The sequence below is a fragment of the Faecalibacterium sp. Marseille-P9312 genome (genome assembly GCF_902497445.1).
GTDB classification, from domain to species: Bacteria; Bacillota; Clostridia; order Oscillospirales; family Ruminococcaceae; genus Faecalibacterium; species Faecalibacterium longum.
Window position 1 is genome coordinate 1 of the sequence record NZ_CABVEW010000008.1, and the last position, 57,671, is coordinate 57,671.

A 57,671-nucleotide genomic window follows, 5' to 3' on the forward strand; every position below is an offset into this window, starting at 1 on the left:
ATACTTAGCTAGTCATATGGTCGGTGACGATGACGGTGAGGTTCCACCTGTTCCCATTCCGAACACAGTAGTTAAGCTCATTCGTGCCCAAGATAGTTAGCTGGAAACGGCTTGTGAAAATAGGTAGCCGCCGACTTTTATATGGCCCGTTGGTCAAGCGGTTAAGACAGAGGCCTCTCACGCCTTTAACATCGGTTCGATTCCGGTACGGGTCACCATATGCACCTCTAGCTCAGTTGGTAGAGCAACTGACTCTTAATCAGTGGGCCCAGGGTTCGAGTCCCTGGAGGTGCACCAAATTTTGAACGTCAAATCGTAAGATTTGGCGTTCTTTCTTTATGTAGGAAAGCGGCTGCACACTTTCTGCACACCGTTTGCACATTTGCCCGAATTAGGGGCTTTTCTGCGCAAGGTTTGCACAGCCTGCTTTCCTTTGCATAAAAAGAAGAGAAGTTAGGCAAACAAGGCTCTCGTCAACTCTCTGCGTTCGTCTGCGTCCATCAGCCGGATGGCTTCAAGAATCTCCTTACCGGAGATTTTTGTTGCCGCCGGCTTTTCATTTTGCCGGGGCTGAGGTGCTGCCGGGGTCAGGTCTTGGGAATAGAAGTTCGCCTCGATCTTCTCGGTCAGCTCCAACCGGGGCTTGTCCTGCGTGTGGGCGTAGGTGTCCATCAGGACAGATGCGGTGGCGTGACCCGTATTGCCCTGCACCGACTTGAAGTCACCATCCGACTGCAAGAGCTGGTAGGTGGCACTGGAGTGCCGCAGACCGTGGAACACGATTTGCTCAAACTCCGGGTGTTCGGTTCTCCACAGGCGATACCATTTTGTCAGTAGCTCCGGCGCAATGGGCAAGCCGTCCGGGAGCCGGAACAGCTGCCCGCAGTTGCTGTACTTCTCTGGGACGTTCTGCTCGTCCTGTTTGAGCTTTTCAAGCCATGCAAGAAGCTCCTCTTTCAAGGGCTTGGTCATATACAGGATGCGGGTGGACTTCTTGGTCTTGGGCTTTTTCAGGATGAGGGAGGACTTGCTGCCCTCCCGCCTGTCTGGGAAGGTGTGGTAGACCTGATTGGGGTCGAGCTTTTCCAAAGCGTCCTTGTTGGCTCGCTGCATGGTCTTGCTGACTGAGATGGTGCCGCGCCCATCGGCGGCATCAAAGTCCAGATCACTCGGCTGCAAGCCGAGAATTTCGCCCTCACGGAGCGAAAGGATCATGCTCATGTGCACCGCCAAATGCAGGGCAGGGTTCTCGATGGTCTGCAACGCTGCCAGCATGGTTTTCTCGTCCCAGATGGTGCGCTCCTCGATATTGACCTTGGGGGCATCACGGGGCAGGGGAATCTTGTGGATCAAGTCCCATTCCACCGCATAGGAGAATGCGGTCTTGAGCAGCGTGTGGACTTCGTGGATAGAGGTGCTGGACAGCAGCCGCTTTTTCTGCGTCTCGGAAAGTTTCTGCTTGATACCCTTCACATACTGCCCGCAGGGGGTCTTGGCAAGGGTGGCATAGAACTTCTCGATGTCATAGGTGCGCAGCTCCTGCACCTTCCGCTTCCCGATATACGGCACGATAAGGTTCTGCACCATCGCCACGGACTGGGTGTAGGTCTTGGGGGACCATTTGTGCTTGGTGGACTGGATCGGAATCCACTTGTACAGCATTTCCTCCACCGTCATGGTGTCGGGGACGAGGAACGTGCCGTCCAGCAGTTCTTTCTCGACCGTGATCTTTCGCTCCTGCGCCTCCTTCCTGGTCTTGAAACTTTCCCATCCCTCGCAGGGTTTGCCGGAATGGTCTTTGTACTTGTAACGGACGGAGTAGGAATCTCCGCGCTTCATGATAGATGCCATAGATTACCTCCTTCAGACCGCTGCAAACCAGTTGTCGAAGCTCTGCTTGTTCACCCGGATGCTGGTGCCGATGCGCAGCACCCGGAAATCTTTCGTGGTGTTGCACAGGTTGTACGCCGCACGGGGAGAAATCGCCAAAAGCTGGGCGATTTCCTCTACCCGGTAAACAAGGGGTTCGAGCTTGGCTGCTTTGGTCTGGTCAGAAGATTCAATGGCAGGAGTTTTGGACGCTTTCATTGTAACCGGGTTCGAGTCCTTTTGCAAGGACTTATTCGTATAATCTTTAGGTTTCACATCTTCGGTCGTGTCAGGCCGATTCATATTCATAGGCAGACCTCCAATTCCTTGTAACCGAACGCCTGTAACCGGGTAGGAAAACTCTCTTTTTCTGCACACAGGCCGTTCGATGCACTTTATACTTTTTTTATCTTTTTAAGGTTACATGGTTACAGAAAGAGGAAAACGTAGCAGTCGTGCGGCTTTTCCGCCGTAACTGAGTTGTAACCGAATCTGTAACCAGACGTGTAACCACTATCCATCAGAAGGGGAAGTCCAGCTGCTGGGCTTCCGCATCCGTTATTTCGGAGAAATTTTCAGCCCCGGTTTCGGGGCTGGTTACGCGCTCCCAGCCTTTCTGAACGCCGTACTTCGGGTAACGCTTGGCGGTCTTGTGCGCCTGCCAGCCTTGAATATCGCCGCGCGAAATTCCGGTGTTCATGATCTCGCAGATAGCACGGGTCTCCCACTCTGCCGGGATATTGGTGTTGCCCAGCGCCTCCGCATAAAGCTGCTTGGAACACACCCGGTCACCCGTGTAGTCCTCCAGAAAGGCGTAGATCATGCCAGCCTGCGCATCCTCCTGCATGAAGTCCTGCTGATGGGCTTGCAGGGTTTCCTGCATGGCAGGGCTGAACGCCAGCTTATAATCGCTGCTGTTGTAGATGGTCATAGCTTCTGCCCAAAGCTGGTCGATATAGGCACGGGATTCTTCCTCGTTGTCCAGAATGTGGACTTCAGCCAGTTCCGCATCCACCGGGATGGGAATAAAGCGGCGGTTCCCTGTGCGGTCACGGGGCAAAAAATCCTGCCGGTTGGGCGTGCCAGCAAAGACGCACTGGCGCAGACGGTCGGCAGGATGGGTCTCGTAGGGGGCTTTATAGGGTTCTTTCTGTTTGCTGAGAAAGCTCTTGATCTCCTCGATGCTCTTGGCGTTGGCGGTGGCGATCATCTCCGACATTTCGATGATCCAGTGGCCTTGCAATTTGCGGTACACGTTGTCATCGTCCAGTCGCCGCAGGTCATCCGAGAACCACTCGTCCTTGACTGCCAGCAGCCGGAAGAAGGTGGACTTTCCTGCACCTTGCCCGCCCACCAGACAGAGCATGGTTTCAAATTTACATCCCGGCTGGAACACCCGCTTGATGGCTCCCAGCAGGAATATCTTCATGGCTTCGCAAGTGTACTCGTCCTCCGCAGCACCGAGAAAATGGTGCAAGACGTGGGCTATCCGTTCTGTTCCATCCCATTTCAGGCCGTTCAGGTAGTCCCGGATGGGATGGTAGCGGTTCTCGTTTGCAACAATACGGATAGCAGATTCGATCTTCTTTTCGCTGGAAATGCCGTATTTCTCCATCCGACGCAGGATATACTTCATGTCGGTGTCGCTCAGCGTCTTGCCGGAGCGGGGCCAACCTACAGGCTTTACAATGTCGATGCGCTCGCTCAACAGGTTCAGCCGGATGGCATCGGCCAGCACATGGTCGTTCTGCAAAATCGTGATGCAGTTTTGGATCGTCCGCTGGATCTCTCCATTGGAGTGCTTGGTCAGCATCTCTTTCACATCTTCAACGGTTCGGGGAGCACGTTCTTCTTGATTGACTTCTTTGCTCAATAAACATCACCTCGTGTTTCTGACTTTTCGGCGGTAGGCGGGACAGATGGCTTCCGCTGTGCCTGTTCTGCCTGCAAGCGATTCAGCAGTTGCAGAACGGAATCCCGTGCTTTCTCCTTGACCTGTTCTTTGCCTTTCTGCCGAACTTCCGGCTTCAGCAGCTTCTCTTGCAGACGTGTAGCGGTGGTCTGCATAGTCTTGAGGAACTTGTCCAGCACGGTGTCCAAACGGTGAGCGGCGTACTCTCTCGTGGCCTGCGGAGCTTTGCGTTCCGGGGACAGCACCCACTTCTTCGTGTCCTCGATCATCCGCATATCCTCTTTCCGGGTCTCAGTGCGCACCACGTCCGTCACGACCTCCACCGCCTTGTCGTAGGCTGCTGCTGAAACATCGTCCAGCAGGGTCTCCATATCCGAAACTTTCAGGGTCAGCTCGTCCAGCTTGCTCTGCTGAGCGGCAAGCCGCTCCTTCTGCTTGGCAAGGATGAAGTCCTGCTTTTCCAGATATTTGCGGTTTCCGTACTCCGCTTCTTCTTCAAGATCCAGCCCGTGCCGCTTGGCGATTTCAAACAGCATTTTCCGGCAGGCGGCATCAAAGGTGATTTTGCGATTGTTGCGGCGGCTGAGGGGCTTGTCCGGGTCGGGCAGCTCGAAGCCCAGTGTTTCCAATGCCTTTTCCTGCTGAGGAGCGATCTCGCCGTACTTGTTTTCGCAGTCGAACACATGACGCTCGTGGATGTGGGGTGTGCTTTCGTCCAGATGCAGTGCCCAGTCCAGCACATGAACGTGTTCGCCATACTTGGCTTTGAACTCCTCAATGAACTCTGTGACGAGATTGAGCAAATCCTCTGCGGAGGCGTGTTCATCCAACGTTCCGAGCTGATAGATGGTTTCTTCCGGGCAGGTTTTCTTACCTGCAAGCAAGTCCTCTATGGTTCGATTGCGCTCGGTGTGGCGAATCTTCGCATTGCGGGCGTTCTGGTTCTCCACAAAGTGAGCGTAATGGATTTCATAGAACATCTTCTCCACATCGCTGAATGCGGCAGTCTGTTTATCCTTGTCGGATGCAGAACGGATGCCATGATAGCAGTCCCAGTAGATGTTGCCCTTGGCTCGTTCCGGGTCGATGTGCTCACTGTTAGCAAGGTTGAAACTGCGGTCATTGTGCTTGGGGTTGTAAGTGCCGTGTGCTCCGGCTCGTCCGTTGTGTCGTGTTAATTTCAGCTAGACATCCCTCCGTTTCAACAGCTTGGCGGGGAAAGCGCAGCAGCGGAGCTGCTGGATCTGCCGCCGTTTTGCGCCAGATAATACCCAGTAGGATATGACGCACAGCATCATATCACTGGGGCAAAGGACTGCATCCTCTGCACTCTTGCACCGGGCAAGCTGTCCCGATGGACAGCTCGTCCGGCTTTTTCAGTGGGCCATTTTGACCCACTGATTCTGTTACGGGTAGAATCAGGTTGTCCTCTTGGCAACCTGATTTTCAACGACCTTGAGGCGATACGGTAAAATCAAGTGCCGGGTAGCGGCACCTGATTTTTACGGAGTGGGGGGTGACGTGTTACAGATAAAACCGAAGTTCTCAAAATGATAACTCCGGTGGCTTCGTTACGGCTAAAATCAAGTTACGGAAAGCGGAACTTGATTTCAGAGGACAGCCCAAATTCCCACTGTGGGGATTTGGGGGTGAGCAATTAGGCGTTACGGTAAAGTGGTATTTTCCAAAATGGGAAGCACCCCTTTACAGGATAGAAGCAGCATTCGCTTTACGCTGGCGGTAGCCTTTCTGCCGACAGGCATTGCTGCAATATCTGGCATCTGCCCGGATCGGTAAGAACTGCTCCCCGCAGCAAGCGCAGGTGTACGTTCCACGTTCGGCACGCTTTTTAAGGCTTTTCCGCAGATTCAACATCTTGTGACCGCAGGTCTGAAAGCTGCAATATTTGCGGTTTCGGGTCTGGGTGTAGATGACCTTGCGGCAGTATTCACACTGGATTCTGCGCACACTGGGGTCGCCATCAATGAAATATTCCATCAGAGTGTCCTGATTTTCGCGTTCCCATTGTTCTGTTGTCATAGAAATCCTCCTTTGGTTGTTACGGGTGTGTGGTGGATAATGAAAAGCATTATTTGCCCAAACGTTACAGATGCGTGGCGGTTATCAAAATGGTAACAGCCACTTTCGCACAATAAAGCGTTACGATTGTCTGGTTGGTGATCAAAAATGATCACCAACTAAAATCTGTGCGTTATAGCTGGGTGGTAAGTGGACAATTTGTCCATTTACCACTTCCAAGTGGTGAGTTACGGTTTTCGTAACCCACCACAGAACGACCGTGTTACGGTCATTTGGTAAGTACTAAAAAGCAGCACTTACCGGATTTCACCGTGGCTTGACAAAATGTCAAGTCGAGGTCAGCTGTAACACGGACAGAGTCAATGTGCTCAGTTTGAACACATTGAATTAGGTTGCGACAGTTTACCTCATGTAGACAAATTGTCCACATGAGGTGAGCCGTAACGCATAAGGTTTTTCTGGTGAATGACTCTTTGTGTCATTCACCACATCAACTGGCCATTTTGATCAGTTGATATTGGGTGCGCCGTTCTCCCTGCATGGCTTTCCTGCCCCCTTCCGGCGGCGTTTTCCGGCTCTCCCTTGCGGGGTCGTCGCCGGGTATCCCATGCAGACGGTCTTTCGGTTTTCAAGGTGCGGTGCTGGATTTGGCAATAAAAAATCGCCACACAACAACCTGAACCTGACCATCCCTTCCGAGATGGCCTTGGTTCGGGTTCGTTATGTAGCGATAGAAAGTTAAAAACTTGCTCCGGCTCCTTCGGGAGCCGAGCTGGAACTCTAAGTAAATATGTTATATTAAATGGTTGGGACAGATTACCACAAAAATCGAGCCATGTCAACAAAAAGTTTTGAAAATACGATACTTTCGGCAGCTTGCAAGAAAACACAAGGAAAACTTTGGCAAAAAGAGAGAGGGCCGGACGGTGCCAGCCCTCTTGACAGAATTATGAGATGCTCAAAAATTTCTGCTGTTTTTATTGCGGTTTTCAAAAATAACGCTGAACAGAACGGCATATTTACGATATGCAGTTTGCGCATACTACTGCGGTGGGAAAATAGAATCAGGCAAAAGGATAAAGTGTCGGCAGGAAAAATACGGACACGACGATGAGGATGAGCGCCAGAGGGGTACCACACTTGAGATAATCCTTCAAGGTGTATCCGCCCGGCTCGATGATCATGATCTGGCAGGGAGCTGCCATGGGGGTCATGATGGACACACAGCTGGCTGTGATCACGCCGACCACGGCAGCACGGGGGTCTACGCCCATGCGGATACAGGCGGAAGTGACCAGTGGGATGAAGATGGTCAGGGTAGCCAGATTGGACATGACCTGTGTCAGAATGAAGGGAACAAGGAAGAACACCAGCATAATGATGTACGGATTGGTAGTATCGCCCAGCAGGCGGATCATCCAGTCTGCCACCACATCGCCTGCACCGGTGGTCTGGATGGCGTCCGACAGAGCCAGCACACCGGCAAACAGGAAAATGGTCGGCTGGTGGATGGAGTTGAGGGCTTCCTTCTCGGTCAGCACACCCGTCAGCACCAGAGCGGCAGCGCCGATGCAGGAAGTGAGATACATCTTGACACCAATGACATTTTCCAGCAGCATCATTGCAATGGAGACCAGAACGATCAGGACAGCCAGTTTGCGCTTGAAGGGGCTGAGTTTTTCGCTCTCAGAAGCCGGATGTGCTGCATCTGAAAACTGCTCGTTGGGAATATCCGGCATCAGCTTATAGCCAACAAAGGTCATGTACAGGATGGCAATGGTCAGCATCGGGATGCGCGCAATGGTGAAATCCCAGATGTGCAGCGGTGTCGGTGCGCCGGCCTGCATCATGACATCGTTCCATGCCATGTTGGAAGCACCCTGACCGAGAAAGGTCATCTGGGTGGCAATGTTGGCACAGGCCATAGAAGGATACAGCAGCTTGCTGCGGCTCACGCCGATGTCGTTCGCAATGCCTACCAGCAGCGGGATCATGATAGCGGCAGTTGCGGTGGCACTGGTGATGGCGCCCAGAAACGCACCTGCCACACAGGAAAGAAAGATCAGCATCCGCATATTGTCCTTGTAGCGGATGACCAGACTCTGGGCTTTGTCAATCAGGGGCGTTTTGGTCAGCCCTGCACCGATGACGAACATGGCTACGAACATGACCACGTTCGTGTTGATGAAGCCGCCAAAGGCCTCGGCAGGGGTCTTGATGCCGGTGAGGATCAGCGCCAGAATGATGCCGGTAGAAATGACCGAGAACGGGACTTTACCGGATACAAAGGCGATGATCGTTACAAGCAGGATGACCAGTGTGATCTCCAATGGGCTCATTTGGGTTGTCCTCCTGTGGATTACTTCCACCTTGCAGATGCAAAGCAGTGGCACTTGAATGTTTATATTTGATAATGTATCCAATAAACAAGAAAAGAATACACCGAAAGACCACGCTTGTCAAGGGATTTGTTATACTTTTGTCGAAAAATACAATTTTCCAAAGGAACTTTATATAAGGTGTGTAGAACAAAAAGAACGGTCAAGATCTTCTTTGTCTGCATTTTTTTCGTGCACATATTTGACCGCAAATAGCAATACCCCGGATGCTGATATGGCAGACAGCATCCGGGGTGTTTTGCGGAGAAGCAGGATAAGCAGGGTAATGAAGATAGGAGTAAATGATAAGAAGTCTGTTGGATCTGTGAAAGCAAATATGGTTGTTAGAATTAACGTGATAGTGAGTTCATTTTAGGAGAAGAAGCTTTTGATGGATGGTTGCTCTCCGCAGGGTATAGGCAACGCTGGCTTCGCAGTTGGATCTTATTTGATGAAGCCAACATGCTTGCAAATTTCCTCGACGGCCTTATCCTTGCGCTGATTGAAGATGACCTTGTTCTCTTCGAACAGGTTGCGGCCCTCAGCGTCGATGGAAACGATCAGGGGGCCAAACTCGTTAACATGGCAGTGCCACAGAGTTTCCGGCATACCGAGGTCACGCCACTGGGCCTCGACGATCTCCTCCACCTCAGTGGCAGCCACAACGGCGTTACCGGCAGGGAAAACACAGTGGATGGCGCCGAACTCCTTGCAGGCGCGCTCGGTGTTGGGGCCCATGCCGCCCTTGCCCACGATAACGCGGACACCGGACTTCTGCACGAACTCATACTCGAACTTCTCCATACGCATGGAGGTGGTGGGGCCCACAGACACCATCTCGAACTTGTCGTCCTCCAGAGGGCGAATGATGGGGCCGGCGTGGAAGATGGCTGCGTCCTTCACGTCCACAGGCAGCGGGCGGCCCTCTTCCACGAGGCGGCGGTGCGCCACATCGCGGCAGGTGGTCAGGTCGCCGTTCAGGTAAACGACATCACCGATATGGATGTCCTTCAGGTCTTCTGCGGAGACCGGAGTGGTAAGAATTTTCTTTCCGTCTTTGATGGTCAGCATTACAAAGTCACCCCCGAATGAGTATCAATGGTGTAGTTCAGATCTTTATCAAAAATGATGTGGCCGCGGCGATGGCTCCAGCAGCCCACGTTGACGGCAACGCCGATGGCAGAAGGATGGCGGGCAGTGTTCTCAATGTGCACGCCCATGACGGAGTACTTGCCGCCCATGCCCTGAGGGCCAAGGCCGATGGAGTTGATGCCGTCTTCCAGCAGCTTCTCCATATAGGCTGCGCGCTCGTTCTCGTTGTGGCTGCCCAGAGGACGCATCAGAGCCTTCTTGGACAGCAGAGCAGCGGTCTCAACAGAGGTGGCAACGCCCACGCCCACCAGCAGCGGAGGGCAGGCGTTGATGCCGTAGCTGGTCATGACATCCATGACGAACTTGGTCACGCCTTCGTAACCTGCACCGGGCATCAGCACCATGGCCTTGCCCGGCAGGGTGCAGCCGCCGCCTGCCATGTAGGCGTAGATCTCGCACTTGTCGCTGTTCGGGATGATATCCCACCACACGGTGGGAGTGCCCTTGCCGACATTGCGGCCGGTGTTGAACTCATCGAAGGTCTCAACACTGTTGTGGCGCAGGGGCGCTTCGAAGGTGGACTTGACCACAGCCTCCTTCAGCAGACCCTCCACCTCACCGATGAGGGGGAAGTCCACGCCGCACTTTACCCAGAACTGCAGCACACCAGTATCCTGGCAGCTGGGGCGGTTCAGCTCCTTGGCCAGCTTCTGGTTCCGCTTCATGGTCTCGTAGATGACCTTGGACAGCGGTGCGTCCTCCTGTGCGCCCAGCTCATCGAGCTTGGCAATGATGTCGTCCGGCAGCACCTTGGCGATATGGCTCACAAAGTTGGCCATATAGGTCGTCATCTGCTGCACCTGTTCCTGTTTGTTCATTCCAATGCCTCCTTAGCTTTGGTACATTTTGCGCGTTGGTTCACTCATATTCAACGTTCCTGTCCGCTTTACTGCGGAAAGAACGGGAATGCGATGGGAAGGATCACCATGCTGACGACCGTTGCGATGAGGATGAGGGGCAGGCCAGCCTTGGCATAATCCTTGAAGGTGTACCCGCCGGCGGAAACCACCATGGTGTTGGCAGGCATACCGATGGGCGTTGCGTAAGCGCAGGAGCCGCCGATGACACAAGCCATCAGGACTGCGCGGGGGTCGGCACCCATGCCCTGTGCGATGCTCAGGCAGATGGGAACCATCAGGGCGGTGGTTGCGGTGTTGGACATGAAGTTGGTCATGACGCAGCAGAGCAAGAAGACCACCAGAGTCAGGACGTAGGGAGAGGGATTCTTGCCCAGAGCGCCGATGACGATGTTTGCGATCTCTGCGCCTGCCCCGGTCTTATCCAGTGCAGAGGCCAGAGACAGCGTACCACCGAAGAGGAAGATGGTCTTGAGGTCGATGGATTTCAGGGCGTCTTTCTCGGAGATGACACCGGTGAGGATCAGAGCCAGCGCACCGATACAGCCGGTGATGCAGAGTTTGATGCCGATCTGCTTTTCAAAAATCATGCCCAACAGGGTGAGCACGAGGATGACGAAGGAGAGCACCTGTTTCCACTTGGGAACATTGCTGAAGTCCTGCTCGCCGCCGAAGGAGTCATCATCGGAGACGGGGTGGTTGGGCAGCAGCTTCATGCCAAGGGTGGCGTAGAAGAGGATGCCGACGGCGAGGATGGGCAGGCCCACGATGGCGTACTCGAAGAAGCCGAAGGACATCCCGATCTCACCCAGAGCGCTCTGGGCGATGAGGTTGCCCGGTGCGCCGATGAGGGAAAGGTTGCCGCCCATGGCCGCTGCAAACACCAGCGGCATCAGCAGCTTGGAGCGGGCATAGCCGGACTTTGCCGCAATGCCGATGACCACGGGAATCAGGACGGCGGCGGTGCCGGTGTTGGAGAGCACACCGCTCATCAGGCCAACGATGACCATGATAGCCACGATGAGGCTGCGCTCGGATCTGGCAAAGTGGGTAACAATGCCGCCGATCTTGTTGGCCGTACCTGTTTCAAACAGGGCACCGCCGACGATGAACATGGCGACGAACAGGATGACGTTGCTGTCGATGAAGCCCGCAAAAGCAGTCTTGATGTCCAGAACGCCGGTGACGACCAGACCGATACAGACGATCATGGACGTTACGCCGAGGGGGATCTTCTCAAACACGAACATGACGACCGCGAAGAGAAGAAAGAGTAGGGTGATGGTTGCTGCTGACATACTGGGGATCCTCCTTTAATGAAATATAATGTATCCATTTCATCAGAGCAAAACAGCCCTGACTTTCGGAACGCCCCAGCTGCACCTCGTTGTGCAGAGTCTTTGCCGCCGTGCTGTGCCCTCACAGCCCTTTTTCGTTCTGGAAGGATCTGCCCGGAACCTTAGAATTCCGGGAATCTCGGCAGCGTCTTTTTAAAATTTTTATATCTAATCTGTGATAATGTATCCACTTGACGACACGAGAATACACCCAAAACAAAGAATTGTCAATCCCTTTTTTCGAGTTTTGTCGCATTGCACGGATTGTGTACCAATTTTTGTGCACGCCAGACAAACAGTAGGATACAAGAAAATCTTCCTCCGCCGCCTTCTGCAAAAAACGTGCGATCTCCAAAGCAGATGGAAATCGCACGTTTTATCCTTCTTTTATTCCAGCCGCTTTTTGAAATACCCCTCGGCACAGTAAATGGCACCGCAGGGATTATGCGCCAGAACGCGATCCTTGGCCACCAGCGTTGTGACCATGGCATCCGAATACTTATAAAACATCGAGTCGTGTCCCACACAAAGTCCGACCTCAATGTTGAAATCGGTGTGCTGTTCGTTCAGAAGCTTTGCCTGTGCGATGGGGTTGCACATGGCCTCAAATTCGCCGGGGTGGATCTTGACCTCTTCCGGGATGCCCACTTCTTCTTTGGAGATGCCGCCGGTCTTGCAGATGACCGACACCACCTCAAACCCCTGCGCACGGAGCAGGTCGGCCACGATGCGGGCTTCCTTCCGCAGACCTTTGCAGAATGCAAGACCCAGCTTGTGGTAGCCCATCCGCTTGCAGAACTCCACCGTCTCCTTCAGGCGGGGCCATTGACAGTAGCCCAGCCCCTCAATGGCCGAACAGTTGACGTAGAAATCGTGATTCTCGGGCAGATCGTAGCCGGCGCGGGCGGCCTCCATCACCGAAGCATTCCGCATGGGGCAGTTTTTGGGCATCTTTTCCGGCGCGTTGTTGGCGCAGGCCAGAACCGTACAGTTCGCACAGGTATACACTGTCTTGTCCTCCCTGATTTTATAAATAATAGGTCAGCGCATCGTCCATGCTGCGCAGGATGTGCTTTTCCATTTCAGCCCGTGCGGCCATCGCATCCCGTGCTTCCAGCGCTGCATAGATCTTTTTATGCTCGCTCTGGGAGTTGAGGGCATAGTCCAACTCGCTCATCTCCACGCCAATGGACAGGCCGTTCCACAGCTCCGAGAGAAGGTTGCGCATTTTTTCATTGCCGGAAGCTTCCCAGATCTCAAAATGGAAGGACTGGTTGTAGTCAGTATAATTTCCGGCCTGCTGAAGAGAAAGAGCCTCCTCTGCAGTATCCACGCAGTTTTTGATTTTGGACAGGTCGGCATTGTTCTGGCAGCAGAGCATACAGGCGGTGCCTTCCAAGGCAGCGCGCAGCTGGTAGTGCTCCCGAATCGTTTTTTCCGTTACGCCCAACACAATGGCGCACTTGTTTTGCTTGACTTCCAGCAGACCGTCACGGGCAAGGATCTGAAAGGCCTCTCGCACCGGCGTGACCGACACGCCCAGTTCCTGTGCGGTGTTTTCCAGCGTGAGTTCTGCGCCCTCCGGGATGCTTTTTGAGATAATGGCTTTCCGCAAAGCGGAAGCTACCCGCTCGCGGGCAGGCAGCAGCTTAATGGGTTTCAGTCCCAGCATATTGACTCCTTATCGTTAAAATCAGATGCAGCAGTTCTTCTTCATAGGCGTTCCATGCATCCGGCACATCAGGGGAGCCCTGACGGTCCAGCATCAGCAGGCGGGCAAGCCGGTCGTTCACCGGCGTAGGACGTGCGCTCACGGCAAAGGCAATGTAGGTCTCCTGGATGCTCTCCAGCAGCTTGCGATGTAGCGGATAGGGTAGGACGGTCCGCAGGGTACGGTGCTGCAGCATCTCGCCGCCTGCCAACATAGTATCCTGTGGCAGCGCACGCATAGCCTGCCGTTCCAACTGAGCCCCCAATGCCAGAATTTGGCGCAGTGTCTCTTCGGTCAAATCTGCCGCTTTTATCCGATTGTTGGGCAGGCGGATGATAAGCCCCTGATATTCAAGAATCATCAAGGCCTCCCGCACCGGCATCCGAGAGACACCGAGACTCTCTGCCAGTTCATTCTGGGTCATTTCAGTGCCCGCCGGGATCTGCCCAGATAAAATGGCCTGCTGCAGGGCTTCCACCACACCGCCGTTTTTCTTCTGGATGCCGATATACTCCATGGTGTCCTCCTACAAAATGTCTTTTTTATATTGTATCCAATTGTGTGGTAAAAAGCAAGACTTCCTTTATGACAAACAAAAATACCCGGCAGATTCTTTATGAAAAATCTGCCGGATATAGACCGGATGCCCTTGGGGCGTTCCATTCTGAAAAATTGCAGGGCAAATGCAAGCTGTGTTAACTGTTATGTAACTTTGTCAATCAATCTTCCATTCTTCCATGGTCACAGCCAAGTGACAGGTAGTGCTCAATCTCCCCTCTCAGCACAAGCTGGGCATACTCCAAAGACTTATTGTATAGCAGCCAGTCCAACTCTGCCCGCTGCGTCGGAGTATTGCCGTACTCGTCCTCGATGGCGGTGCAGTCGATGGCAACGGTGGTGCCATCCTCGAACCGGGCTTCCACCCGGTTGGTGTCCATGTTGTAGCGGCAGGAAAGCAGTTTGTTCATAAGGAACCCTCTTTCTATATTAAGGTGATGTCTGTTCGATTGTCCAAATCCCTGCCATGAATCGTAGTTGTTGATGTACATTTGATGCTTGGTCTAAACAGATAATATCGTAGCTGCCGTATCGGGCTCGAACCCGGCCATTTTTCCGGCTTTGCATAAAAACTCAATGCCTGTTTTAAGGGGCTGATTTTGGTTCTGCACATTTTTGCACACTTTTTGCACACCGGAACGGCTGGATAACGGATGCAAGAGAGGGTAACAGGTGCAAAGGATGCAGCAGATGCAAAACGCAAATTTACGATAAAGCGATAAAAACAACGAATTTATGCAATTCTAAAAATTGACGATTGTTGCACGTTGGTTTCTCTTAATCAGTGGGCCCAGGGTTCGAGTCCCTGGAGGTGCACCAGATATTGAACGTCAAATCGTAAGATTTGACGTTCTTTTTTGTTATGTAACCCCGAAAAATCGGGGCTTGCACGGTCAATGCGTTTCTGCACGGTTGGTGTTTTCGTGGGAATCCTCTGCATGGGCTGGAATTGCTTTGAAATGCGTGGTAAATTTTGCATCAGGTCAGCAGAGCCAGACGGAGCTGCGCCTTTACTTCGGGGTCTGCGTTCTTCAAAAGTTCCAGCAGAGCAGTCATGGAGATAGTCGGTTCGCCTGCGGCGGGTACAGCCTGCGGGCTGGGGCTTTCCTGTTTAGCATAGAACCCTTCCTCAAATTTCCTGCCCAGCTCTACACGGGAGGACTGCTGGATATGGGCGTAGGTGTTCACCAGCATATCTGCCGTGGCGTGTCCTGTGGTGCCCTGAACGGCTTTCACATCGCCGCCGGAGATCATCAGCTGATAGGTTGCACTAGAGTGCCGCAGACCGTGGAACACGATACGAGGGAACTCCGGGTGTGCATCCTGCCATTTGAGGAACTTCTTGCGAATCAACACAGGCTCTACCGCCAGACCGTTGGGCAAACGGAACAGCATTCCACTGTCATGGTAACGTGTTGGGTCTTTCCTCTCGTCTGCCGCCAGCTGCTTCAGCCACTTCTTCAATTCCTCTTTCAGAGCAGAGGTCATGAAGATGGTGCGGCAGGAAGACGCCGTTTTGGTACTCTTCAAAATGAGGGAAGTAGTGCTGCGTTCCAGCTTGTCCGGGAAAATCTTGATGATGCATCCATCGTCTGCTTGTTTCAGGGCTTCTTTTCGCACCCGCTGCATGGACTTGTTGATGCGGAAGGTTCCGATGCCATCTGCGGCATCAAAATCGAGATCTTCCGGGGTCAGACCTACGATCTCGCCCTCTCGCAGTGCGCCCACCAGAGTGAGATGGACTGCCAGATGCAGGATGGGGTCCTCCATGCTGTCCAGAGCCGCCCGCATTTCCTCTACCGTCCAGATGGTGCGCTCCTGTGTGGATTTCTTGGGGCTGTCCACGGGAACAGGGCTTTTAACAAGAATGCCCCATTCTACAGCGTACTGGAAGGCTGTACCCAGCAGCCGATGCACCTCGTGGATGGTGGTGCCGGAAAGGAACCGCTGCTTCTGCTTTTCGGTCAGTTCCTGCTTCTTTCCCTCGATATACGAGCCACAGGGCGTTTTGCTCAGGGTCGTATAAAGATTCTCCATGTGATAGGGTCTGAGTTTCTGCATCTCCATATCACCGATATAGGGGATAATCAGATTCTGGATGGTGGAAAGGTTGGATTCGTAGGTCTTGGGAGCCCACTTGTGTTTGCTGCACTGCTTGGGCAGCCAATCCATCAGGAACTCTGCCACCGTCACCGAGGACGGAATCAGGAATGTGCCAGCCGCCAGCTCGTGTTCGATCTGCTTTTTTCGGTTCGTTGCCTCCTCTTTGGTGGGAAAGCTCTCCCATTTGTCGCAGCTCTTGCCGTGCTCATCTTCGTAGGTGTACCGAACGCTGTAAGAGTTGCCGCGCTTCGTAATATATGCCATACTGTTTGCCTCCTTATCAAGCTGCCCGGTTGAGCCACGCATCGAAGCTGTCCTTCGGCACACGGATGCTTCCACCTACCCGCAGGACACGGAATTCGGTGGTGCTGTTGCACAGGTTGTAAGCAGAGCGCAGGCTGATGGCCAGCATTCGTGCGATCTCTTCCACCGTGTACACCAGCTTCGTGGTTGCTGGGCTGTCAGTCGGAGACTTGACGGCATTGGTTTGAGTGACCTCTTCCATTGTAGTGGGATTCGAGTCGTTTGACAAGTGCTTATTCGTATAATCGGAAGATTGCACAGGGACGGTCATAGAATTACGGTCAAAATCCATAAGCATTTCTCCTTATATTGTCATATCATCTAAAAATTCAGCTTAAAGTTCTACATCTTGCCCACGCTTGCGGTTTTTCTGCTGCTCATTCATGGTGCGCTCCTGCTTGGGGGCAAGAATCTTTTCCAGAAAGCCACGCACCAGTTCGGGCGCACGGTGGAGAGCATCCAGATAGGGTTTCACGTCGTACCACAGGTCGTGGTACTTGTTGCTCCAACGAACGGCCTCCTTCTTGGCGGTGGAAAGTTCTTCTTTCAAGCGGCGGTTCTCCACGTCCATCATATAGCCGTGGTCGGCTTGCTTTTTCAGCTTGGAAAATTCTTCTTCGGTCAGCGAGTAGTTGCCGAGGAAGGTGCGCTTGCCGATATAATCCAGATCGCGCGCATGAATGAGGGCTTCTTTCGTGAGCGTGGTCTTTTTCTGCACAGCGGCAAGCTCCTTCTCTTTTTTGGAGAGAGTCTGACAGGTTTTGGCAAGCGCCTGTGCTTGTTCATCGGCTTGTGCGGTCAGGCTGTCCAGACGCTCCTGCTCCCGCTGGACTTTGAACTGAGTGACAGTCAGGTGCTCTTCGGTGCTGCCGCGCTCACCGCGCTCCACATCCGTGTACCCGGCGTTGCGCATGTAGTTGAAGAAATCGTCTTGCAGGACGCTGTACGACTTCTTCAGGACTGGCTTGCCGTTCTTTTGCAGCACAGGCTTTCCGGCATCGTCCAGCAGGGGCTTGGATGCCCACTTCTTGCTTCGGCTGACCTGCATGACGGTCTCCTTGACGGTGCCGACCAGTGCCTTGTCCTTGCAGCGTTTCGACCAGAGGATTTGCTTTTCCACCACAGGCACATAGACCACATGAAGATGGTAGTGGTAGACCTCCCGGCCTAATGCTTCGGTCATGGCGCGGTTGATCTCATCGGCGTGCATGACTGCCGAGAGGATATACTGCTCACCACCCACGATCTGAACGGCTGCTTTGTAGGCATCCTCATAGAACTGCTTGGCGAACTCGTAGCCACCGTGATTGTCAAAATAGGCCGAGTTGACATCAAAGACAAGCTCGCAATAATGGGTGGCATCCGGCTTCAGGCCGCGCGTGGAAATGGTTCCGGCGGCTTCCAGTTGGGCGAATAGGTCGGTGTAGCTGGCGGTTGGCTTTTTGAAGTGGACGTTCCATGAGGTGCGCTGGGGGATAATGTCGGGGTTTCGATAGCTGTCCTTTTCGCGTTCATTGTGCTGCTGGGTGTTACCAACTGCCTTGTCCGAAACAGCGAGATTTCGGACACTGGTGCGGTCAACGCCATCGTTTCTTGCCAAAGGGCATCCCTCCTTTCAAGGCTCATCGAGAGGTGACGGGGAACGAAGATGCACTTCTTCGGAAGTGTAATAACCCACTATAACACTTTCATCCCTATGGGCTGCAAAGTGTAGTGGGCTCTTCGAGGACTCTCCGAGGGGGAACGTCTCCTGCGGGAGAGCTACTATCAAGTTCGCACAATGCGAACTTGATTGCTCCGTACGCATCTGAAAAAATTGCGTACGGACTTCAAATAACCTGTACGGTCTGTACGGTGTACGGAGACGCGAAATATAAACGATGACGCGTTTTAATTTACTTCTACTTGCCGTACGGGTGCGTACAAGTACAGACCGTACAGGTTGTACGAACTTCTTCCGTGAAAAAATGCACTTTTTACGGACAGGGGTGGACAAGCGGCTCAATGCCCACGAAACCACGCACCCTGCGGCCACCGGGCAGATAGATGTTGTTGGTGGCTTCAAGGTTGTAACGGCGGTCATTCTGGCGCAGTTCGGCGCTGAAACGGATTGCCGATACGCTGTGACAGGCGTTGTCCTCGCACCACTGCTTATAAATGTCGTAGAACTCCTTGGAGCTGATGGAGTAGTCCGCCTTGAAGCGGAAGTAGCCTTCGGACTCCATAAAGTCGATGATGTTGTTGCTGCTGCGCTTGATGGTGTCCACGTTGGCCGCGGCTCGTTCGCTGACCGTGAAGCGGAAATCGTTCTGCACCAGCCGGTGCAGCCCTTCCAGACACCAGAGCAGGATGCCTTCCAACTCGGCGCACATCTTCTCCACAAGGAAGGGGTCATCCGTGCGGTCGGCAGGCTTGTCCTTAGTGGTCAGGATGAGCTGGCGGCGAAAGAAACCGTCCGAATGGTCGTACAGCGAAGTCAGCGCACCGTTGCCGAAACAGAGGAATCGGGCGTAGATGTCCCGCTGGTAGCTCTGGACACCCTTGCGCTCCAAGTCCAGCTTGGCTTCGGCGGTCACGATGGTCTTGATATAATTCGTCTTGGGTAGGGCGTTCATATCCATATCATCGTCGATCATCAGCAGGCGGCGTTCCAGATCAGCGCGGGCAAATCGATTGTTCTCCACTTTCTGGACGCTGCCGTTGCTGGCGGCATCTCCCATGAGCCGCTTTAGCACCAGCCCGATGCGGGATTTGCCCTCGCCGCCTTTGCCGACAATGAGCATCATCTTTTGTCCCTTGGTGCTGGGGATCAGGCAGTAGCCCAGATATTCCTGCAAGGTGGGGATGTCGGCATCGTCCAGCAGCTCGTGCAGGAAAGTTAGCCAGCGGTCAGGGCTGGCGGCTTTGGGGTCATACCTCACCGGCAGGCGGTTCTGGCAGAACAGGCGGCTCTCCTGAAAAGAGCCGTCCGGCAGATGGTACACGCCGTTCTGGAGGTGGATGCAGTCCTGTTCGATGGGGAACGGGTCGGAAAAAGCCAGCAGCTTGATGGTCTCCAGAATGTTGGTGACTTTTTTGGACAGGCCGGAGGTGACATATTCCTCGATGTTCTCCAAGATGCGCTGCTTGATCTCGCTTTCGTCCTCCACCGGTCCGTCCAGCGTGTATAGCGTTCCGTTGACGCATTTCAGCGGCCACTGTTCCAGAAAGGCACGGCCAAACTGGACTTCATCGATCTTCTTACCGTTGTACCAGTCCGGCCATAAAGGGTTGCGGGAAATGTTTTTCTTCATGTGGTGGTTCTCCTTTAGGAAAGTGAAGTGGTAGGTCTCACGGTGAGACCTACCACTTCAGGTGAATAAATTATCAGGCGCACTTTGCCAGAGCAAGGCGGTCGGTGCGCTCCTCCAGCATCAGCAGGTACGACCCGGACAGCAGCTGTGCGGCGGCAGCGGCTTTCTGCTGGGGTGTCCCAAATGCAACGCAGTCCGTCAGGTGCTCGACGGTCTCGGTCATGTGGAGAGCTTCCACGAACCGCTCGTCCAGCGGCTCCTCCGGGGTGGTGGGCTTGTAGCGCTCTCGCCAGTCGTGCAGCAGGTCGAGATAATCGGTCAGCACCCGCAGGCAGTAGGCGATGTCTGCCCACTGCTCGTCTGTCAGGCCACGCTTGGGCGGCGGCAGAGCGATGGCATTGGCGGGCGGCTTGTCCGGGTCAAGCCCGAAGTCACTTGCGAGCTTCTCGGCGGCTTGCCGGGGGTTCAGGTCGAACAGTTTGGCGGTGAGGTCGATGGCATCTCCGTTGGCCCCACAGCCAAAACAGTAATAATAGGTGTCGTTCAGCTTCATGCTGGGGTCGCTGTCAGAATGGAACGGACAGCACACCATGCCATGGCGGTCGGGCTTCATGCCGTACATCTCTCCCACCTGCCGAACGGTGATGGAGGACTTGATCTTTTGATATAAACTCAAAATTTCTCCTTTGGTCAAAGGTTTTGGCACGGATCGTTTTGATCCCTGCCACGTTCAAAGTCACCGGGGTCCCCCAAATGGGAACTTCGGTGAAGCCGGTCTCCCTTGCTGCCTCCCGACAGGAAATCTTTTTGGACTCTGTGTCGGCCCTATGCAGGGCGCTCGCTCCCCCGATGGGAGGTCTTGGCGGTCTGGGCAGTTCGGACGGTCATTCTGTTGTCAAGGTTCGGTTATATGATTCGGGAGGGCTTTTACGGGAAGCCCTTAATATGTTCGCTGCTGGGGAGTGATATGTTTTCCTTCTGTCTATAGGATAGCACCTCCATGGCTGCTGTGCCGTATATCCATAATGTCGGAAAACAGGTGCAGAAACTGCAAAATTCCACGCTTATGGACAGGAACCGCCGGAAGTGGTATACTGTGCAAAAAACATCGGAGGTGCGACCATGAACATCAAGCTGACACTGGGAGAACGGCTCAAAGACCTGCGTGTGGAGCGGAGTCTGAAGCTGGAAACGCTGGCAGAGCAGACGGGTCTGTCCAAATCGGCATTGTCGAAATACGAGAGTGACGATGTGACCGACCTCAGCATTTATGCGGTGACAACGCTGGCTGAGTTCTATGGCGTGACCACGGACTACCTGTTGGGCGTGACGGAAAACAAAAAACGCCCAGATGCAGTCCTTTCGGACTTGCATCTGAGCGATGGCGCAGTGGACGTATTAAGGAATGGGAATTTCAATCATCGGCTGCTGTGTGAACTTTTGGAACATCCCGATTTTTCCCGGTGGATGACCGACCTTGAGATCTGTGTGGACGGTCTGGTCAGTGACCGCATCCGGGATATGAATGCCATGGTGGAAGCCACCCGGCAGGAACTGGAAAAGCGATACCATGCCGATGCAGAGGACCTGACCATGCGGACGCTGAAGGCGGCGCAGATCAACGAGGACGAATATTTCGGGCAGATCCTCTATGATGAGCTGGCGGCGATCCTGAAGCAGATCAAAGCGGCACATGGGACCGATAAGACCACGTCGGACGGCGCAGCGGTCGAGCAAGCGAGGAAGCAGCTTGAAAATGCACAGAAGTTTGAAGGTTCTCCGTTGGAAAAGAAGATGAATGTCCTGATGGGACAGATCGGCATCGACTATTCCAAGCTGACGAAAGAAGAACAGATGACCTTGCTGCGAGTGTTCAATAAATCCTCTATGTTAAAGCACCGCACAAAGGCCGGGATGCGGGGCAAATACAGACGCTGATTATTTACCTTGCGGCTTATAGGGAAAAACGCTGCTGCGGCAGGAAGGAGAACGTACACCATTGGTTCCTCTGCAAGCCTGCGCTGGGTGGGCAGAAACCATTAGCTGCCATCCCCATCCGCGCATCCTTCTGCCGCAGAATAGGTGCTTGCCGGAGCTGCTCGCAGCCCCTTTTCCGCATCAGCCGGAACCAAGGTGTAACACACTAGACTTTGCAAACAAAGTCGTGTGCCACGAAACCCCGGCACGGTTTCTTTGGATTCTTCCGGCTATTGCGTTGCTTCCCGGTTTCAGACAATAGAAGATGCGGGCGTCAACTCGTACACATGATCGAACTGGGCTTTACGTTCGTCGCTCAGGTGATGGCTAATCAGGATCAGGGTCAGGTCAGGGTTGGACAGCAGGCTCTTCTCCACGATGTCGGCGTTCTTCTGGTCCAGGGCGCTGGTGCCCTCATCCACCAGCAGGATGCTGCGGTTATGGATCAGAGCACGGGCGATGGCCACGCGCTGCTTCTGGCCGCCCGAGAGGGCGTTGCCTTCCTCGCCCACCGGCGTATCCAGACCCTTGGGCATATTGGCAAGGTCGCCTGCCAGGGCGCTGTCACGCAGTGCCTTTTCCATCTGCTCGTCGGTAAAGTGCTCACCCAGGGTAATGTTCTCACGGATGGTGGTATTGAACAGGAACACATTCTGTTCGATGTAGCTCATTTTCTGCTGGAGCTGCTCGGGCGTGTAATCCCGCACGTCTCTCTCGTCATAAAGGACCTTGCCCTGGTAGCCGGGCAGCCAGCCCAGAAGAATCTTCAGCAGGGTGCTCTTGCCGCAGCCGGAGGGACCGGTGAGGGCGTATTTGCCGCCTTTCTTGAATTCCGCGTTCATGTGGACCAGGATCGGCTTCTTTTCATCGTAGCCGAAAGAGACATCCTTGACCGTAATGCCTTCCTGCAGGGTAGGCAGACCGAAATCAGGAAGCTGCGCCTCGCCGGCATGGATGGTAATCTTATCGAAATAGGGCTTGCTGGCCGAGAAGGACACTGCAAGTTTGGACACCTGGTTCAGTCCATTATACACGCCGGCGCAGATGGTACCGGTGCCCATAAAGGTGGCCAGAGGAATCATATCATTGAGGATCAGGACACCCAGCAGGATGACAACGGCCACTTGGCAGACGGCGCTGACATAGGCCAGACCACAGCCGATGCCGTCCTTGTTGATGGTCAGTTTGTACTTGGCCTGCTCCATGCTGTCGCTGGCTGCATCGACTCCGCTGGTAAACCGTTCATCCTTGCCAAAGAAGCGAAGTACATCGTAACCTGCCAGCAGATCCTTGATTTTACTGACGCTGTCAGCCTGGCTGGCGGCACAGGCTGTGCCAACGGTTCCCAACCGTTTGCTGAACAGACGAGGAACGAAGATCATAACCAATGCGATGACCAGAGAAATCACCAGAAGCAGCCAATGAATGGATGCCAGTGCAACGATGCCGAACACCACCTGTGCCGCAGAACCCATGATGGTGAAAAACGGAGTCCAGGCCATCTGCTCAATCTGGTTCACGTCGTTGGTAAACTGGGAGAGGTACTCGCCGCTCTCCTGCTTATGATACTCCTGATGGGTCTTGTGCAACAGGCCCGCTGCCATATCCCGGCGCAGAGCGTTGTTCATCCGGCGCACGGCCCGGCCCTGGAAGAAGGTCTCTGCAATCAGGCAAAGGACCACGGCCAGCCAGGTCAGCAGAAGAAGAATGATCCGAATGGTGAAAGCCCGCAGATCACCGTCCAGCAGTCCCTGGGTGATCTGAATCTGTACCAGACTGGTGCAGACCTGCAAACCATAGGCAACAACCATACAGATGGAGGCCGCTGTAACAGTGGGCCAGCACTTTTTGAGATAATACTTCATGATTTCCACCTCTTCTGTGATCGTTCCATCTGTCTCTATGAACAGTGGATTGTGTGCTTTGCTCTTTCTGATTCAAATTGTAGCACACAGGATGAGGAATAAACATATCGTTTTGCGTTAGTTAACTGATTACACACATTCTGATTTTCTATAGAGGCAAACTGTCTTTCCATCAATAATTTCAGACTTTTTGCACTGCATATTCATGCAGCGCAAAACATTCCGGCAGCTACGACACTCGGGCTTCAGATCAGAAAAGCTCCACCGGCAGTTAACCTCCGGGTCGATCACAATACCTTTTTCGGGATCAACCCAACCTAACTGGTTTTGCGGGTGGTCAAGCGCCACAGTGCATTTGCCAATTTTTCCATTGGCCCGGAATACCATGCTATGTGGATAGGAAGCGTAGCACACCTGTGCAAGGGCTCCGTTTCTGTGGTTATGACACGACATCCCGATCTTATCCAGATATGCAACATGTTTTGCTACCAACACATCTTTTGTATCCTGATGAAGGATGGATAGACTGTGGATGCCTTCACCACCCCAGTCACCAACAGCACGAACAAGTACGGCGAAGCGTTTGTCATGCCCAAACAGACGGTACAGATAATCATACCAACTGTAGTCCTCATCGTCGGCCAGAATATTGTGGCGCAGCGTGATATGAAAGGAATACTCTGCCGGCGGCAACTTGGAAAGAGAGGCCAGATTGTTAATGATGGTCTGCAGGGTTCCTTTGCCGGATACATGGGGCCGAGTCTTGTCGTGATTCCAACCATCAATTGTAATTTGATAGCTGGTGATCCCTGCCTGATAGAACTGCCGAAATAGCTTGTCATTCAGCAGATAACCATTGGTGGTCATATTGGCAGCATAGTGAAAGCCATACTGTTTCTGCAGATTTTGCACAATGTTGGACACTTCCAGCACAGTGTCTTTGCAAAGAGTAGGTTCACCTCCAAACCATGCAAGTATGACCTGTTTATAGCGCGGCGCTTGTGCAGTTATATACTCCTCAATTCGGTCCAGTGTGTCACGAGTCATACTGACCGCATGGTGATCTTCATAGCAATATGGGCAGCGGAAATTGCAGCCTTCCGTCGGCATCAATGTTACCATGAAGATATTATCCAGCAAAGATCTCACCTGGTGCAGCGCATGGTCCAGTTCTTCCTCGGTTACCAGAAGCTCTTGCTCATGCAGATAGCGTGTCAACGGCGTATTCAGTTCCGCACAGACGCCGCAACGGGTGAGATTGATGAACTCCTTCTGCAGGCCATGATCGGTCAGCCGGACGGTATTGCGATACAATTCTGATGTAATATAAATAGCATCTTCTTCCGTGCGATAGGTCACATAGCTGGGTACTGTATACATATTAGCTCCTCTTTATCTATATAAAAATCCTGATTACAGGATAATTGTTCGAAATAAGGGGCCCGGAACAATCCGAACCCCTTATTAAAGTGGTAATTAACCCTGTTAGCAGAAGATATTAATGTCGATATTGCAATCAACCTGTTCTTCAATGGACTTCTTCTCAGCGAGGACTTCCATGATTTGTTTCTCCTTTCTTTTTGGTTTTATTCAGCTTGGGAGCTTTCGTTTGTTCGTATCCCTTGCTGTGACTGTATTGTAGCACATCCTGCCGACCGGCAACATATCGTGCCGAGTTACTTGAAAATAACACAAAACGATAAGTTTTCAGTAAAAGTTGAACCGTTCACTGGAAATCCGCTGTGCCATCCTTTATAATAATAGAGATATTACTTCTATAGGAGGGTTTAGGGATGAAGAATGTCTTTCTTGGCGAGTACGTCAAGCAGCGGCGGCTGGATCTGGGTTTGACCCAGGAGCAGCTTTGCGATGGAATCTGTGAGCCTATGACTCTTTCCCGGCTGGAAAATGGGAAACAGACCCCCAGCCGCAACCGGATCAATGCCCTTTTGCAGCGTCTGGGCCTGCCGGATGACCGCTATTTTGCTCTGCTGAGTAAAAATGAACTGGAGATGGAAGCTCTTAAGAAAGAAATTGTTGCCTGCAATGTGACCGAAAAGGTGCCGGAGGGATTTGAGAAGCTCGCACAATTTGAAAAGCTGGCAGATCCGGATGATCAAATTTCGCAGCAATTTGCCCTGTGTTCAAGGGTACTTCTGGGACGCTTGGATGGACGCTACACGCCGCTGGAACAAATCGATCTGCTAATGCAGGCAATCCGGCTGACCGTGCCACGCTTTGACCTGGAGAGTATAGAAAGTTTCCTTTATACAAAAGATGAAATCACAATTATCAATCAGATTGGGCTTGCTTACTCTTCTGATGCTGGCCAAAATAAAAAAGCAGCTGAAATCTACTATCAGCTGCTTAAGTATGTGCGTAAGCATTTTAAGGAAACCATAACATCTATCGGGGTGTTGCCTTTGGTTCTTTATAATTATGCTCGGGTACTGGATTTGTGCGGTCGCTATGAGGAAGGAGCTGCACTCGCTAAAGAAGGACGAGAAGCCTGTATTCAATATGGACATTACCAAGAATTGCCCCGATGTCTGGAAATTGAAGCGGAATGCCGACATTTTATGGGCGATGACGAAATCAGCAAAGAATTGTACTATCAATCGTATTATCTCTGCAAAGTTATTGGATATCAGGTTGGATTGGAAATAGTTAAAAAAGAAGCTAAAGAATATCTGGATCTTACTTTAAGCTAAGTAGCCATCTCCTGGCATAGCATCACATGGCTGGATAGAAGGTCTGTCCGGATTCTCAGGCTGATCAGAACCGTCAGGTTGTTCCGTTTCGGTCACACCAGGCTGCGGCGTGGGCAAGTCTTCAGGCTCAGCGGCAAAGCAGGGGACAGCCAGTAGACTGGTGGCCAGAACAATAGAGGTAATCAGGGTAAAGATACGTTTCATCATTTGTTTTTCCTTTCGTTTTATGTTGTTTTCTTGTTGGCAAAAGGATACCACTACAAGGCCATACAGACCATATCGTGCTGTGTTGCTTTTTTCTAACACAAAACGACGGGTTATGCTGAGAATGAGGTCAGATGCTTTCCAATCGGCTTGTGATGCAGCAAGTACTAAAAATAAGAGAATGGCCACCCAAACCAATGCCGTCAAGCCGTTGTCGGATGAAGTGGTTTTTAGTTTGTCTGGGAGTAAGTGCACGGTTTCTGCACGGTTTCAAAACGTGCAAATCGTTGCAAAATCGGACAAAGGGTGCAGAAACTCGAAGCTCAAAACCTGCGATGCATCGCCAAAAAATGACGTTGAAACGTAACCTCCAAAAATTGAGGGAATCGCCCGGTGTGCGCTGCGAATCAGTAGGCCGTGGATTAGAAGATTAAAAAGTAATGGTCTGTTGAACAAAAATGTTCGGCAGACCATTTTTTCATGGATTTAGAAGTGCTGTCAGTTCCAGCCATACAAAAATTTTGGGTTCAGCAGATGGATCTTTGCACCGGAAAAATCAAGGATACCCTCATCGCGCATCCGGCACAGCTCACGGGAAAGAGCACTGCGGTCCACACAGAGGAAATCCGCCAGTTCTGTCCGGGTGTAGGGTAGACTGTAACAGCCTTTTTCATCGGGCGTCAAGGTTTGAAGATAAATCTTCAGACGATCTCGAAGCCGTTTTTGTGCTAAAATACGCACTTTGGTGTTAAAAAAGAGAAGCTGCTGCGCCATATCCTGCATAAGATTTGCTGTGACCTGCATCCGGCAGGGACAGGTCAGCGTTTTCTGTGACATCAATGCGCTGAAATCCAGCAGCATTACGGTACAGTCCGAACTGGCACGCAGACAGACCGGACTTACCGTCCAGCCAGTACAGGCCAGTTCTGCACCAAATACTTCTCCGGGACAAAAACGGCAGATGCTGATTTGATTGCCATTTTCATCATACAAAAATTCTTCCATCGTGCCATCCAGCAGAACACCCGTATTGTGGCTCTGCTCACCCAGCTCGACGATGTGCGCACCACGAGGATATTCACGGACAGTCGCATTCAAGCAACGAAGGACTTCCCTATATTTTCGCGGCTGGATGCCGTTGAACATGCCGCATTGCTGTAAAATTGAATAATATTGCTCCATCTTAAAATTTGCTTTGCCGTTGCCATAACAACGGACACTCCGAGGTAGTTGTGTTAAACTCTTGGTTAGAGATGCCTAATCAAAAGGCATCATTATTATACGGTATAAAGTTTGAATTGTCAAACCCTATAACTTGCAGGGTTTGTCTTGAAGGAGTGACACAATGCTTTCGTTGGGTATGGATATCGGCACTTCGACGGTCAAGTTGGTGCTGCTGCGGGATGGTGCAATGGCAAAGCAGTGGATGGCGGTGCATCACGGCAGGCCGTTCGCCTGCCTGAAAAAAGGACTTTCTGCATTGGAACTGGATGCAGACACACCGTTTTCGCTCTGTGTGACTGGCAGCAACACCGAAGCTCTGCTGGAACAGGCTCCCGATATTCCCTCTTTTGGGGATATCCCGGCTGTCGTCGAGGGTGTGCGCCAGCTTGTTCCGCAGGCTGGTTCGGTCATTGAAATCGGCAGTCAGGGTGCGCGATTCATCACGGATTTGCAGAGCCGTGCACCGCAGTTCGCAGTCAACGAACACTGTGCGGGCGGCACGGGCTCGTTCTTTGAAGATCAGATGTCCCGCGTAGGCTGCAAACTAGAAGATTATTCTTCACTGGTCGAGCAGGCACAGAGTGTCCCCCGCCTTTCCGGTCGGTGTGCCGTCTTTGCCAAGACCGACATCATCCACCGTCAACAGGAAGGAACTGCTACGCCGGATATTCTTCTGGGTCTGTGCTATGCGATGATCCGCAACTACAAAGCGACCATCGTGCGTCGGCTTCCCGTCTGCAAGCCGGTAGTGTTCTGTGGCGGCGTGACCTGCAACACCGGCGTCATCCGGGCTATTCGGGAAGTGTTCGGACTGACCGAAGAAGAGCTCATCGTTCCGGAGTTTGCCCGATATGAAGCGGCTCTTGGTGCTGCACTCAAAGCATCCGGCTCGTTCACGTTACGTCAACTGAATGATTCTCTGGACCGTACACGAACAACACACCACACGGTCGGAACATTGCCCAAACTGGAACTGCGCCCCGGCACGAGCCTTGCGGAGCCAAACGCTACCAAGATCATTCCAGAAGGTGGCTGCGCATTGGGCATCGACATCGGCTCTACCAGTACCGATCTTGTTCTGGTCGGTGCTGACGGTGAACTGGTAGACTTTCAATATCTGCGCACCGCAGGTGACCCGGAAGGAGCTGTCCGCAAAGGACTTGCAAGTATTCGTCAGAGGTTTGGTGATATCCGGTTTACGGCTGTCGGCGTGACCGGCTCCGGACGTGAGCGCGTCGGCAAGCGCATCGGCGCGGATGCTGTCCGGGATGAGATCACTGCGCAGGCCAAGGGTGCAGCTCACTGGGTGCCGGAGGTCGATACTGTGTTTGAGATCGGCGGACAGGACAGCAAGTACATCAGTATCCGGGACGGTGAAGTCGTGGACTTCCAGATGAACAAGATCTGCGCCGCCGGTACAGGCTCTTTTGTGGAGGAGCAAGCCGTCCGCATGGGCATCCCGCTGGCAGAATTCGGCCCGTTGGCCCTTTCTGCCGAACATCCGGCCGCATTGGGCGAACGCTGTACCGTATTCATCGAAACGGCCATTGCATCAGCCGTCGCAGAAGGCGTTTCGCAGGCAGAGATCGCCGCCGGGCTGTGTCACTCCATCGTCCAGAACTATCTGCACAAGGTAGTCGGCTCCAAGCCGGTGGGCCAGCACATTGTCTTACAGGGCGGTGTCGATTATAACCCCGGCATTGTGGCGGCCTTCCAATCCGCTTATGGCGACCGCGTACAGGTCAGCCCGGTCTTTTCCATCAGTGGTGCGTATGGCGTGGCTCTGCTGGCACAGGAAGCGGTGGGCGATGCGCCTAGTCAGTTTGTGGGCTTCGACAGCCCCGCACAAGCCGCAGACGACAGCCGCAGTGCGGAGATCCAGAAGAACATTGACTTCTACAAGCAGGCGGACAAACTGCTTTTGGAGGGTTATACCGGCAAACGCGACCCACGTAAAAAGACCGTAGGTGTGCCTTTTGCGTTGATGATCCACAAATTCTTCCCGATGGCGAATGCCTTCTTTACCTCGTTGGGCCTCAATGTCATCCTGACCGACCCCACCAGTGAGGAAACGATCCGGCTGGCTCAGCAGACCGCACAGGGAGAGACCTGCTACCCGGTCAAACTCATTTACGGCCATATGCAGCAGCTCATCGACCAAAAAGTAGATTATATCTTCCTGCCCACCATCCACACGATGAAGCACGAAAAGAGCCGTGTGAAACACAACTACGGCTGCGTCTATATGCAGACGGCAGCCGTATCCATTGCCAACGCTCTGGACATTGAGAGCAAGGGCATCACTCTGCTCAGTCCGGTGTTTGACCTCGACTTCGGGCAGGAAGCTATGGCATCTGCAATGCTGGGACTGAGCAGGATCTTAGGGATCCCGAAACCGTTTTGTGCCAAAGCTCTGCTCAGTGGTGCCATGGCGGTGCGCCGCCATACCGCCGCCGTGGAAAAACAGGGCAAAGCTCTGCTGGCGACCCTGAGACCGGACGATAAAGTGTTGGTGCTCATCACCCGCAACTACGGCGTTTCCGACCCCATCCTGAATATGGGCATCCCGGAACTGCTGTTGGAGCGGGGCTACAAGGTCATCACGCTGAGCCACCTGCCCGGTCATGCGCTGGACATCTCCGATGAATACGATAATCTTTATTATCCGTTCGGGCAGCATATCCTGTCCGGAGCAAAGCTGATCGCTCACCACCCGAACCTCTACGCTGTCTATCTGACCAACCACGGCTGCGGCCCGGACACTATGCTCTCATACCTGTTCAAGCAGGAGATGGGTGATAAGCCCTACCTGCAAATCGAAGTGGATGAGCATTTTTCCAATGTGGGTGTCATCACTCGCATTGAAGCGTTCCTGAACAGCCTGCAGCACCGCCCGGCGGTGGCTCTGCCGACAGATTTCAACATCGAGCAGGTCGATATTCACCCCTGTCGTCTGGCACAGACACCATCCCCCAATGTGCCACTCTATCTTCCGGCGATGGGTGCTTATACGCCCTATCTGGCCGCATATTTCAAACAGCAAGGGGCAGACCCCCACGAGCTGCCGCACCTGACGGACGATATTCTGAGCCTTGGCCGAGCAGAGACGAGTGCAAAAGAATACCTGCCTTTCCCGGCACTGCTGGGCAGTATCCTTGCCGAGCGAAAAAACGACCACGCACATGCGCAGTTCCTGATTCCGCAGACGCAGGGTGCGGAGGCAGACGGTCAGTACGCCCGTGTCATCCGTGCTGTGTTGGACCGCAGAAAAGAGCAGAATGCTCAACTGGTAAGCCCGATGCTGGAAACACTGCCCGAAATGGCGCAGAATCGTGACGCACTCTTCCGCGCACTGTTGGCGGGAGATATCCTCTATGCTGCTCCGGCAGATAAACGTGCAGACATTTCGGCACAGTGGGATGCTCTGCCCGGCTGGGAGCAGCTGCACACCGCGGCGAGAGAGATCGGCGCACTTCCCGCAAAAGGCCGCCGCATTGCCGCTGTTGGTACGCCGCTCTGCCTGACAGAACTGGACAGCGGCGTACTTGCCGCGCTGGAAGCCGAAGGCGAACGGGTGCTTCGCGCCCCACTCAGCGAGGCGCTCTGGTTTCTGTGGAAAGATAATTTGGATGACAACAAACCATCGGCTGGCTGGCTTGACCAGATGCAGAGGCAGATGCAGACCCTTGGGAATGAACTTGGAGCGCAGAGTGCCTTTGCGGAAGACGCTGAAGCACTGTTCCTCATTGCGGACTCTGCCTTGCCGAATTTTTCAGGCGGAAACGGCCGATATCGGTACGCCAAGGCCGTGGAGCTTTCTGGCCGTACCAATGCAGTGCTGACCCTTGCACCCCGGTACGAAAATACAGCGATGATTCTGGATATGCGCGGCCTGCACGATGCCTGTCGGGCTCCGCTGTTCCAGCTTTCCCTTGATAATGACTGGGATGAGACTGCATGGAGCCGCCTGCGTTCGTTCCTCTACTACTGCTGAATCTGGCAGACGCAAAGAACCCGTCCGGCACGTCCGGACGGGTTCTCTGCGTCTGTTATGAAACAGAAGATCGCTTATTCGATGACCAGCAGCAGGCTCATCTTGAACTTGCCCTGTGCGGTAACGCTGTGCAGGCCGTTCTTATCAAAGCGGAAGCTCTCGCCTGCGTTCAGCTCGTAATCCTTGCCCTCATAGCCAATAATGGCCTTGCCTTCGAGGGCGGTCAGGATGGCATTGCCGGGAGCACGGTGCGGAGTCAGGCCGGTGCCCTCGTCAAAGGCCATCAGGACAAATTTCATGTTGTCTGCATGAGCGATGTCCAGATTGGCGATGCTGCCCTCTTCATAAGAAATGAGGTCCTTCAGTTCGATGGGCTGACCAGCCTTGATGATGTTGTTCATGGTAAAATTCTCCTTCTTCAAAATGATTTCGGTATAGATCATGCCGCTGTCGGTTAGACAGCCGCAGAGCATTTTAGGCGGAACGGCCAGCAGCTGGCCGGGATGCAGCGGGACAGTACGGCTCTCTCCACCCAGAAGAAATATGCCGCAACCTTCCCCGCACAGATACAGGGTAGTGCAGTCGTAATATTCCGGAGTGATGGAGGTGCCGCTGCCCAGCGAGAACCAGGTAACAGGTACACTCTCGCCCAGTTTTGCTGGGCGGGAAACTGTCATGGCTTCCCGGATGGGACGCAGCTGGGAAAGCGTAAATGGCATCTTCATACGGCATTCCCTCGCAAGGCCACTGGCACAATGCTGCGCACGGCGCGTCCCTGATAATTCAACTCGTCCACGATGACCTGAACATCAAAGGAATAGGAAATGTTCTGTTCGTTCAGGATGGCAGCGGCCGGACCGTAGAAAAATTCACCCTTGCGGTTGAGCATCAGTGCTTCGTCTGCCACGCTCATGGCGTTGGTAGGATAATGGGTGTTCATAATGGCGCTGATGCCTTCCTCATGCGCCAGCCGCTCCACCATGTTCAGGACAAGGATCTGGTTGTGGAAGTCCAGACCGGTCTCCGGCTCGTCCAGAATGATGAGCTTCGGCTCGTTGATGAGGGCACGGGCAATGAGCACCATTTGTAGTTCACCGCCGCTCATCCGGTTGCAGTCCTTGTTGGCAAGACGGGTGATCCCCACTCGTTCCATCATGGCTTCCGCCATTTCGATTTCCTCTTTGCCGGGTTGCTGAAAGGTTCCGAGATGCGCACTGCGCCCCAGCAAAACCATTTCCAGTCCGGTATAGGAGAAGGCAAACCCGTGGGACTGCGGGATGTAGGAAATGGTGCTCCACACTTCCTTCGGCTTCAGGGTGTGGATATCCTTATCATAGAGCAGGGTCTTGCCGCTGTGCCACGGCAGCAGACCGATCATACATTTGAGCAAAGTGGTCTTGCCGATGCCGTTTGGACCAAGAGTCGCAAGGATGTGACCTTCTTCCAGACCCAAATTGATATTTTCGAGAATCACAGGCTGCTTCGGGTAGCCGAAGCAGCCGTTCTGCACTTCCAAGATCATTGCAGATTGCTCCTTGTTTTATTCAACAGAGAAATAAACGCCGGTGCACCGATGATGGCGGTGAGGATGGAAAGAGGCAGCTCGATAATGCTGATGCTGCGGGACAGGGTATCGATCAGGATCATAAAGCTGGCTCCCAGACTGAGACTGAGGGGCACCACGTAACGGTTGTTGCTTCCAACCAGCATCCGGGATGCGTGCGGGATCAGCAGGCCAATCCAGCCCACCTGACCGCACATGGAAACGGCTGAAGCCGTGACCAGCGTAGATGCAACAATAAACAGCATCCGGGTCTGTTTGATGTTGATGCCGCTGGAACGAGCCTCGTCATCACTCAGTGAAAGGATGTTCAGCCGCCAGCGCAGCAGATAGATGATGATGATTCCAGCAACGATAAGCGGGCAGCCAATCAGGATCTTTTGGTAACTGGCACTGGTAAAGCTGCCCAAGAGCCAGTAGGTGATCTCCGGCAGCTTGTTCTGCGGATCGGCAGTATATTTCAGCAGCGAACCCAGTGCGTTGAACAGAGCGGATGCGATCGTACCGGCCAGCACCAGATAAACCATAGAACGCCCATCACTCTTGCCTGCGACTTTCAGAGTAAAACAGACGGAAATCAGGCCAAAGACCAAGGCGATGAGCTGCGTTTCCAGAATACTGCAAGACAGGATGATAGCAAGAATTGCACCCACACAGGTGCCGCTGGTCACACCCAAAATATCCGGTGTGGCAAGCGGATTGGAGAATAAGGATTGATAGGCATTGCCTGCACAAGACAGACCTGCGCCGACGATGATGGCCGTCAGAATGCGGGGCAGCCGCAGATTGATGACGATGGAGTAGTTCTGTACATTTGAGGTGCTCTCACCCGTCAGTGCAGTGCGCAAAGCTGTGAGAACTTCGCCTACCGGAACATTCATTCGCCCAAAGCACAGGCAGATGAGTGCGGTCACAAGGGGAAAAGCGAACATCAATACCACGGCCAGAGGAGTGAACCGGCCTTTTTTTATCCAGATGGTATCCTTCATCAGTACAGCAGCATTTCCTCCAACTCGTCATCTGTCACATCGTAGCCGTACCATGTCTTGTAATATTCCTTGATGGTATCGCCCAGCGGATAATCGGCAAAAGCATCCGGGTAGGTGTTGCAGGCCAGCCATGCCAGCACCAGCGGAGCATCCGGATTCGGGGTGAACCAGTTCCACATACCCAGCGTAGTGTTGTAGACCCGGCCGCTCTTCACGGCAGTCAGGGTGGAGAAGTCAGCACCGTCCACATTCCCGCTCAGCACGTCCTCGGTGCGCAGGGGCTGCAGGCCGGGACCATCCAAGAAAAGAATATCGGGATCCCAGCTATAGATCTGCTCCATGCTGGCCTGTGCAAAGCCAGTGGCTTCCAGTGCCTTGTCCGTTACGCCCAGACGCTTCATCCAGTAGGTGCCAAAGGTGCCCTGACCGGATACCTTCGGCACACCGTCTGCATACTTCCACAGGATCAGCGCACTGGGGCGATCCGTTTGAGGAATTTCCGCAATACGGGCTTCCACATCGGCCACAATCTCATCACCGGCAGCAACAAAGGCTTCGGTCTTGCCCGGTTCGTTGAAGATCTGCTCCAGCAGCTTCAGCCACTCTTCGTAACGTTCAACGGGATCGGCTTCCGTAGATGCGCCCACGGTAGCGAAACCGATGGAGGGGATTCCGCTGGCCTTCAGGATTTCGGCATGGGAGGAGTTGCCGGCATTGTACAGGATAACATCAGGGTTCAGCTTCAGGATCTCCTCGATGTTCAGGTCGCTCTGAGCATAGACCGTATCGCTGGACTCCAGAAGCTCCGGGGCGATATTCTTCAATACAGTGTCAGAAATGACCGACTTGAAAGAGCCGCAGTAACCCACGATGTAGGGAGCACTGCCCTCAAAATAAGCCATGTAGGTGGACAGGATCGGAATCTGGTCGATGACGACACGGGTGACCTTATTAGGCACTTCTACTTCGTTGCCGCCGTGGTCTACGACGGTATGGGTACCGGTCTCATCCATGGATGCGGCAGAGGAAGTTGCTTCGCTGGATACAGCGGAAGAAGCCACAGAAGAAGCCGTGCTGCTGGAAGAAGAACCGCAGGCGGCCAGAACACCGGCTGCACTTACAGCAGCCATGGCAGTGATAAACGAACGACGAGAAATTTTTTTCATGGAAAACTCCTTTGATAAATCAATGGTTCTTTGGTCGTGACGGTTAGTTAGTTATAACCAACTGCAGAGCATTTTATCAAATTCACTTTCCCTTGTCGGTTGCTATGGCAACGGCAGCGCAAATTTATGTGATGGTAAAAATAAACACAAAAACAGGGTACGCCCACCCGGACGCACCCTGCCAAAAGCCACAGACGATAGCGATATGTACAACAGGGAGTTCCCCAGCGGCGGGAACTTCCTGTTTTTCTTTTCCTGCAAGATGAGCCTGTTCCGCCTGCCATGCAGCAAACTCCCGCTGGCCTTCCTCGCTGTTCCAGCAGGCAAGGATGGCCGGGTAAAATGCTCGTGCCAGACGGTCGATGACTTCATCGGGGTAAGGGGAAGTGTTTGTGCTATATGTTGGCTGAATCAGGAAGCCTTCCGCAAACTCACAGCGCCACATTGACCGGCAGAACATACACACCGTCGGCGGCGTAGAAGGTGATCTGAGTAATCGTCTTGCCGATGATGGATGCAAAGTAAGGATCATCGGCATTGAGGCCCAGCTTGGTACCATGCCAGATGTTGGCCAGATGACGCAGGCCGTACTCACTGCCATCGGCGGTGGTCAGAACTACGCCGTAGACCTTGTTGGCCTTGTAGTCCAGATCAAAACCGGAGATTTTCATCTCGTAGGTGGCGCGGTGACCGTTGGTATTCAGCTCCACAGTGGCGCCCTCTACGGTGGTCTCGGTGGCGTGGACCTTGCCAAACTCCCACTTGCCGCTCAGCAGGTTATACCATGCGGTGATGTAGTAGGCAGGGGTCTCACTGAGCTTGTAGTAAGCGTAGCTCTCGTTCTCAAACAAGGCATCTGCGCCGGTGTAGGTGGTGGTGGATTCCTTGCCCTTCAGGGTAACGGTAATGTCGTAGCTGTCGGCATCGGTGACCTGCTTTGCGTTCTTCAGCGCCCACGGGGTCAGCACCTTGACCGGGAAGGAAACGCCGGTGATGTCGGTGCCATCTGCGTTGACGTGGTAGGAACCGGCGACAAGCTTGCCCGCACGGGGCTTGTTCCTGGTGGCGCTGGTCACAGCGTCGATCTCAGATGCGTTGTCCACACCGGCAGCCTTGTAGAAGTCGGCGTAGGGGATGTTCATCTGGACATAGCTGGAGGTCAGGCAGTTTTCCTGTTCCACCTCTTCCGCAGCGAAGGCCGGGACTGCCACAGCGCATACCAGCATAGCGGCCGCAAGGGCACTAGCAAATACTTTTTTCAATCTCATGGTAACACACCTCTATCTCAGTTTTGAAAAAAACAGTTAGCTTTTCCTAACAATCGATGCAAAAAAATGCAGGGGCAAAGCCCCTCAGATGGTTAGACAAAACAAATTAACAAAGTAAAAATAGCACTCCCACCGGGCGTTGTCAAGTAGAAACCGGAAAGTTTGCAGAGGTGAATTTTTCGATGCAGGAAACGATCTGCATCTTCTATACCGCAAAGCCCTTGACCTTTTTGCCGGAGCGCAGTATACTGCTTGTACAGTTAGTCACATTTAACTGCAAGGAGGTACTACATGATACAAGACGCATTCTGGGGGATCTTGATCCCCTTTCTGGGTACAAGCCTTGGGGCGGGCTGTGTGTTCTTTTTGAAAAACTCTCTGCGTGACGGCATCCAGCGCGCCCTCACCGGCTTTGCCGCCGGAGTGATGGTGGCGGCATCGGTGTGGAGTTTGCTGATCCCGGCTATGGAGCAGGCCGCAGATCTGGGCAGGCTGGCATTTTTCCCGGCGGCGGCAGGCTTTTGGCTGGGCGTCCTGTTTTTGCTGCTGCTGGACCATCTCATCCCGCATCTGCACCAGAACAGTTTGCAGGCCGAAGGGCCAAAAAGCCAGCTCCAGCGCACTACCATGATGGTTCTGGCGGTGACGCTGCACAACATCCCGGAGGGTATGGCAGTGGGCGTGGTCTATGCCGGTTACCTTGCCGGAACGGTTCAGATCACCGCCGCCGGGGCGCTGGCACTTTCCCTTGGCATTGCCATCCAGAACTTCCCGGAGGGGGCCATCATTTCCATGCCACTGCGGGCGGAAGGAATGAAAAAAGGCCGGGCGTTCTGGGGCGGCGTACTGTCCGGCATCGTAGAGCCTATCGGGGCAGTGCTGACGATTCTGGCGGCAGGCATCGTGGTGCCCGCTTTGCCCTATCTGCTCAGCTTTGCTGCCGGAGCCATGCTGTATGTGGTGGTGGAGGAACTGATCCCGGAAATGTCGCAGGGGCAGCACTCCAACGTCGGCACGGTGTTTTTTGCGGTGGGCTTCAGCGTGATGATGGTGCTGGACGTAGCACTGGGGTGACGGTTGGGGGTTCCCGAAAGCGAAATCTTTTTCGGAATCTCCGAAAATACCTAAACTTCTTGACAGAGGAGACGGCAGGGCGTATTATTTTGGCAGAAGGACCGCTGAGAAGCGGCTTTTTATAGAATGAAAAGTTAGCACTATCTAACTTTCGGCACGAGGAATTGCTGGCCTGTCACCCGGAGCAGTGGGCGCATCTGGTAAAAAGTATTGCATTGTGAACGGTAAACAGAAAGAGGGTGGCGTTATGTCCTTTTTTGAAAACACCCGAAAGCCCGTAGGCCTTGGCGGAAAGATCATGGTTGCTATGATGAACTTTGGACACAGCGCAATGGCAGAATGGGGGCTGCGCTTTTTAAAGCCTGCCCCGGATGCCATGGTGCTAGACTGCGGCTGCGGCGGTGGAGCGAACATTAAGACACTGCTGAAACTGTGCCCCAACGGCAAGGTGCAGGGCATCGACTACTCAGCTGTCAGCGTGGAAAAAACGCGAAAGGTCAATGCCAAAGCCATTGCGGCAGGACGGTGTACCGTGCAACAGGCAAGTGTGGCAGAACTGCCGTTTGAAGCGGAGCAGTTTGATGTGGTGACCGCCTTTGAAACGGTCTACTTCTGGCCGGAGCTTGCACAGAATTTCAGAGAGGTCTATCGGGTGCTGAAGCCCGGCGGAATCTTTTTCATCTGTAACGAAGCAAACGGCGAAACGACAAAAGACGACAAATGGACGCAGATCATCGATGGCATGACCATCTATACGGACACTGCACTGAAAGAGTATCTGGAGCAAGCAGGATTTTGTAAGATCCAGAACCACAAAAATAAAAAGGGCTGGCTGTGCGTTACGGCGCAAAAGCGGTGAAGTAGTGCAACCGTAACACTTGGAACAGTGAAGAGTATGGCATGGTTTGCCTGCCGGAAAGGATTACGATGAAATTTAAGACATTTGGAAATCGGAATGATCCCGCTGTTTTGTTTTTTCATGCAATGGGCGTGACGGGAGAGAGCAGCGAACCGGTTGCAAACTATTTACAGGATCGGTATTTCTGCATTTTACCTACCTCCACCGTGTACTGCAAAGGGCAGAAATATGTCAGCAAGGCGGACGAGGTTCGTCAGGTGGAAGAATACCTGAAATCGCAGGGAGTGGAACACCTTGAACTGGTTGTGGCTTCTTCAATCGGTGCCGACCTTGCCATGGCATTTTTGACAAGTACGAAGCTGTCCATTGGACACGTTTTCTTCGATGGCGGGCAGTTTGCGCAAATCGGAAAAGGCACGCGCCGTATGATGACGCCGTTTTTGTATCTGGCCATCAAGAGCCTGTACTGGTCAAAGGGCGGCACACTGAAAAAGATCCTGTGGTGTGACGATGATTCCATAAAGCCGTATTTTATAGCCGCAGGGGAAAATCTGACCTATACAAATTTGCGGCGACAGATTCTGGACAGTCTGGAGGATAAACCCTTTCCGTCCCTTCCCGAAGAACTGCAAAAGCATCTCTATTTCGAGTTTGGCAGCATAGAAGATCATTTCAAATACCGTCAAGCGGTGATAGAAGCCTATCCCTGCGGCAATTACCCCGTATTTGAGGGATACGATCACATGCAATATCAGATTCGTGATCCGAAGGGCTTTGCTGAAATGCTGGCATTTATCGCTGCGCATGACGGTATGCCGAAGCTGCCGTTTATCAGAAAGTGTGAGGACCCGATATGAAATACAAAATCGAGAAAGACACCGTGCAGGAGACGCTGATCCTCCCACTGTATTCCCGGAAGCTGTGTACCGAACTGTACCCAAACCTTTACCGGGACGAAACAGCGGTGCATCTGATCGACCAGATCGACTACGACTTTTCAGAGGCAGAGGAAAATTCCCGCAGCCTGATGCAGCGCTTTGGTGCGCTGGAGGTCGCCATGCGGCAGAATGACCTTGCCTTTGAGGTGCAGGCGTACCTGAAAAACCACCCCTGCGCGGCAGTGGTCAATCTGGGCTGCGGGCTGGATAACACCGGCAGAGCCTGCGGCAACGGCAGATGCAAAATTTACAATCTGGACTTTCCGGATGTGATTGCCTTGCGGCAGCAGCTGCTGCCCACCGGGGAGCGGGAGCAAAACATCTCCTGCGACCTGAAAGACCCCGCATGGTTTGACAAGATCGATGCCTCCGGCGGGGCGGTGTTCTTTGCCTCCGGGGTGTTCTATTACTTCCTGACCCGGCAGGTCAAAGCGCTGGTGCAGGGGATGGCGGACGCTTTCCCCGGCGGAGTGCTGGTGTTCGATGCTGCCAACCGAACGGCGGTGAAGATGATCGCCAAAACGTGGCTCAGGACGGCGAAAATCAAGGATGTGGGAGCATATTTCGCGGTTTCGGATGCGAAAAGCGAGCTTTCCCCATGGGACAGCCGCCTGCAGGTGTCCAGCCGGGGCTATATGCTGGGGTACAACGATTTGAAAGACCCTTCCGTTAGCGGCTTTTTCCGGTTTCTTGCAAGGGTCGGGGACAACGGGATGAAAATGCAGATCGTGAAGATCGGATTTGGAGACAGACAATGAAATATGCCGGGATGCCCTTTGGGATGTGGGTGCTGTTTTCAGGCTCCTTTCAAAAGCAGCTGACCGCTGTGCTGGGCTATGATGCAGCCACCGCAAGAGCCATCACGAAAAAGGCAAAGCCGCAATACCGGCAGATCATTGCTGGTTTGCCGGAGTTTGAAAAGACCGACCGATTCAAAATGAATCTTGTCAACTGCGCCATGGTCGGCGCGTTCATTCTCTCCATGCCGCAGCGCCCGGAGGTGGACAGGCTGACGGATTACTATGCAAAAGCCATGATGACTGCGCCCATGCAGTGGTTCTGCCGCAAGAGCGGAAAAAGCAAATTTACCCCAAAGGACATTGCCGCAATGAAAGCCATCGCTGCCCTGAAAGCTGCCGACCGCAACCCCTACTCGTGGAACATGGAATTTTACGAATACCCGGATGGCAGCGGCTACGAGGGACGCTTTACCAAATGCGGCATCTGTGTGCTGATGAAGGAACTGGGGCTGTACGACCTGACCCCCGCCCTGTGCCATCTGGACTACACCATGAGCGAAGCGGGCGGCATGACAAATTTTGTGCGGCAGTACACCCTTGCCTCCGGCGGACCCTACTGTGACTGCGGGTACAAAAAGAAAGGGTAACGCTGCGATTTTTGCATAAATTTTTTGAAGGAGGTTCTTTCGTAAAAAACAGTCCGATCTTTCCCGGCTGATGGGTTACGCCGGGAACTACCGATATTTCACCTACGCTTCGTGGGTACTGTCTGCGGTCAGTGCGTTGGTGGCTTCCAACTGGGCGAACAGGTCAGTGTAGCTGGCGGTTGGCTTTTTGAAGTGGACGTTCCATGCAGTGCGCTGAGGGATATCGTTGGGATAGGCTGCCACAAAAATCGAGTGGTGTCAACAAAAAGTTTTGAAAACACGCTATTTTCGGCAGGGCGCAAGAAAAAGCAAGGGAAACTTTTGCAAAAAGAGAGAGGGCTGGACGGTGCCAGCCCTCTTGACAGAGCTTAATATCAAAGCCCCAGAGCTATTTTTGAAAAAATTGAAATTCCAAATCGTTTTTACGGTTCAATGACATTGAAGGTTTTTTCAAACTTGGACGCGTATGCCAGCAGGCGTTTCAGGACAGTGGAATCTCCGCTGATCTGTACCTGCCCGGCCTGCTGACCTGTCATCAATGCAAAGAGCTGCAGACGCTTGCAGGTGACGGAAGCCTGCGCATCCGGATGGTTCTCGCCGGGGTAAGACAGCAGGACGCCATTCTTACGGGTCACATAGAACTGTTCCTTCTCATCCGTTACGGTCAGATTCAAGGTCAGGTCATCATTCTGTGCAGCGTTGGCATCCGTCAGGATGGCGATATAATCCAACAGCATGGAAACCGTCATTGCTCGCATACTGTTGGTGAGACCATTCGCCGTGCGGGCCCGCCCGGACAGATTGCCGTTCCGCAGTTCCGCCGCACCCATCAGGTAGGCGTTGCGCCACGCACCGGATTCCGCCTGATAACCCAACTGCTCCAGCGCATCGGCACACAGGTTGCGTGCCTTCTGGTTGGACGGGTCTGCAAAGACCAGCTCCTTGGTGATCTGTGCCACCCACTGATATTCGCCCTTTGCATAGTCCTTTTTTGCCTTGCAGAGCACCAGCTCCGTGCTGCCCAGATATTCTACAAGCTTCTTAGCGGCATCGCTGGGCGGGAGCGGGTCCAGGTTGACCGGGTTCGCATCGTACCAACCCAGATACTTCTGGTAGATGGCTTTGGCGTTATGCGGCAGCGTGCCGTAATACTGGCGGGTATACCAGACTTTTTCGAGGGCATCCGGCAGCGAGATCATGGCGGCGATCTCGTTGGAGGTATAGCCCTGGTTCATGTAATGCAGGGTCTGGTCGTGGATAAACTTATAGATGGCTGCCGTGTTCAGCAGATATTCATGGATCTCCTCGCCCCAGTGCGGCCAGTTGTGGCTCTGGAACACCACGTCGGTCTTGCTGCAGAAGCGTTGATCTGCCTCGATGATATACTTTGCCCAATCGTTGGCATCGCGCACCTCTGCGCCGCGCAGGGTGTACAGATTATGCAGCGTACCGGTGCAGTTTTCCGCCATCCAGAGGGCGCGGTATTTCGGAAAATAGGCGTTCATCTCGGCAGGGGCTTCGGTGCCGGGGGTCAGCTGGAATTCGATCTCCAGCCCGTCGATGGTCAGCTTCGGAACATCTTCCCCAATCTCATAGGTCGGTGCGATAAGGCTCACATGACCGGTAGACTGTCCCATGCCGATGCCGATGGAGAGTGCTCCTTTCTCCCCTTTTTCCAGCACTGTACCATACTGATACTGCGCACGCCGGGCCATTGCGATGCCGGCATAGACGTTTTCGCTGATGGCGTGTTTCAAAAATCCTTTCGGTGCAAGGATGACCGTTTTGCCCGAGGCAAGCTGTTTGTCGACGGAAAGGCTGGGGTCCGCTACATCGTTCCGGTCGATCGCACCCTCTGCGCCGCCAAAGTGATCCACATGGCTATGACTGTACAGCACAGCTTTGACATCCAGCGGTCCGAACCGGTTTTCCATCAGCGCTTTTGCTGCCTGCATATTTTCTTTGCACATCAGGACATCAAAAATGATCCAGCCGTTGTTGGTGCGGATGAAGGTCGCGTTGGCCATATCAAAGCCGCGCACCTGATAGATGCCATCACATACTTCAAACAGACCGGCTTTGGCGTTGAGTTGGGTATTCCGCCACAGACTGGGGTTTACAGTGTCCGGAGCATCCCGGTTCAAATCGCCGTAGCTCTGCAGATCCCATGCAAATTTGCCATCCTCGGCGTAGATGACCTTACCTTCCGCATTGTCCAGCCAGCCGCGTTCTGCGTTGGCAAACTCCCGCCGGTCTGAAAAATCCAGCTTTTCATACCATTCGGCGTTCTTTTCTGCCGTGATCGCCGTTGCCTCTTCGATCTCGCCCGGTTGGGGAGAATCCTTGAAAATATCTGTGATAAAGTTCAGACTGTTTTCATCGGTACTGCCTGCTGCGTGCGCGGTCAGGGATGCGCCGCAGGCGAACGCCGCAACCGCTGAAGTGGAAAGAAAGTTTCTGCGGGTCATCTTCATGGTGGGTTGCCTCCTTTATATCTGGGTTTATTTTACATAGACCGTGGGCGGCTGCCAGCCGCTCAGGGCATTCCAGTCAGGCTTATAGATACGCAGGAAGGAATGAAATTCAGTCTCTCTGATGAGAAGCCGGTTCTCCGTGTTTTCCGGCATCGCATGGGAAGTTGTGACATCCACAGAACCGTCTGCATTTCGATTCAGGACAGACCGCTCGCTTGATGTGCTTTATGCATCTTGTGAAAAACCACTTGACCTTCTATGTTACAGAATACACAGGAAATGCCTGAAAGTCAACGACTTTTGTACTTTAGGCATGAAAGATGTGGCGTTGAACGGAACAAAGCACATCCTTCACGATTACAGCCCTGAGGTGGACGAATACCTTACGATCCATTGCTGCCAGCCGGAACGGGGTATTGTGCCTGCGTATTGCAGGCAGCAGATCCGTGACCGTTCTTCTTCCGTCTGCGGTTTATGATCCTTCTTGTGCCGTCCTCGCCGGTCTTTCAGGGCATCTTCGCTGTCTTTGACATGAAAATACCCCCAGAGTATTCAGAGTTTTGTTTTTACTCTGTCTACTCCAGGGGTAGCATATCAAAGCTGCCGGGGTGGTTCTCGTTTTACTTATTTATTTTTTACCAACAGTGCCTGGTACGGCTCCAGCTCCACATCCGCCAGCCAGACGGAAGTGCCATCCGGGGTGTGATACTTGCCGCCCAGAGCGTCCAGACCGGCTCCTGCCGGGTACTCGGTAAAGTTGAACAGTCCCACCAGCGTTTCCTCGCCGCGCTTGCGTACCAGCGCCAGTACGCCGGGGTTGTGGCTGTCCCATGTGGTCACCCACGCATCCGGGGCAAAGCAGGGGTCTGCCCGCATTTGGCGCAGCTGCTCCATGCCCTGCCACAGCTGGTTCTGCAGCGTGCCTTTTTGGGTGCGCTGCTTGGCATCTTCCCAGTTGAATTTGCTGCGATGCAGATTGCGGCTGTCCTCCACACGGTCGGGGTCGTTTTTGTAATCCCAGCCATTGAGCTGTGCAATTTCATCCCCGCAGTTCAGCATGGGGAAGCCCTGCAAAAATGCCATGGCAGTGTGCAGCAGCAGGTCGCGCTTCACCGCATAGTCCAGTGCGGTTTTGTCGTCCTTTTCCAGTGCCTGTTCCACGCCGCACAGGCTGGCGGTGGTGCCGCAGCTCCGGGCGTCGCCGGTGGCAGGGTCGTAATTGTACAGCTCGCCCTTTGCCCAGCTGCCGGGGAAGTTGCCCTCGTAGAAGTGGTAGAGATATTCCTTGTGCTTCTGTGGGTCGATGCCCAGCCGGTTTTCCACCGCCTCGTCCAGACCCCAGCCGATGTCATCGTGGCAGCGCAGATAGTTCACGAACCAGCAGTTGTCCGGCAGGGCGTGCAGGGCATCCAACTGCGCTTTCAGCAGCCGGGTGTCCCGGCTGGCAAGGGCACCCCACAGGTTGACCATGGTGGACACGTTGTAGAGCATGTGGCATTCCGGCTTTTCCGGGGTGCCGAAATAGGCGGCAAGCTCCTTGGGTGCCATGACCACCTCGCCCTTGAGGATGACCGCCGGGCAGACGCATTCCAGCACCATGCGGAGCATCCGCACGATGGTGTGTACCTGCGGCAGATTGCGGCAGGTGGTACCCAGCTGCTTCCAGATGTAGGGCACGGCGTCAATGCGGAACACCTCTACGCCGAGGTTGGCAAGATGCAGGATGCTCTTGGTCATGTCCACGAACACCGCCGGGTTTGCGTAGTTCAGGTCCCACTGATAGTCGTGGAAGGTGGTCAGCACCCACTTGTGCATCTCCTCGCACCATGTAAAGTTGCCGGGTGCGGTGTTGGGGAACACCTGCGGCACAGTCTGCTCGTACTGGTCGGGGATGGTGCGGTCCTCGTAGAGGTGGTAATAGGCCTGAAACCACGGGTCGCCTGCCTTTGCTGCCATCGCCCAGCGGTGGGTGCTGGCGGTGTGATTCATGACAAAATCCAGACACAGGCTGATGCCGGCTTTCCGCAGCTCCCGGGTCAGGTTTTCCAGATCCTTGTTGGTGCCAAGGGTTGGGTCTACGGTGTCAAAATCCTCCACCGCATAGCCGCCGTCGTTGTGAGGGTGGGGCATCTGCAAAAGGGGCATCAGGTGCAGATAGGTCAGCTTCTGCTCCTTGAGGTAGGGCAGCTTCTTTGCCAGCTCTTTCAGATTTCCGGCAAAGAGGTCGGTGTACATGGTCATGCCGAACATATTGCCCCGCTTGTACCAGTCCGGGTCGGCAGAGCGTGCCTTGTCCAGTGCTTTCAGCTCGGCACTGCGGGCGTTGTAGGCGTCTGCCATCTCCCGCTCCAGAACCTCCAGCCCTTCCCGGTTGTGGTACAGTTCCATGAACAGCCATTCCAGTTCGTCTTTGTGCTTGGCAAACCGGGACTCAAATTCCTGTTTAGCCGCCATGATTCAGCCCTCCACTTCCGCAAGGGTGGGCATGGCAGGGATGGCACCATGCCGGCTGGTGGTGATGCTGGCCGCTTTGTTGGCAAAGGCCAGAATGCTTTCCAGCTTGTCCACAGTCAGGGTGTCCAGATCCTCTTTGCAGAGCTTGGACAGAGCTGCTCCAAAGAAGGTATCGCCTGCGCCGTTGGTGTCGCCTACCTTGCAGGGAACACCAGCCACATGACCGGTCTTATCTCCAAAGCGGTAGAATACACCGTTTGCACCCAAGGTGACGAAGATCAGCCGGATGCCGTTCTGTGCCAGCTGGGCTGTGCCGCTTTCACAGTCGGTGGTGCCGGTGAGCAGAGGCAGCTCTTCATCGGACACTTTCAGAATATCCACCAGCGGCAGGGGAGCTTTCATCTGGGCAATGGCTTCCTCTTTGTTCTTCCAGAGGTTTGCACGGTAATTGGGGTCGTAGGTGATGGTAGCACCCAGCTTTTTGGCACGGGCGGCGGCATCCAGTGTGGCAGTGCGGGAGGGGTCGGCGGTGAGACTGACAGAACCGAAGTGGACGATTTTGGCAGCTTTCAGAGCGCCATCCGAAATGTCCTCTTTGCTCAGCATCACGTCAGCGTTGGCGCTGCGGTAGAAGCTGAAATCCCGCTCACCGGTGGCATCCACCGAGACCACAGCCATGGTGGTGGGGTGGTCTGCATCCACCGCCATGCCGGAAACATCCACCTTGTTCTCTGCCAGAACGTCCTTCAGGTAGCGGCCAAAGGCATCTGCACCCACCTTGCCGATAAAGGCGGTCTGTGCGCCCAGCCGGGCGGCAGCCACCGCCAGATTGGCCGGAGCACCGCCGGGGTTTGCGGCAAACTGAGGGATGCCGCGCTCATCCTTGCCGGTCTGGGTCAGGTCGATCAAAACTTCACCAATCGTTAAAATGTCCATGATAATTCTCCTTATTCTTGATGTGAAACCCAACGATCACCGCTGGAACAGATAATGAATGTAAGCGGCTGCACGCTCCGGGTGCGGTGCATTCTGCACTACCCCAAGATAGACCTTGCCAGAAAAACCTGCCTGTCTGACAAACGGCGTGTCCGAAATATCCAGCACGGTCCCACCGGCGTTCAAACCCGACAGTGCATGGAAAGACGCATCCAGTGTCCGCAGATCGAGAAAATAATCATCTGCCAACAGTCGATCCCGTGCATATTCGTCCATCAGAACAACATCTAACCGCTGGGCACTGACTGCACCCAGCAGCTTCATCTCCGAAGCATATACATACTGCTCCTCTGCGTGTTCGCTCTCGCTGAGCAGCAAGCCGGACAGCAGATCGATCTGTTGCTTTTTGGTCAGACCCTGCGCCTCGGCAAAGCCGGTGGTAAGCTGTTCCGTCAGATCGGACCCGGCAGTGATATTTACCAGACCAAGGTAAAGCACATCCTCTTTTTTCGTCACATGGCGGTAGGCTGCATAGCCAAGGATATAGACGACGATGAGCACGATCGCAATGGGCAGCTTGTAATATGCCCAGATGTGCTCCCACTTTTTGCGCCCATGGAGGGAGCGGAGCGTATCCCGGTCAGTTTTTGTCATGGTCGTGTTCCTCGTATACTGCATCAGGGTCTCCACCGATCAGATAGAGGATCCGAAGCATCAGAAAGGAGCAGAGCATGGCGCAGAAGCCCATGCCCAGCAGGAATGCAGGCGTGAACACAAACACGATGACGTACCCCATGATGCCATAGACCGCCGCCATCAGCAGGGTGCAAAACAGATACCGGACACCCACGAGAAACGCTGTTTTCAGGATGCCGAAGGTGGTGTTTTCAAACCGTGCCAGCAGAGGAAAGGCATACAGCAGAACGATGCCGTACAGAACTGCCGCACCAATAAGCACTGCAGTGAGCAGCGTCCAGAAAATGTTTTCGCTCCACATTCGGCACAGCACAAAGCCATCCGCAGCCAGGAAACTGCCGACTGCCAGCAGGATAAGCCAGAGTTTTGTGGCAGGCTTAAAATTTTCCCGGAACGCCTTAAAAAACATCCGGGTCAGACCATCGTCCCGATCTTCCGCCATTTTGAGCGTGACGTAGAACAATGCGGTCGTAGAAGCCCCTATGGTAACGATGGGCAGGCTGCACACGAGCCATAAGATGTTCAGGTAAGCACTGTAAGTCAATTTCGTCAGCACAGCAAACAGCGGCTTGTCCGTATTGCACAGGTCACGCATGGTGGTTCTCCTTTCGCTCAATCTCCTGTGGATTCGCGCAGGACCAGGTTGGTTTCCGTATAGACGGTGCGATAGTTCAGCGATGGCTCTTCGATGCGGGTCATAAGCAGATTGGCAGCGGTGTAGCCCATGATCTGTTCATGGATATGGATCGAAGTCAGACGGGGGGCAAAGTAGGAAGCCTCCTGACTGTCATCGAAGCCGCAGACCCAGATATCATCGGGAACCGAATACCCCAGCTCATTCAATGCCTTGACCAGATCCATGGCAACAAAGTCATTGGCGCAGACAAAGGCATCCGGCATCGTTTTGAACCGACGTATGGTTTCGTACAGGGATACCGGATAGTTCTGCTGTCCAGATGGCATCGCACAGGTGCTCAGGCCCTCTGTCAGACCAAAGTACTCCATTGCATCCTTATAAGCCATATAACGCTCAAAGAAGGACTGACAGTGGTTTTTATCCCCCGCAAAGCTGATGCGTTTTTTGCCGCGCTGGACCATGTGGGCCACTGCATTCTGGATCTCAATGCGGTTTTCCATATAAAGGCGGTCGGCTTTAAGAGGAGGACGCATATCCATCACAGGGGTGTCTACAAACAGCAGCGGAACATCCAGATCGCACAGCATCTGTGCGTAGTCATAGTCGAATACTTCAAAGCAGATGATGCCGGCTGTGCGCTGGATGTCGAGAGAAGATGGAAGTTTTTTCTCTTTCAGCTCTATGGGAGAAATGCGATGAATGGTCATGCCGCTGTGCAGATGGTCGATTTCCGACTGGAAACGATCCAGCATCATGGAGGAAAAGTGAGAGCTGCTCAGAAACTGGGTCGTCAGCATGGCGATCTCCCGTTTGTCACTCGGCAGAATGAAAGGCCCGGCTGTTTTTGCAGCGTCTTCCTGAAACAGCGGCAGATAGGCGAACTGCTTATAGCCCATTTCGGCGGCTTTGCGCAGGATCTTCTCCCGTGTGGCATCTGCCAGCACACCGGTGTTGTTGATGGCCTTTGAAACTGTGTTGCGGGAAAGCTGCAGTTCGCTTGCAATATCCTGAATGGTGACCCTGGTTGCCATAAGTCATTCTCTTTCTTTATAATACAGGAGCGTATGTTCTTTCTTTTATAGATAAAGTCTGGTGACGGATCTTATTCTTTGCGACTCCAGTATAGTGCAAATGCACAAATTAGTCAAATGCAAAAATGCAAATCATCATTTTGCATATTTACGCACGTTCGAATTTGTGCACCTGTACAAATCCACAGTATTTATTGATATATACCATGAATTATCGTTGACATTCGCTTGCCTGAGTGATATAAATGAATTACAGAGTTTTACATTTGCACAATCAAAGTGAAAAACGTAAAATTCAAAGGTGCAAATGTAAAACACAAATCAAGCGGCAAGCAAATCAAAAAGGAGGAGAATGATTCATGAAAGCAAAGACGGCCTCGCCGGAAACGGCTGTGCTGACAGCAGAACGCAAGCTGCACAACACATGGGTCTACATCAAACGGCATTGGCAGCTTTACCTGTTGTTCCTGCTGCCTGCCGTGGTGCTGACGCTGGTGTTCAAGTACGCTCCCATGGGCGGTGTGCTGATCGCGTTCCAGAAGTACAATCCCTTCAAGGGCATCTGGGGCAGCGAGTGGGTAGGCTTCAAAAACTTTACCCGCTTCATGTCCTCGCCGGACTTCCAGCGCTATCTGATCAACACCCTGAAGCTGAGCGTCTACGGTCTGCTGTGGGGCTTCCCGATCCCCATCCTGCTGGCATTCCTGCTCAACCGTATCGAGAGCAAGAAGATCAAGCAGAAGGTGCAGCTGGTGCTGTATATGCCCAACTTCATCTCGGTCATCGTGCTGTGCGGTATCGTCCGGGTGCTGCTGAGTGTCACCGGTCCGGTGAACGGCCTGCTTCACACCAGCATCAACTTCATGACGCTGCCGGAAGCGTTCCGCCCCATCTACATCATCAGCGGCATCTGGCAGGGTGCCGGCTGGGCATCCATCATGTACACCGCATCTCTTTCTAACGCCAGCAAAGATCTGAAGGAAGCTGCGATGATCGACGGCGCAAACCTGATCCAGCAGATCATGACGGTGGAGTGGCCCGCCATTAAGGATATGGTCGTTATTCAGTTCATCCTGCAGGCAGGCAACATCATGAGCATCGGTTTTGAAAAGGCCTATGCCCTGCAAACTGACCTGAACCTGAACACTGCCGAGATCATTGCAACGTACGTTTATAAAAAGGGCCTGTTGGACGGCGATTACAGCTTTTCCACGGCAGTCGGTCTATTCAACACCATTGTCAACGTCATCCTGCTGATCGCAGTGAACAAGGTCGTTGCCAAAATGAACGATGGCAAGGGCTTGTAAGGAGGGGTTTACCATGGCAAAACAGAAAAAATCAAAAATGGCCCTCTACACCAGACAAGATAAGATCATCCTGTACTGCGGCTACGCACTTCTGGGCTTGTTCCTGCTGGCGATCATCGTTCCGATGATCTACATCGTCATCGCGTCCTTTATGGACCCGGTCACTCTGCAAAACAAGGGCATCTCCTTTGATTTCAGCAAGTGGAGTCTGGATGCTTACCAGCGTGTCGTTTCGGACAAGCAGATCTGGGTCGGCTTCAAGAACGCAGTACTTTACTCGATCATCTTCACCATCATCTCGGTAGCTGTGACGATGCTTGCCGCTTATCCCATGTCGCTGCCGGACTTCAAAGGCAAAAAGATCTTCAACACCTTGTTTGTGATCACGATGTTTTTCAGCGGCGGTCTGATCCCCACCTACCTGCTCATCAACAATCTGGGTCTGCTGGATTCCATGTGGGCGGTCATTCTGCCGGGAGCATTCAGCGTGTGGAACATGATCATTGCCCGTACCTATTATCAAGGCATCCCGCGTGAGCTGCGCGAAGCTGCGGATGTGGATGGAGCCAGCGAGATGCTTTACTTCTTCAAGATCCTGCTGCCCGTCTGTATGCCGGTGGTGGCAGTTCTGGCCCTGTGGCAGTTCGTGGCAATGTGGAACAGCTACTTTGACGCCATGATCTACCTGAACAGCGCATCGAAGCAGCCGCTGCAGCTGGTGCTGCGTTCCATCCTGATCCAGAGCCAGCCGGAATCCGGCATGATCGCAGATATCCAAAGTACTGCCGAACGTGCGAAGATGGCAGAGCTGCTCAAATATGCAACCATTATTATTTCCAGTCTGCCGCTGCTGGTGATGTATCCCTTCTTCCAGAAGTATTTTGATGCCGGCATCATGGCTGGTTCCATTAAAGGCTGAGGATATTCCGGAATTTTATGAGCAGGTACGCTCATCTGTTACACGAAAAAAGAAACATGAAAAAGGAGAAAATACCATGAAAAAGCTGATCTCTCGCCGCAACTTCCTCAAGGTCTGCGCTCTGGCGGGCTCTGCCGCTGCGCTGTCTGCCTGTGGCGGCGGCAAATCCACCGGCGGCGGCAATTCTGCTGCCGCAGCTGTGGATGTGACCGGTGCCGTTACATTTCCGCTGTCCGAAAAGGTCACCTTTACCGGTATGACCAGCTTCCCTGTGGGCAGCGAACCCGAGCCGAACAACCGCACCATCTTCAAGCGTCTGGAAGAGCAGACCAATGTGCATATCGACTGGACCGCCATCCAGTCCGACCAGTGGACCGATAAGATCACCCTGAATATGTCCAACCCCAACACCCTGACGGATTTTGTTTTTACTGCTGATTTTACCGACAGCAATCTGCTGCGCTACGCAGATCAGGGTGTCATCCTCAATCTGGAAGACTACATTGACAACAATATGCCTTATCTCCAGAAGGTCTTTGAGCAGTACCCGGAGTACCGCACCATGTGTACCGACAGCGATGGCCACATCTGGGCGCTGCCCTGGATCGAGCAGCTCGGCGCAGAAAAGACCGCCATCCAGACCATTGGCAACATGAGCTTCATCAATACCAAGTGGCTGAACTTCCTCGGTCTGTCGATGCCCACCACGGTGGACGAGTTTGAGCAGGTGCTGATGGCATTCCGTGATAACGCCGCTTCTATCAAGGCAGAGTATGGCATTGACGGCGACATCATCCCCATGTCCTGCATCGTCAACAACGGCGATCAGGACCCCAGCATCCTCATCAATGGCTTTGGCGAAGGCTACGGCGACGCTGACAAGGACCGTCATATTGCCGTTACCAACGACCGGAAAGTCATCTGTGCCGCCACCCAGCAGGGCTACCGCGATGGTCTGGACTGGCTGCACAAGCTGTATGCCGAGAAGCTCATCGACCCGGAGTGCTTCACGCAGGAGTGGTCCACCTATGTTTCCAAGGGCAAGGCTGGCCGCTATGGTGTCTGCTTCAGCTGGGATGTTGCCAACATCGACAACCTGACCGACTGGGAGCCGCTGCCTGCCCTGACCGCCGATACCCGAAATATCACTCCGCAGAACGGCTCTTTCACCAGCGGCTTTGCCCGCGGCAGATGCGTTGTCACCGCAAAGGCGGCTAATCCTGCACTGGTTTGTGCATGGCTGGATCAGATGTACGCACCCCTCCAGTCTCCGCAGAACAACTGGGGTACCTACGGCGATGCGGAAGGCTTTAACATTTTTGAACTGTCCACCAACGATAAGGGCGAGCCCATGCTGAAGCACGCTCCTCTGGGCGATGCTTCTCCCGTGGAAGTCCGTGAAGCGCAGTGTGTCAGTGGGCCTCTGGCGGTTCTGGATGATTACTATGGTGTATACGTTACCTGCCCGGACGATGCACAGTATCGTCTGGACTGGATCAAGGAGATCTACACCCCGGATATGAACAACGATTATGTCTATCCCAATGTCTTTATGAGCAACGAGGACACCGAGCAGGTCTCGAACCTGCAGGCAGATCTGCAGACCTACATGAATACGCAGAAGGCCAACTGGATCATGAACGGCACTACGGATGCAGAGTGGAACGAATATCTGAGCAAGCTGGAAGCCTACGGCCTGTCCGACTATCTGGGCATTATGCAGAAATATCTGGATGCTTACTACGCATAAGAATTCTTTCCTTTGGAGGATTCCATGAACGATTTGACTTTACAAAAAGCCCGCGCCTACGAGGCCGAGCACGGCGCAGCGATCTCCCCGGCGGAACGCCCTGCCTACCACATGACCCCCTATGTGGGCTGGCTCAACGACCCCAACGGCTTCTCTTATTATAAAGGGAAGTATCACCAGTTCTATCAGTATAACCCCTACGATGTGCGGTGGGCGCCCATGCACTGGGGTCACGCCGTCAGCACCGACCTGCTGCACTGGGAGTATCTGCCCTGTGCGCTTGCACCGGATTCCCCGGCAGACAACGGCCCCGGCTGCTTCTCCGGCTCTGCCACCCAGATGGATGACGGCAGGCAGCTGCTGATGTACACCAGTGTGGTGGCAGAAAAGCAGCCCAATGGGGAGATGCGGGACATCCAGACCCAGAGCATTGCCATCGGTGATGGACTGAACTACGAAAAGCCTGCCTGCAACCCGGTGCTGACCCAGAAAGACCTGCCGGAAGGCTTCAGCAGGTTCGACTTCCGGGACCCCAAGATCTGGCGTGAGGCCGATGGCACCTACTCTGCTGTTACCGTCTGCCTTGCCGAGGATGGCAGCGGCGCAGCGGCACTGTTCCAGAGCAAGGACGGCTTCGACTGGCACTTTGTCACGGTGCTGGAACGCTGCAACAATCAGTACGGCAAAATGTGGGAGTGCCCGGACTTCTTCTCACTGGACGGCAAACAGGTCCTGATGCTGGGGCCCATGGAGATGCTGCCCAAGGGCGAGTTCCACAACGGGCACAACGTCATTGCCTTCATCGGCAGCTACGACGAAGCCACCCACACCTTCACCAGGGAAAATGTGCAGCAGATGGACAGCGGCATCGACTTCTACGCCACCCAGACCACCCTTGCCCCGGATGGCCGCCGGCTCATGACCGCATGGCTGCAGACCTGGTCGGACACCGAGGATAAGCCAAAGGGCTGCAAGTGGTTCGGGCAGACCATCTGCCCCCGCGAACTGCACATCAAGGACGGACGCATCGTTCAGACCCCGGTGCGGGAGCTGGATGCCGTCCACGGCAAGCGAACCTTCCACGAAAATGTGACGGTGCAAGGCGAAACTTCTCTGGAAGGCATCAAGGGCCGGGTGGCCGACCTGACCGTCACGGTGCAGCCCGGCGAATACCGTTCCTTTACCCTGAAACTGGCTGCTGACGCAGACCATCACACCAGCCTGACCTACGATCCCTACACCTCGCAGCTGACGCTGGATCGCAGCCATGCCGGTTCCCGTGCCGACATCGTGCATACCCGCAGCTGCAAGGTGCGCAGCCAGAACGGTGCGGTCAAGCTCCGCATCCTGCTGGATAAAAACAGCGTGGAGGTCTTTGTCAACGATGGTGAGCAGACCATGACCGCATGGATCTACACCCCGCAGTCTGCCGATGGCATCACCTTTGCTGCCGATGGCAAAGCAACTGTTACGGCAGAACAGTTTGAACTGGACCTGTAATCAGATATTCCCTTCATTTCTCCTTCATTGAATACAGCCCCGCTTTGGTTTCTTCTTCGCCAAAGTGGGGCTGTGTTTTTGTATTGGTTCTATGCGCTCTATTTTGCAGCCGGAGCGTTTTCCTGGGGGCGTTTGCCTCAATCCTGGCAAATTGCAGTTTCCATACGATCTTTCTCGGTTATCCGGCGGATGACCCGGCAGGGATTTCCGGCAGCCAGACTATAGGGTGGGATGTCTCTTGTCACAACACTTCCTGCTCCGATCACACAGCCTTCTCCGATGGTAACGCCGCCACAAACCACTACGTTGGATGCCAACCAGCAATTATCCTTTATGGTGATGGGTTTGGCATATTCCAGATTATAAATGCTTCCATCTTCTCGCTTTTGGATATTCCGTTCTTCCGGCAAAAGCGGATGCATGGGAGTTGCCAATGTGACATTTGGCCCGATCATCACATTGTCCCCGATATGGACTTCACATACATCTAAGCAGGTGAAATTAAAGTTGGCAGAGCTGTACTTTCCAAAGTATGTATTGCAGCCGTAATCAAAGTAGACCGGTGCCTGCAAATACGGAAACTGCTTTGTTGCAGGTAATAATTTTCGCAGAATTTCAGCTTGTTCTTCCGGTTGGTCCTCATCCGTCCGGTTGTACTTTCTTGCCAATTTGCGTGCATTCAAGCGTAATTGCTCCAGTTCCGGATCGGATGGATCGTATAGCGCGCCATTTATCATTTTCTCTCGTTCTGTCATTTCTGATGTTCCCTCCAAATTGGGTCTTATTGGTCAAGATAAGTATACCATACTTGCCAAGAAAGGAACACCTCTATTGCAACAAACAGGATCATTTCAAACAGGCTTCCATCAGAACCGCACCGTTTTCTTCACAGCTTCGTCGGTTCTCTTGCTTTCGCCGGAGGGTGGTGCTATACTATTTTTAGAAAGTGGCTTAGGGGCTTCACCGCCCTGCTCGGTTTTGAGTACCGAGGTAAGGCCGCTTTCTTTTTTTTGTTATCGTTCCGTGTATTTCATAGAGAGCAGGTATAAAAATCAGGTATAAGACCCAACTAAGGAAGGTACAGTCCGTGATGTCGAGCTGTACAGCAATTTCAAAACTATTGCCGAAAGTATTCCCGAAACGTCGGTCTTGCTGTATAATGATTCCGGACGGCCCGGCTAGGCGGGGCTTTGTAAAAACCATGCCCGAAGCCGGTCTGCTGTAGATCATACCCCACAAGGAGGTCTGTTTCATGAATCCGACTCTGCGAAAGGATGCCGATGCCATCATCGCATCCAGCCTGAACGCCGTCCTGCCGGACGAAGCTGTCCGCCGCGCATTGAAAGCCTTTGCGCCCAAAGGCGGCAGGGTGCTGCTGGTCGCAGCGGGCAAGGCCGCATGGCAGATGGCACACGCGGCGGTGGAAGCGCTGGGCCGTGTGGACGGCGGCGTGGTCGTGACCAAATACGAGCATGTCAAGGGCGAGATCCTGGGCGTAAATTGTTATGAAGCGGGCCATCCGGTGCCGGACGAGAACAGTTTTGCGGCCACCGAGAAGGCATTGGAGCTGGTGCAGGGGCTGACAGCGGAGGATACCGTGCTGTTTCTGCTCTCCGGCGGAGGAAGTGCATTATTTGAAAAGCCGCTGCTCCCCGGCACAGAATTGCAGGACATCACCGGCCAGCTTCTTGCCAGCGGTGCTGACATCGTGGAGATGAACACCATCCGCAAACGGCTTTCGGGCGTCAAGGGCGGGCGGTTCGCGCAGGCATGCGCCCCGGCTCAGGTGTTCAGCATCGTGCTGAGCGATATTCTGGGCGACCCGCTGGATATGATCGCCAGCGGCCCGGCGGTGCCGGACACCTCTACCTGCGCACAGGCGCTTGCCATTGCGGAGAAGTATCACCTGAAGCTCTCGGAACAGGCAAAAGCTCTTCTGGCGCAGGAAACGCCCAAGATGCTGGACAACGTGACGACCCGGATCACCGGCAGTGTGCGGGAGCTTTGCACCGCCGCCGCTGCCGCCTGCCGGGAGCTTGGCTATGAGCCCGTCCTGCTGACCGACCAGCTCTGCTGTGAAGCCCGGGAGGCGGGCAGCTTCCTTGGCTCCATCGTCCGGACCCACGCGGGGCAGGGAAAAAAGCTGGCCTACATCGCAGGCGGCGAGACGGTCGTCCACCTGACCGGCAAGGGCCTCGGCGGACGGAATCAGGAGCTTGCCCTTGCAGCGGCTCCGGCTCTGGCCGGGCTGGATGCAGCAGTGTTCTCGGTGGGCAGTGACGGCACTGACGGTCCCACCGATGCTGCCGGCGGCTATGTGGATGGTGACACCCTCTCCGCACTGACCGCCAAGGGCTGGAATGTGTTCGACACCCTGCAGAACAACGACGCCTACCATGCACTGAAAGCTGTGGACGGCCTGATCCTCACCGGCGCTACTGGCACGAATGTCAATGATGCTGCCGTGGCGCTGGTGGGGGAGAAGTAAAAATGTGATTCTGGTATGAAAGAGGGGACGGCTTCCATGTACGTTGATTGGGAATACTACAAAATTTTCTATTATGTGGCGAAGTATCAGAACTTTACGAAAGCGGCGCGGGTGCTGGGCAACAACCAGCCCAACATCACCCACTCGATGAACCGGCTGGAAAGCCAGCTGAACTGTGTACTCTTTACCCGCTCCAACCGGGGCGTCACCCTGACGCCGGAGGGCGAGATGCTCTACTCCCGCATCGCCTCGGCGGCAGTGCAGATACAGGACGCGGAGGAAGAGCTGAGCGCCAGCGCCACCCTCGAGCACGGCTCCATCAGCATCAGCGCGACGGAGACGGCGCTGAACATCTATCTGGCCGAGAAGCTGCGGACATTCCACACCGAGTATCCCGGCATCCGGCTGCGCATCTCGAACCACTCCACGCCCCAGGCGGTGCAGGCTGTGAAGAACGGAGAAGTGGATTTTGCCGTCATCTCCACCCCGGCAGAGGTGGAACAGGGCCTGAAGATGGTGGAACTGAGACCGTTTTATGAAGTTCTGGTGGGCGGAAAGACCTTCACTGCTCTGGCCAGCCGGCGTCTGACGCTGAAGGAACTGAGCGGCTATCCGCTCATCTCTCTCGGCGATGAGAGCATGACCCGGAGCTTCTACCGGCAGTTCTTCCTCGACCACGACGCCGTGCTCCGGCCCGACACCGAGGCCGCCACCACCGACCAGATGCTCACATTGGTGAAAAGTGAGCT

At 53.8% G+C, this 57,671-nt stretch carries 48 protein-coding genes, 2 tRNA genes and 1 rRNA gene (1 of these 51 running past the window's edge); 17 read left to right on the forward strand and 34 right to left on the reverse strand.

The window, feature by feature from the left end; all coding sequences use genetic code 11:
- Positions 1–19 precede the first annotated feature (19 nt).
- The 3 genes from rrf (at position 20) to F3G95_RS07560 (ending at position 297) form a co-directional block, all read left to right on the forward strand.
- Positions 20–136 (forward strand): 5S ribosomal RNA (rrf, locus tag F3G95_RS07550).
- Between the two features lie 7 nt (positions 137–143).
- Positions 144–218: transfer RNA gene (locus F3G95_RS07555), tRNA-Glu, on the forward strand.
- A gap of 3 nt (positions 219–221) precedes the next feature.
- A tRNA-Lys gene (locus F3G95_RS07560) sits at positions 222–297 on the forward strand.
- 156 nt (positions 298–453) lie between these two features.
- On the opposite strand, the gene F3G95_RS07565 is transcribed toward F3G95_RS07560, so the two are convergent.
- The 18 genes from F3G95_RS07565 to F3G95_RS07655 all read right to left on the reverse strand — a co-directional run bounded on the left by F3G95_RS07565 (position 454) and on the right by F3G95_RS07655 (position 20,189).
- Positions 454–1,851 carry a site-specific integrase gene (locus F3G95_RS07565; protein WP_149794478.1) on the reverse strand — a complete coding sequence of 466 codons (1,398 nt, stop codon included), beginning with the start codon at positions 1,849–1,851 and terminating at the stop codon, positions 454–456.
- Positions 1,852–1,863: 12 nt separating this feature from the next.
- Entirely contained in the window at positions 1,864–2,178 is a 315-nt protein-coding gene (locus F3G95_RS07570; protein WP_149794479.1) for a helix-turn-helix domain-containing protein, read from the reverse strand.
- Positions 2,179–2,389: 211 nt separating this feature from the next.
- Positions 2,390–3,682 carry a virulence-associated E family protein gene (locus F3G95_RS07575; RefSeq protein ID WP_243130320.1) on the reverse strand — a complete coding sequence of 431 codons (1,293 nt, stop codon included), beginning with the start codon at positions 3,680–3,682 and terminating at the stop codon, positions 2,390–2,392.
- Between the two features lie 56 nt (positions 3,683–3,738).
- Complete coding sequence (locus F3G95_RS07580; RefSeq protein ID WP_243130322.1) at positions 3,739–4,761, reverse strand: hypothetical protein; 1,023 nt, start codon at positions 4,759–4,761, stop codon at positions 3,739–3,741.
- A gap of 724 nt (positions 4,762–5,485) precedes the next feature.
- Positions 5,486–5,821, reverse strand: coding sequence for a hypothetical protein (locus F3G95_RS07585; protein ID WP_149794481.1), 336 nt, complete (start codon positions 5,819–5,821; stop codon positions 5,486–5,488).
- Between the two features lie 1,064 nt (positions 5,822–6,885).
- Positions 6,886–8,160 carry an SLC13 family permease gene (locus tag F3G95_RS07590; protein WP_149794482.1) on the reverse strand — a complete coding sequence of 425 codons (1,275 nt, stop codon included), beginning with the start codon at positions 8,158–8,160 and terminating at the stop codon, positions 6,886–6,888.
- A 483-nt stretch (positions 8,161–8,643) separates the two neighbouring features.
- Positions 8,644–9,270 carry a L(+)-tartrate dehydratase subunit beta gene (gene ttdB / locus F3G95_RS07595; RefSeq protein WP_005940583.1) on the reverse strand — a complete coding sequence of 209 codons (627 nt, stop codon included), beginning with the start codon at positions 9,268–9,270 and terminating at the stop codon, positions 8,644–8,646.
- Positions 9,270–10,169, reverse strand: a complete 900-nt coding sequence (gene ttdA / locus F3G95_RS07600) for a L(+)-tartrate dehydratase subunit alpha (RefSeq protein WP_149794483.1) — start codon at positions 10,167–10,169, stop codon at positions 9,270–9,272. Before ttdA ends, ttdB begins: the two co-directional genes overlap by 1 nt.
- A 68-nt stretch (positions 10,170–10,237) precedes the next feature.
- The gene (locus tag F3G95_RS07605; protein WP_149794484.1) at positions 10,238–11,506 is read right to left on the reverse strand and encodes an SLC13 family permease; all 1,269 of its coding nucleotides are present in this window, start codon (positions 11,504–11,506) and stop codon (positions 10,238–10,240) included.
- A gap of 426 nt (positions 11,507–11,932) precedes the next feature.
- Positions 11,933–12,553, reverse strand: a complete 621-nt coding sequence (locus F3G95_RS07610) for a DUF1847 domain-containing protein (protein ID WP_143406171.1) — start codon at positions 12,551–12,553, stop codon at positions 11,933–11,935.
- A gap of 19 nt (positions 12,554–12,572) precedes the next feature.
- Positions 12,573–13,217, reverse strand: a complete 645-nt coding sequence (locus F3G95_RS07615) for a GntR family transcriptional regulator (protein ID WP_005940691.1) — start codon at positions 13,215–13,217, stop codon at positions 12,573–12,575.
- Complete coding sequence (locus F3G95_RS07620) at positions 13,195–13,773, reverse strand: GntR family transcriptional regulator (protein ID WP_149794485.1); 579 nt, start codon at positions 13,771–13,773, stop codon at positions 13,195–13,197. The genes F3G95_RS07615 and F3G95_RS07620 overlap by 23 nt, the downstream gene beginning before the upstream one ends.
- Positions 13,774–13,975: 202 nt before the next feature.
- The gene (locus F3G95_RS07625) at positions 13,976–14,224 is read right to left on the reverse strand and encodes a DUF6061 family protein (RefSeq protein WP_149794486.1); all 249 of its coding nucleotides are present in this window, start codon (positions 14,222–14,224) and stop codon (positions 13,976–13,978) included.
- A 568-nt stretch (positions 14,225–14,792) separates the two neighbouring features.
- Positions 14,793–16,181 (reverse strand): site-specific integrase, encoded by a 1,389-nt coding sequence (locus tag F3G95_RS07635; protein ID WP_149794487.1) that lies wholly within the window; start codon positions 16,179–16,181, stop codon positions 14,793–14,795.
- 16 nt (positions 16,182–16,197) lie between these two features.
- Complete coding sequence (locus tag F3G95_RS07640) at positions 16,198–16,512, reverse strand: helix-turn-helix domain-containing protein (RefSeq protein WP_149794488.1); 315 nt, start codon at positions 16,510–16,512, stop codon at positions 16,198–16,200.
- 42 nt (positions 16,513–16,554) lie between these two features.
- A complete protein-coding gene (locus tag F3G95_RS07645) occupies positions 16,555–17,820 on the reverse strand; it encodes a plasmid recombination protein (protein ID WP_149794489.1) in 1,266 nt (421 codons plus the stop codon).
- Between the two features lie 376 nt (positions 17,821–18,196).
- Positions 18,197–19,513, reverse strand: coding sequence for a phage/plasmid primase, P4 family (locus F3G95_RS07650; protein WP_149794490.1), 1,317 nt, complete (start codon positions 19,511–19,513; stop codon positions 18,197–18,199).
- 73 nt (positions 19,514–19,586) lie between these two features.
- Positions 19,587–20,189, reverse strand: coding sequence for a CHC2 zinc finger domain-containing protein (locus F3G95_RS07655; RefSeq protein WP_243130324.1), 603 nt, complete (start codon positions 20,187–20,189; stop codon positions 19,587–19,589).
- A 446-nt stretch (positions 20,190–20,635) separates the two neighbouring features.
- On the opposite strand from F3G95_RS07655, the gene F3G95_RS07660 reads away from it, so the two are divergent.
- Positions 20,636–21,451, forward strand: a complete 816-nt coding sequence (locus F3G95_RS07660) for a helix-turn-helix transcriptional regulator (protein WP_097839210.1) — start codon at positions 20,636–20,638, stop codon at positions 21,449–21,451.
- A gap of 290 nt (positions 21,452–21,741) precedes the next feature.
- Here F3G95_RS07660 and F3G95_RS07665 read toward each other — a convergent pair whose 3' ends face one another.
- Both F3G95_RS07665 and F3G95_RS07670 read right to left on the reverse strand, forming a co-directional pair.
- Positions 21,742–23,355: an ABC transporter ATP-binding protein gene (locus F3G95_RS07665; RefSeq protein ID WP_015565741.1), complete on the reverse strand. Its 1,614-nt coding sequence runs from the start codon at positions 23,353–23,355 to the stop codon at positions 21,742–21,744.
- A gap of 129 nt (positions 23,356–23,484) precedes the next feature.
- Complete coding sequence (locus F3G95_RS07670) at positions 23,485–24,735, reverse strand: radical SAM protein (protein WP_149794491.1); 1,251 nt, start codon at positions 24,733–24,735, stop codon at positions 23,485–23,487.
- Positions 24,736–25,148: 413 nt separating this feature from the next.
- Between F3G95_RS07670 and F3G95_RS07675 the strand changes: the two genes are divergently transcribed.
- Entirely contained in the window at positions 25,149–26,066 is a 918-nt protein-coding gene (locus F3G95_RS07675; protein ID WP_149794492.1) for a helix-turn-helix transcriptional regulator, read from the forward strand.
- Here F3G95_RS07675 and F3G95_RS07680 read toward each other — a convergent pair.
- Both F3G95_RS07680 and F3G95_RS13785 read right to left on the reverse strand, forming a co-directional pair.
- Complete coding sequence (locus tag F3G95_RS07680) at positions 26,058–26,525, reverse strand: hypothetical protein (RefSeq protein WP_188117527.1); 468 nt, start codon at positions 26,523–26,525, stop codon at positions 26,058–26,060. The two genes, F3G95_RS07675 and F3G95_RS07680, sit on opposite strands and share 9 nt — an antisense overlap.
- 243 nt (positions 26,526–26,768) lie before the next feature.
- Positions 26,769–27,452 carry a Crp/Fnr family transcriptional regulator gene (locus F3G95_RS13785; RefSeq protein ID WP_188117528.1) on the reverse strand — a complete coding sequence of 228 codons (684 nt, stop codon included), beginning with the start codon at positions 27,450–27,452 and terminating at the stop codon, positions 26,769–26,771.
- A gap of 163 nt (positions 27,453–27,615) precedes the next feature.
- Between F3G95_RS13785 and F3G95_RS07690 the strand changes: the two genes are divergently transcribed.
- Positions 27,616–31,488: an acyl-CoA dehydratase activase gene (locus tag F3G95_RS07690; protein ID WP_243130326.1), complete on the forward strand. Its 3,873-nt coding sequence runs from the start codon at positions 27,616–27,618 to the stop codon at positions 31,486–31,488.
- Between the two features lie 74 nt (positions 31,489–31,562).
- On the opposite strand, the gene F3G95_RS07695 is transcribed toward F3G95_RS07690, so the two are convergent.
- From F3G95_RS07695 to F3G95_RS07720, 5 genes are all read right to left on the reverse strand, one after another.
- A complete protein-coding gene (locus tag F3G95_RS07695) occupies positions 31,563–32,213 on the reverse strand; it encodes a cupin domain-containing protein (protein ID WP_149794495.1) in 651 nt (216 codons plus the stop codon).
- On the reverse strand, positions 32,210–33,010 hold the full coding sequence (locus tag F3G95_RS07700) for an ABC transporter ATP-binding protein (protein WP_149794496.1): 801 nt from the start codon (positions 33,008–33,010) through the stop codon (positions 32,210–32,212). Before F3G95_RS07700 ends, F3G95_RS07695 begins: the two co-directional genes overlap by 4 nt.
- Entirely contained in the window at positions 33,007–34,038 is a 1,032-nt protein-coding gene (locus F3G95_RS07705; RefSeq protein WP_149794497.1) for an iron ABC transporter permease, read from the reverse strand. Before F3G95_RS07705 ends, F3G95_RS07700 begins: the two co-directional genes overlap by 4 nt.
- Positions 34,038–35,204 carry an ABC transporter substrate-binding protein gene (locus tag F3G95_RS07710; RefSeq protein ID WP_149794498.1) on the reverse strand — a complete coding sequence of 389 codons (1,167 nt, stop codon included), beginning with the start codon at positions 35,202–35,204 and terminating at the stop codon, positions 34,038–34,040. The genes F3G95_RS07705 and F3G95_RS07710 overlap by 1 nt, the downstream gene beginning before the upstream one ends.
- A 431-nt stretch (positions 35,205–35,635) precedes the next feature.
- Complete coding sequence (locus tag F3G95_RS07720; RefSeq protein WP_149794500.1) at positions 35,636–36,472, reverse strand: hypothetical protein; 837 nt, start codon at positions 36,470–36,472, stop codon at positions 35,636–35,638.
- A 291-nt stretch (positions 36,473–36,763) separates the two neighbouring features.
- On the opposite strand from F3G95_RS07720, the gene F3G95_RS07725 reads away from it, so the two are divergent.
- The 5 genes from F3G95_RS07725 to F3G95_RS07745 all read left to right on the forward strand — a co-directional run bounded on the left by F3G95_RS07725 (position 36,764) and on the right by F3G95_RS07745 (position 40,730).
- Positions 36,764–37,546 carry a ZIP family metal transporter gene (locus tag F3G95_RS07725; RefSeq protein ID WP_149794501.1) on the forward strand — a complete coding sequence of 261 codons (783 nt, stop codon included), beginning with the start codon at positions 36,764–36,766 and terminating at the stop codon, positions 37,544–37,546.
- A 247-nt stretch (positions 37,547–37,793) separates the two neighbouring features.
- A complete protein-coding gene (locus tag F3G95_RS07730; protein WP_149794502.1) occupies positions 37,794–38,405 on the forward strand; it encodes a class I SAM-dependent methyltransferase in 612 nt (203 codons plus the stop codon).
- Between the two features lie 68 nt (positions 38,406–38,473).
- Positions 38,474–39,262, forward strand: a complete 789-nt coding sequence (locus tag F3G95_RS07735) for a hypothetical protein (RefSeq protein ID WP_149794503.1) — start codon at positions 38,474–38,476, stop codon at positions 39,260–39,262.
- Positions 39,259–40,101, forward strand: a complete 843-nt coding sequence (locus F3G95_RS07740) for a class I SAM-dependent methyltransferase (RefSeq protein ID WP_149794504.1) — start codon at positions 39,259–39,261, stop codon at positions 40,099–40,101. Before F3G95_RS07735 ends, F3G95_RS07740 begins: the two co-directional genes overlap by 4 nt.
- A complete protein-coding gene (locus F3G95_RS07745; RefSeq protein ID WP_149794505.1) occupies positions 40,098–40,730 on the forward strand; it encodes an L-2-amino-thiazoline-4-carboxylic acid hydrolase in 633 nt (210 codons plus the stop codon). The genes F3G95_RS07740 and F3G95_RS07745 overlap by 4 nt, the downstream gene beginning before the upstream one ends.
- Before the next feature lie 422 nt (positions 40,731–41,152).
- Here the strand turns inward: F3G95_RS07745 and F3G95_RS07750 are convergent, their stop codons facing one another.
- The 6 genes from F3G95_RS07750 to F3G95_RS07780 form a co-directional block, all read right to left on the reverse strand.
- The gene (locus F3G95_RS07750; protein ID WP_243130328.1) at positions 41,153–43,204 is read right to left on the reverse strand and encodes an alkyl sulfatase dimerization domain-containing protein; all 2,052 of its coding nucleotides are present in this window, start codon (positions 43,202–43,204) and stop codon (positions 41,153–41,155) included.
- Between the two features lie 624 nt (positions 43,205–43,828).
- Positions 43,829–45,658 carry an alpha-amylase family protein gene (locus tag F3G95_RS07760; protein WP_149794506.1) on the reverse strand — a complete coding sequence of 610 codons (1,830 nt, stop codon included), beginning with the start codon at positions 45,656–45,658 and terminating at the stop codon, positions 43,829–43,831.
- Between the two features lie 3 nt (positions 45,659–45,661).
- A complete protein-coding gene (locus tag F3G95_RS07765) occupies positions 45,662–46,594 on the reverse strand; it encodes a carbohydrate kinase (RefSeq protein WP_149794507.1) in 933 nt (310 codons plus the stop codon).
- Between the two features lie 36 nt (positions 46,595–46,630).
- Entirely contained in the window at positions 46,631–47,248 is a 618-nt protein-coding gene (locus F3G95_RS07770) for a hypothetical protein (protein WP_149794508.1), read from the reverse strand.
- Positions 47,235–47,885 (reverse strand): DUF624 domain-containing protein, encoded by a 651-nt coding sequence (locus tag F3G95_RS07775; RefSeq protein WP_149794560.1) that lies wholly within the window; start codon positions 47,883–47,885, stop codon positions 47,235–47,237. Before F3G95_RS07775 ends, F3G95_RS07770 begins: the two co-directional genes overlap by 14 nt.
- A 17-nt stretch (positions 47,886–47,902) precedes the next feature.
- On the reverse strand, positions 47,903–48,958 hold the full coding sequence (locus F3G95_RS07780; RefSeq protein WP_149794509.1) for a LacI family DNA-binding transcriptional regulator: 1,056 nt from the start codon (positions 48,956–48,958) through the stop codon (positions 47,903–47,905).
- 359 nt (positions 48,959–49,317) lie between these two features.
- Between F3G95_RS07780 and F3G95_RS07785 the strand changes: the two genes are divergently transcribed.
- The 4 genes from F3G95_RS07785 (at position 49,318) to F3G95_RS07800 (ending at position 54,434) form a co-directional block, all read left to right on the forward strand.
- Entirely contained in the window at positions 49,318–50,265 is a 948-nt protein-coding gene (locus F3G95_RS07785; protein WP_149794510.1) for an ABC transporter permease subunit, read from the forward strand.
- Positions 50,266–50,278: 13 nt separating this feature from the next.
- Positions 50,279–51,184, forward strand: coding sequence for a carbohydrate ABC transporter permease (locus tag F3G95_RS07790; protein ID WP_181966901.1), 906 nt, complete (start codon positions 50,279–50,281; stop codon positions 51,182–51,184).
- Between the two features lie 76 nt (positions 51,185–51,260).
- Positions 51,261–52,934, forward strand: a complete 1,674-nt coding sequence (locus F3G95_RS07795) for an extracellular solute-binding protein (protein ID WP_149794511.1) — start codon at positions 51,261–51,263, stop codon at positions 52,932–52,934.
- Positions 52,935–52,958: 24 nt separating this feature from the next.
- Positions 52,959–54,434, forward strand: coding sequence for a glycoside hydrolase family 32 protein (locus F3G95_RS07800; RefSeq protein WP_149794512.1), 1,476 nt, complete (start codon positions 52,959–52,961; stop codon positions 54,432–54,434).
- A 137-nt stretch (positions 54,435–54,571) separates the two neighbouring features.
- On the opposite strand, the gene F3G95_RS07805 is transcribed toward F3G95_RS07800, so the two are convergent.
- On the reverse strand, positions 54,572–55,189 hold the full coding sequence (locus F3G95_RS07805; protein WP_149794513.1) for a sugar O-acetyltransferase: 618 nt from the start codon (positions 55,187–55,189) through the stop codon (positions 54,572–54,574).
- Between the two features lie 497 nt (positions 55,190–55,686).
- Here F3G95_RS07805 and F3G95_RS07810 point away from each other — a divergent pair, with 497 nt between their 5' ends.
- Both F3G95_RS07810 and F3G95_RS07815 read left to right on the forward strand, forming a co-directional pair.
- Positions 55,687–56,922 (forward strand): DUF4147 domain-containing protein, encoded by a 1,236-nt coding sequence (locus F3G95_RS07810; RefSeq protein ID WP_149794514.1) that lies wholly within the window; start codon positions 55,687–55,689, stop codon positions 56,920–56,922.
- A gap of 36 nt (positions 56,923–56,958) precedes the next feature.
- Positions 56,959–57,671, forward strand: partial view of a LysR family transcriptional regulator gene (locus tag F3G95_RS07815; RefSeq protein WP_149794515.1) — the 5' portion only. 232 nt of this gene lie beyond the right edge of the window; the window shows 713 of its 945 coding nt (coding positions 1–713); it begins with the start codon at positions 56,959–56,961; the stop codon falls past the right edge of the window.

Bases quoted from the DNA above. Each gene is read 5' to 3' on its own strand.
- F3G95_RS07640 (WP_149794488.1), bottom strand. From the start codon at position 16,512: ATGGATTTTGACCGTAATTCTATGACCGTCCCTGTGCAATCTTCCGAT.
- F3G95_RS07760 (WP_149794506.1), bottom strand. From the start codon at position 45,658: ATGGCGGCTAAACAGGAATTTGAGTCCCGGTTTGCCAAGCACAAAGAC.
- F3G95_RS07775 (WP_149794560.1), bottom strand. From the start codon at position 47,885: ATGCGTGACCTGTGCAATACGGACAAGCCGCTGTTTGCTGTGCTGACG.
- F3G95_RS07625 (WP_149794486.1), bottom strand. From the start codon at position 14,224: ATGAACAAACTGCTTTCCTGCCGCTACAACATGGACACCAACCGGGTG.
- F3G95_RS07725 (WP_149794501.1), top strand. From the start codon at position 36,764: ATGATACAAGACGCATTCTGGGGGATCTTGATCCCCTTTCTGGGTACA.
- F3G95_RS07795 (WP_149794511.1), top strand. From the start codon at position 51,261: ATGAAAAAGCTGATCTCTCGCCGCAACTTCCTCAAGGTCTGCGCTCTG.
- ttdA (WP_149794483.1), bottom strand. From the start codon at position 10,169: ATGAACAAACAGGAACAGGTGCAGCAGATGACGACCTATATGGCCAAC.
- F3G95_RS07730 (WP_149794502.1), top strand. From the start codon at position 37,794: ATGTCCTTTTTTGAAAACACCCGAAAGCCCGTAGGCCTTGGCGGAAAG.
- F3G95_RS07705 (WP_149794497.1), bottom strand. From the start codon at position 34,038: ATGAAGGATACCATCTGGATAAAAAAAGGCCGGTTCACTCCTCTGGCC.
- F3G95_RS07695 (WP_149794495.1), bottom strand. From the start codon at position 32,213: ATGAAGATGCCATTTACGCTTTCCCAGCTGCGTCCCATCCGGGAAGCC.
- F3G95_RS07615 (WP_005940691.1), bottom strand. From the start codon at position 13,217: ATGCTGGGACTGAAACCCATTAAGCTGCTGCCTGCCCGCGAGCGGGTA.
- F3G95_RS07765 (WP_149794507.1), bottom strand. From the start codon at position 46,594: ATGGACATTTTAACGATTGGTGAAGTTTTGATCGACCTGACCCAGACC.
- F3G95_RS07785 (WP_149794510.1), top strand. From the start codon at position 49,318: ATGAAAGCAAAGACGGCCTCGCCGGAAACGGCTGTGCTGACAGCAGAA.
- F3G95_RS07575 (WP_243130320.1), bottom strand. From the start codon at position 3,682: ATGCTGACCAAGCACTCCAATGGAGAGATCCAGCGGACGATCCAAAAC.
- F3G95_RS07670 (WP_149794491.1), bottom strand. From the start codon at position 24,735: ATGTATACAGTACCCAGCTATGTGACCTATCGCACGGAAGAAGATGCT.
- F3G95_RS07710 (WP_149794498.1), bottom strand. From the start codon at position 35,204: ATGAAAAAAATTTCTCGTCGTTCGTTTATCACTGCCATGGCTGCTGTA.
- F3G95_RS07605 (WP_149794484.1), bottom strand. From the start codon at position 11,506: ATGTCAGCAGCAACCATCACCCTACTCTTTCTTCTCTTCGCGGTCGTC.
- F3G95_RS07700 (WP_149794496.1), bottom strand. From the start codon at position 33,010: ATGATCTTGGAAGTGCAGAACGGCTGCTTCGGCTACCCGAAGCAGCCT.
- F3G95_RS07750 (WP_243130328.1), bottom strand. From the start codon at position 43,204: ATGAAGATGACCCGCAGAAACTTTCTTTCCACTTCAGCGGTTGCGGCG.
- F3G95_RS07745 (WP_149794505.1), top strand. From the start codon at position 40,098: ATGAAATATGCCGGGATGCCCTTTGGGATGTGGGTGCTGTTTTCAGGC.
- F3G95_RS07780 (WP_149794509.1), bottom strand. From the start codon at position 48,958: ATGGCAACCAGGGTCACCATTCAGGATATTGCAAGCGAACTGCAGCTT.
- F3G95_RS07770 (WP_149794508.1), bottom strand. From the start codon at position 47,248: ATGACAAAAACTGACCGGGATACGCTCCGCTCCCTCCATGGGCGCAAA.
- F3G95_RS07660 (WP_097839210.1), top strand. From the start codon at position 20,636: ATGAACATCAAGCTGACACTGGGAGAACGGCTCAAAGACCTGCGTGTG.
- F3G95_RS07810 (WP_149794514.1), top strand. From the start codon at position 55,687: ATGAATCCGACTCTGCGAAAGGATGCCGATGCCATCATCGCATCCAGC.
- F3G95_RS07585 (WP_149794481.1), bottom strand. From the start codon at position 5,821: ATGACAACAGAACAATGGGAACGCGAAAATCAGGACACTCTGATGGAA.
- ttdB (WP_005940583.1), bottom strand. From the start codon at position 9,270: ATGCTGACCATCAAAGACGGAAAGAAAATTCTTACCACTCCGGTCTCC.
- F3G95_RS07675 (WP_149794492.1), top strand. From the start codon at position 25,149: ATGAAGAATGTCTTTCTTGGCGAGTACGTCAAGCAGCGGCGGCTGGAT.
- F3G95_RS07735 (WP_149794503.1), top strand. From the start codon at position 38,474: ATGAAATTTAAGACATTTGGAAATCGGAATGATCCCGCTGTTTTGTTT.
- F3G95_RS07720 (WP_149794500.1), bottom strand. From the start codon at position 36,472: ATGAGATTGAAAAAAGTATTTGCTAGTGCCCTTGCGGCCGCTATGCTG.
- F3G95_RS07800 (WP_149794512.1), top strand. From the start codon at position 52,959: ATGAACGATTTGACTTTACAAAAAGCCCGCGCCTACGAGGCCGAGCAC.
- F3G95_RS07565 (WP_149794478.1), bottom strand. From the start codon at position 1,851: ATGGCATCTATCATGAAGCGCGGAGATTCCTACTCCGTCCGTTACAAG.
- F3G95_RS07620 (WP_149794485.1), bottom strand. From the start codon at position 13,773: ATGGAGTATATCGGCATCCAGAAGAAAAACGGCGGTGTGGTGGAAGCC.
- F3G95_RS07635 (WP_149794487.1), bottom strand. From the start codon at position 16,181: ATGGCATATATTACGAAGCGCGGCAACTCTTACAGCGTTCGGTACACC.
- F3G95_RS07740 (WP_149794504.1), top strand. From the start codon at position 39,259: ATGAAATACAAAATCGAGAAAGACACCGTGCAGGAGACGCTGATCCTC.
- F3G95_RS07590 (WP_149794482.1), bottom strand. From the start codon at position 8,160: ATGAGCCCATTGGAGATCACACTGGTCATCCTGCTTGTAACGATCATC.
- F3G95_RS07570 (WP_149794479.1), bottom strand. From the start codon at position 2,178: ATGAATATGAATCGGCCTGACACGACCGAAGATGTGAAACCTAAAGAT.
- F3G95_RS07690 (WP_243130326.1), top strand. From the start codon at position 27,616: ATGCTTTCGTTGGGTATGGATATCGGCACTTCGACGGTCAAGTTGGTG.
- F3G95_RS07665 (WP_015565741.1), bottom strand. From the start codon at position 23,355: ATGAAGTATTATCTCAAAAAGTGCTGGCCCACTGTTACAGCGGCCTCC.
- F3G95_RS07650 (WP_149794490.1), bottom strand. From the start codon at position 19,513: ATGAAGAAAAACATTTCCCGCAACCCTTTATGGCCGGACTGGTACAAC.
- F3G95_RS13785 (WP_188117528.1), bottom strand. From the start codon at position 27,452: ATGGAGCAATATTATTCAATTTTACAGCAATGCGGCATGTTCAACGGC.
- F3G95_RS07805 (WP_149794513.1), bottom strand. From the start codon at position 55,189: ATGACAGAACGAGAGAAAATGATAAATGGCGCGCTATACGATCCATCC.
- F3G95_RS07580 (WP_243130322.1), bottom strand. From the start codon at position 4,761: ATGTTCTATGAAATCCATTACGCTCACTTTGTGGAGAACCAGAACGCC.
- F3G95_RS07790 (WP_181966901.1), top strand. From the start codon at position 50,279: ATGGCAAAACAGAAAAAATCAAAAATGGCCCTCTACACCAGACAAGAT.